A 56,227-nucleotide genomic window follows, 5' to 3' on the forward strand; every position below is an offset into this window, starting at 1 on the left:
GACATGATCTGCTGGATCGTCACCAGTTCGAGCGATAGATGCGGATGCTGGGCGGCAAACTGCGGCAGCACGGTTGCGAAGAAGAAGTTGGCAAAACCCTCCGGCGCGCTGAGCCGCACCAGGCCGCGCTGCGCCATCGAGCCGTCGGCGAGGTCGGCGCGCAGCCGCTCGGTCTCCTGTTCCATCCTCTCGGCCGTCTCGACGAAGCGGGTGCCCATGGCGGTCAACACGTAACCGCGCGGATTGCGCTCGAACAGCTTGACCTTGAGGGTGAACTCCAGTCGGTCGATGCGGCGCGAGACGGTGGCATGGCTGGAGCGCAGCTGGCGGGCCGCCGTCGACAGCTGTCCCGTGCGGGCGACGGCTAGAAAAAACTGCAGATCGTCCCAAGTAAACTGCGGTGGATTGTTCATCGCGGTCCCCTCTGTTCAAAAACGAACAGATACTGTTTGGAATTAGTTGTAAATCACCCGTTGCCTCAGGGCGGAATTTCCGTGATCGTAGGGAAAGGGTCCGTCGTTCTGAGGAGTGCGGCTGGCCAAATTTGAACAGATCCGCAATCTGGCCAATCTCTGGGAGGAGATCATATGCGAAAGAATCTCATTGCATCAGTTGCATTTCTGCTTGCAAGCAGCACAGCGGTGCTCGCGCAGAGCGCGACCGACGGCAAGGTCAAGATCGGCATCCTGAACGACCAGTCGGGTGTCTATGCCGATTTCGGCGGCAAGTCCTCCGTCGAAGCCGCCAAGATGGCGGTCGAGGATTTCGGCGGCAAGGTGCTGGATGTTCCGGTCGAGATCGTCGATGCCGACCACCAGAACAAGCCTGATATCGCCTCCAATATCGCCCGCCAATGGTACGATACCGAGCAGGTGGATGCGATCATGGAACTGACGACCTCGTCCGTGGCGCTCGCCGTGCAGGCAATCGCCAAGGAGAAAAAGAAGATCGACATCGTCACGGGTGCTGCGACGACGGATCTGACCGGCAAGGCCTGCTCGCCTTATGGCTTCCACTGGGCCTATGACACCCATGCACTGGCCGTCGGCACCGGTGGCGCGCTCGTCAAGCAGGGCGGCGATAGCTGGTTCTTCCTGACTGCCGACTATGCCTTCGGCTATTCGCTGGAACAGCAGACCAGCGATTATGTCAAGGCAAGCGGCGGCAAGGTGGTCGGCGCCGTCCGCCATCCGCTCTCGACCCAGGACTTCTCGTCCTTCCTGTTGCAGGCGCAATCGTCCGGCGCCAAGGTGATCGGCCTTGCCAATGCCGGCCTCGACACCTCGAACGCCATCAAGCAAGCGGCCGAATTCGGCATCACCCAGGGCGGCCAGCATCTGGCGGCGCTGCTCTTCACGCTCGCCGAAGTCCATGGCCTCGGCCTCGAAGCGGCTCAAGGGTTGACGCTGACGGAAGGGTTTTACTGGAATCGCGACGACGAAAGCCGCGCCTTCGCCAAAAAATTCTTCGCCCGCACAGGCAAGATGCCGAACATGATCCATACGGGCACCTATTCGGCAGTGACGCAATATCTGAAGGCGGTGCAGAAGGCCGGCACCGACGAGACGGAAGCCGTCGCCAAGCAGTTGCATGAACTGCCGGTCGATGACGTCTTCGGCCGCGGCGGCACGGTCGGCGCCAATGGCCGGATGATCCATGACATGTACCTGCTGCAGGTCAAGAAGCCTTCCGAAAGCAAGGAGCCGTGGGATTATTTCAACGTGCTCGCCACCATTCCCGGCAAGGAAGCCTATATCGATCCCGCCAAGAGCGGCTGCGATCTGGTGAAGTAGGCACGATGGCGGTTTCCGCAATTGAAACTCAGGAAAAGCCGCGGGTGGTCTTGTCCGCCCGCGGCCTGCGCCGTGATTTCGGCGGCTTCACCGCCGTCAAGAATGTCGATCTCGACGTGCATGACGCAAGTGTGCATGCGCTGATCGGCCCGAATGGCGCCGGCAAGACGACGGTCTTCAATCTGCTGACGAAGTTCCTGCAGCCGACCTCAGGCACGATCACGCTGATGGGCACCGATATCACCAAGACGCCGCCCGACAAGGTGGCGCGCATGGGGCTGGTCCGCTCTTTCCAGATCTCGGCGGTCTTCCCGCATCTGACCGTTCTCGACAATGTGCGCGTGGCGCTGCAGCGACCGAACCATCTTTCCACGCAGTTCTGGCGGCCGATTTCGGCGCTCGACCGGCTGAATGGGCGCGCCGAGCAATTGCTGGCCAGCGTCGGGCTTTCCAAGGAGCGTGACCATATCGCCGCCGATCTTTCCTATGGCCGCAAGCGCGTGCTGGAGATCGCGACAACGCTGGCGCTGGATCCGAAGGTGCTGCTGCTCGACGAGCCGATGGCCGGCATGGGCCAGGAGGATGTCGGCGTCGTTTCGTCGATCATCCGCGAGGTCGCCCGCGACCGGGCGGTGCTGATGGTCGAACACAATCTCTCCGTCGTCGCCAATATCTGCCAGCACGTCACCGTGCTGCAGCGCGGCGAGATCCTCGCCGCGGGCGATTATGCCACCGTCAGCCAGGATGAGCGCGTACGCGTGGCCTATATGGGCACGGAGGAGCATTGATGGCCACTCTCCTCGAAGTCCAGGGGCTCAATGCCTGGTACGGCGAAAGCCACGTCCTGCACGGCGTCGACATGCGTGTGGCCGAAGGCGAGATGATCACCATTCTCGGCCGAAACGGCGTCGGCAAGACGACGACGCTGCGTACCATCACCGGCATTGTGCGTGCCCGGAAGGGCAAGATCAGCTTTGCCGGCAGCGACATGATGCAGGTGCCGCTGCACAAGACGGCTCATCGGGGCATCGGATTCGTGCCGGAGGAGCGCGGCATCTTCTCGACGCTCACCGTTTCGGAAAACCTGCTGCTGCCGCCTGTCGTGGCAGAAGGGGGGATGACGCTCGACGAAATCTACGAGCTCTTTCCCAATCTCTACGAGCGCCGCGGCAGCCCGGGCACCAAACTATCAGGCGGCGAGCAGCAGATGCTGGCGATCGCCCGAATCCTGCGCACCGGCGTCAGGCTGCTCATTCTCGACGAACCGACGGAGGGGCTTGCCCCCGTGATCGTCCAGCGCATCGGCGAGGTGCTAAAGACCCTGAAGGAGCGCGGCATGACGATCCTGCTCGTCGAGCAGAATTTCCGTTTCGCCAGCCGTATTGCCGATCGCTTCTATCTGATGGATCATGGGCAGATGGTGTCGGAATTCCCGGTCGGTGAACTACCGCAGCGCATGGATACGCTGCACAAGGTTCTGGGAGTGTGACCAGATGACGATGATCTTCGGCATTCCCCTGCAGGCGCTGCTCGGCCAGCTGCTGATCGGCCTGATCAACGGCTCGTTCTACGCGCTGCTCAGCCTCGGCCTCGCCATCATCTTCGGCCTTCTGAGAGTGATCAACTTCGCCCACGGCGCGCAATATATGCTCGGCGCCTTCGTCGCCTACTTGCTGCTGACCTATGCCGGCATCGGCTACTGGCCCTCGCTGATCCTGGCACCCGTTATCGTCGGCCTTGCCGGTGCAATCATCGAGCGGCTCTTCCTGCGCCGGCTCTATGATCTCGATCCGCTCTACGGCCTGCTCTTCACCTTCGGGCTGGCGCTCGCGGTCGAGGGCACCTTCCGCTATCTCTATGGCTCCTCCGGCCAGCCCTATGCGACGCCGGCAGCGCTCGCCGGCGGCGCCAATCTCGGCTTCATGTTCCTGCCGATCTATCGCGGCTGGGTGGTGGTCGTTTCGCTCGTCGTTTGCCTCGGCACCTGGCTGCTGATCGAGAAGACCAAACTCGGGGCTTACCTGCGTGCCGCTACCGAAAACGCCGTGCTGGTCCAGGTCTTCGGCGTCAACGTGCCGGTGCTCCTGACGCTCACCTACGCGCTTGGCGCGGGTCTTGCCGCCTTTGCCGGCGTGCTGGCGGCGCCGATCTACCAGGTCTCGCCGCTGATGGGCTCGAACATGATCATCGTCGTCTTCGCCGTGGTCGTCGTCGGCGGAATGGGATCGATCATGGGCGCGATCATCACCGGTTATGTGCTCGGCATCGCCGAGGGCCTGACCAAGGTCTTCTATCCCGAGGCGTCCAACATCGTGATCTTCGTCATCATGGCGATCGTGCTTCTCATCAGGCCCGCGGGCCTCTTCGGACGGGATGCTTGACATGGCTGACGTCACCGAAACCATCGAAACGGAAAAAAGCCGTACCGCTCTTTCAGTGCAGGCGGGTTTTCTGCTGGCGGGGCTGCTGATCCTGCTGCTGGCGCCGTTCTTTTTCTATCCGATCTTCCTGATGAAGCTGCTCTGCTTCGCGCTCTTTGCCTGCGCCTTCAACCTGCTGCTCGGCTATACCGGCCTGCTGTCCTTCGGCCACGCCACCTTTTTCGGGGGCGCGGCCTATTTCACCGCATATACAGTGAAGGCATGGGGCCTGCCGCCGGAACTCGGCATCCTGATCGGCGTGGCGGGTGCGGCGTTTCTCGGTCTCGTCATGGGTTTCTTCGCCATCCGCCGCCAGGGCATCTATTTCGCGATGATCACGCTGGCGCTGTCGCAGATGTTCTTCTTCTTCTGCCTGCAGGCGGAGTTCACCGAGGGCGAGGACGGCATCCAGTCGGTGCCGCGCGGCCATCTCTTCGGCTTCATCGATCTGAACAGCTCGACCAACATGTATTATTTCGTGCTGGCTGTTTTCATCATCGGCGTCTTGATCATCTGGCGCTTCATCAACTCGCCTTTCGGCATGATCCTGAAATCGATCCGCGAAAACGAGCAACGGGCGATCTCGCTCGGTTACTCCGTAGCGCGCTACAAGCTCGGCGCCTTCGTCATGTCGGCAGCGCTTGCCGGGCTCGCGGGTGCTGTGAAATCGATCGTCTTCCAGTTTGCGACGCTGACCGACGTCGCCTGGCAGATGTCGGGCGAGGTGATCCTAATGACGCTGCTCGGCGGCATCGGCACGCTGATCGGCCCGCTCTTCGGCGCCGGGCTGGTGGTGGCGCTGGAAAACTACCTCGCCACCTCGGAATTCCCGGTGACGATCATCACTGGCATCGTCTTCATGGTCTGCGTGCTGATCTTCCGCCGCGGCATCATCGGCGAATTCTACGCCTCGCGGCTGGGGCGGAAACTGGGCTTCGTCTATCGCCGCTGAACGGGCGGACCTCTCTCTTTCCGGAAAGAATTACTTTTCCCGGGAAAAGAGACGGGCGGCGGCGCTGCGACTCTCCCTCTCCCCGTGCTGCGGGGAGAGGGAAGCGGCAAGCATCTGGAGTCTCGTCGGGGCATGGATCGTTACGACTATATCATCGTCGGGGCAGGCAGCGCCGGCTGCGTGCTCGCCAACCGGCTGTCTGCCGATGGCCGGAGCCGGGTGCTGCTGCTCGAAGCCGGCGGCAGCGACAACTATCACTGGATCCATATTCCGGTCGGTTATCTCTATTGCATCAACAATCCGCGTACCGACTGGTGCTTCACCACGGCGCCGGAAGCGGGACTGAACGGCCGGGCGCTGAGCTATCCGCGCGGCAAGGTTCTCGGCGGCTGTTCGTCGATCAACGGCATGATCTACATGCGCGGCCAGGCGCGCGATTACGACCTCTGGCGGCAGATGGGCTGCAGCGGCTGGGGTTGGGACGATGTTTTGCCCTTCTTCCGCAAGTCCGAGGATTTTTATCGCGGCGAAGACGAGATGCATGGTGCCGGCGGCGAGTGGCGCATCGAGAAGGCGCGTGTGCGCTGGGCCGTGCTCGATGCCTTTCAGCAGGCGGCCAGGGAGGCGGGCATCCCGGAGACCGCGGATTTCAACCGCGGCAGCAACGAAGGCTCGGGTTATTTCGACGTCAACCAGCGTTCCGGCATTCGCTGGAACACCTCGAAGGCCTTCCTGCGCCCGGTAATGAGGCGCTCCAACCTGACCGTGCTGACCAAGGCGCAGGTTCGGCGGCTGCTGGTGGAGGAAGGCGCCGTTGCCGGCGTCGAATTCCAGCATCGGGGCGTAGCGAAACGCGCCTACGCGGTGAAAGAAACCGTCCTGTCCGCCGGATCGATCGGTTCTCCGCATATCCTGGAACTGTCAGGCATCGGCCGGGGCGAGGTTCTCCAGCGTGCCGGCGTCGATGTCGTCACCGAGGTCAAGGGTGTCGGTGAGAACCTGCAGGACCATCTGCAACTGCGTCTGGCCTACAAGGTGACAGGCGTTCCGACGCTGAACGAGAAGGCGACGAAGCTGATCGGCAAGGCGGCGATCGGGCTCGAATATCTCGTCCGCCGCTCAGGGCCGATGGCGATGGCACCGAGCCAGCTTGGCATCTTCACCCGATCAGGCCCGGACCGGGAAACGCCCGACCTGCAATATCATGTGCAGCCGGTCTCGCTGGAGAAGTTCGGCGATCCCGTCCACCCTTTCCCGGCAATCACCGCGAGTGTCTGCAATCTGAGGCCGGAAAGCCGGGGTTCGGTGCACCTGTCCAGCCCGGATTTTGCCGCCCAGCCGACGATCAGCCCGAAATACCTCTCGACGCAGCGCGATCGTGACATAGCTGTCCGTTCAATACGGTTGACCCGCAGGATCGTCGCGCAGCCTTCATTTGCCCGTTTCAGGCCGGAGGAATTCAAGCCGGGCCCCGCCTATCAGACGGAGGCTGATCTGGAGCGGGCGGCGGGCGAGATCGGCACGACGATCTTCCATCCCGTCGGCACCTGCCGCATGGGCGCCGACAGGGACAGCGTCGTCGATCCTAGGCTGAGATTCCGGGCGCTCGGCAAGCTGAGGATCGCCGACGCCTCGGTGATGCCGTCGATCACCTCGGGCAACACCAATTCGCCGACCATCATGATCGCCGAAAAGGCGGCAGCAATGATCCTCGAAGACAATCGATAGGAGAAGAGCATGGCAAGGATCGCATTCATCGGGCTTGGCAACATGGGTGGGCCGATGGCGGCCAATCTGGTCAAATCAGGTCACGAGGTGCTCGGTTTCGATCTCGCGGCTTCGGTGCTGAAGGCGGCCGAGGAGAGCGGCGTCAAGCCGGCAAGCCATGCCAGCCAGGCGGTCAAGGACGCGGAGATCATCATCACCATGCTGCCGCAGGGCAAACACGTGCTGACCGCCTGGACCGATATCCTGCAGTCCGCCGCGCAAGGGATGCTGGTCATCGATTGCTCGACCATCGATGTCGACAGCAGCCGCAAGGCGCATGAGATGGCCAAGGCCGCAAGCTGCCTGTCGCTCGACGCCCCGGTCTCCGGCGGCACGGGCGGGGCGACCGCGGGCACGCTGACCTTCATGGCCGGCGGCACGGAAGACGCCTTCGCCAGGGCGAAGCCGATCCTGGAGGCGATGGGAAAGAAGATCGTCCATTGCGGCGAGGCCGGCGCCGGCCAGGCGGCGAAGATCTGCAACAACATGATATTGGGCATTTCGATGGTGGGCGTCTGCGAGGCCTTCGTGCTCGCCGAGAAACTTGGTCTCTCGCATCAGGCGCTGTTCGACGTCGCCTCGACCTCGTCGGGCCAGTGCTGGTCGATCAATACCTATTGTCCGGTGCCCGGACCGGTGCCGACCTCGCCGGCGAACAATGACTACAAGCCGGGTTTTGCCGCGGCTCTGATGCTGAAGGATCTCAGGCTCTCCCAGGAAGCGGCGCTGACAAGCGGCGCCTCCACGCCACTCGGCGCGGAAGCAGCGCAGCTTTATGCGCTCTTCGACAAACTAGGACATGGCGGAAGGGACTTTTCCGCCATCATCGAGATGTTCCGCGAGAAGGCGTAAGCGCTGATCAGCGCTCCCAATAGGCGCCGATGCTCATCCTCTGGCGGTCGTGGCCGCGCTCGGTCTTCAGGAAGTCGCGAATGCGCTTGGCTTCCGCCCTTTCGCAGCCGGCCCATACGAAGGTGTCGGCATCCGCACCGGTGAGCGCGTTCTTGATTGATTTCTCGATCATATCAAGCGTGCCGGCCGGTTTGCCGTTTCGGTGCATCCAGGTGACATCGAGAATGCCTGCCGAGGGTAACGGCTGTTCTTCCGCCGCGCTGTCGACTTCGAGGAAGATCGTGAGCCGCCTTCCCTCGGGGATATCGGCGGTGATGCGGGAGATGGCGGGCAGCGCCGTCTCGTCACCGGCAAGGATGATCGACGTTGCGTCGGGAACTCCGCCGCCGCCCGGCCCGAGGGCGCCGGCGATGTCGCCCGGCTTGGCGTTGATCGCCCATTCGGCGCCGGGCATGTTGTCGCCCTCATGCAGGACGAAATCGATCTCCATCTCGCCCCGCTCCACATAGACGCTGCGGATCGTATAGATGCGCACGGTCAGTGCGTCTTCGCCGCTCGCCCAGTGGATGCGGCCATCGGGGCGCAATTGCGGCCACACGGGTGGGCGCCCCTTCGGCGGAATGAGCAGGCGAAAATGCAGACCGCCATCGGCAAAATGCCTGGTGTCGTCGCAGGCGACGGTAACCCGGCGCATATGCGGGGTGATGTTTTTGGCGCCGATGACGCGGATTTCGCGCAGATCGGGCAGGTGGTCCGCCTTTGGAGCATCGGACCAGGTGAGCTCCAGCGTCGCCTCGCCGGCAAAGTCGAACAGGTGTTCGGCAAGGATGGCCCGCACATTCTGCAGCGCTCGCGCACTCCGGCAGGAGAGCTCGATCGCGAGTGCCTGGCCGTCTCGACTTATATCGGCCTTGCCGATCATCGTCTCGACTGTCACGGCGTCGCCGTTTCGGGTGACGGTGCCGTGCTCGACGAAATGTGTGCAGATCTCGTCGAGCATTCTGCCGGGATCGGCGGTGATCGCGATGCCGGATACTGTAAATCGTTCAGCCATCATTGCTGAACCTCCTTTCGCGAAAGCAGCCAGATGAGATAGGGGCCGCCAATCAGGGCGGCGAAGAGGCCGACCGGCACCTGGTAGGGGTAGATGACGACGCGCGACAGCCAGTCCGCCGCCATCAGCACGCCGGCGCCGAGGAGAAGGCTCGCCGTCAGCTGGTGGCCCGGGGCGCGGAAGCCGGCAAGGCGGGCAAGATGCGGCGCAATCAGGCCGGTGAGGCTGAGCGGCCCGACAAGGAATGAGGCGATCGCCGTCATCAGCGCGGCGAGGATGGCAAGCGCCAGTCGGCTTGCCCCGACATGATGGCCGGCAGCGCGGCTGGGGCCGGCGCCAAGCGGCAGGATCGTCAGCCAGCGGCTGAGGAAGGGCAAGGGCGCTGTCAGCACGACGAGCGAGATGATGGCCGTCCAGGCTTCGAAGGCGCCGGCGCGGTTGGTCGAGCCGGAAAGCCATGTCAGCAGGATATAGCCGCGCATATCGCCCTTTGCGAGCACCATGGTCACGATCGCCATGGCGAAGGAGCCGATGCCGACGCCGGCAAGCAGCATGCGTTCCGGCGAGAATTGGGCGCGGGCTGCTATGGCGATCATTGCAAGGAAGGCTGCCAGCGCGCCGAGCGCCATGGCAAGCAGCATGATGATGGGCGAGGGGAAGCCGAAGAGGAAGAGCGCCACGGTCAGACCTGCACCGGCTCCGCTGCTGACGCCCAGGACCTCGGGGCTGGCGATCGGATTGCCGGTGACGCGCTGCATAATGAAGCCGGCTACTGCCAGCATGGCGCCAGCCCCGGCCGCCACGATCGTTCGCGGCAGTCGGAAGGGCAGGAGATCGGTCAAGAGCGAGCCGGTCGCGACATGCCAGCCGTCCTCGGCAGGGCCGAGGGTGAGGACGACGGCGAAGATCAGGGCGAGGGCAGTAAAAAGCGCGCCAAGGGCCAGAAGCGGCTTAGCGAGCCTGTTCAGCGCTGCGTTCGACTGGGTGGCAACGGCCGAAACGGAATGCACGCTGGGCAGCAGGCAAAGCAATAAGGGACCGCCGAGCAGGGCGGTTGCGGCTCCTGTCGGCGCAAGGTCGGTAAAGCCGGGGCCGAGGATCTGGGTGAGGCAATCGGTCAGGAACAGCAGGCCGGCGCCCATCAGCGGTGCGGTCAGCATCAGTTTGCCGGTGCTGCGTGCGCCGGCGAGCCTTGCGATGGCCGGGGCTGCGAGCCCGACGAAGCCGATGACGCCGACCTCTGATATCACCGAGGCGGCAAGCCAGACGGCAAGTGCGATGATCGCCAGGCGGGTCGAATGCAGGGCAAGGCCGAGGCTCCTGGCGCCGCTGTCGTCGAGGGCAAGGATGCGGAGCGGCCGCACCAGGAGAAGAGCGGCGGCAAAGCCGAGGATAAGCCGGGGCCCGAGCGAGAGTGCGCCGTTCCAATCCTGCTGACTGAGCGAACCGGCGCCCCAGATATAGATCGACATGGCATATTCGCCGCGCGAAAGGATCAGCGTGACGCTGAGGGCGGAGGCGATCAGGCTGACGATCAGGCCGGAGAGTGCCACGGTCACCGGCTCGAGCCCGCGCCGCCAGCTCAAAGCCAGCACGATGGCGACAGCCGCGAGCCCGCCGCCGAAGGCGGCCATCTCGCGCGAAAATCCGATGAGCAGGGGCGAGAAGCCCATGGCCGCGGTCATTGCCAGTTCCGCCCCGGAGGCGATGCCGAGCGTGGAGGCATCGGCGATCGGATTGCGCAGGACACGCTGCAACAATGTGCCGGAAAGGCCGAGTGCCGCACCGGCGATCAGTGCCAGCATGGCGCGGGGCATGATGCTGTTCCAGAGCAGCACGCTGTTCAGCATGGCTGCATCGGCATCGCCCTTCGGAACCTCAGGACGCGTTACGATGAGGAGTGCGAAGGCCGTGATGCAGAGTACGGGCAGTAATATCGCCAAGACGGGTGTGCCCGCGCTTCCTGCGGGCTTGGCGCGGCTAACCATTCCATGCATGTTGAAGCCCCTCCGCCAGAAAATCGGCAAAGCGGCCGGCCGCCGGCAGTGCGCCATAGGGATTGATCGAACCGAGCATCAGCACGCGTTTTTCGCGCACGGCCGGCAACGCATTCCAGAAGCTGCTGGTCGCCAGCGTGGCGAGCGCATCGGCCGGGTGTGGCGGGATCATCACGATCCAGGCGTCGGGCAGCGATGCCAATATCTCAATGCCGACGGGAGCGGCGGCCGAGTAGCTGGTCTGAGCCTGCCAGGCATTGGTGAGGCCGACGCGTTTCAGCACCTCGCCGAACATGCTGTCGGAGCCGAAGACGCGGAAATGCCTGGCATCGCCGAGATTGATCGGGATCACCGGCCGCCCGTCACCGGCGGCAAGGAGGGCCCGGTGGCGATCGAGCCTGGCTGCAAGCTCTTCGGTCAACTGTCTGGCGGTGGCAAGCTGCAGGCGCTCGCCGATTGCAAGTGTGGCCTGTTCGGCAAGCGAAAAGGGGCTTTCGCCGGGTTTGTAGATCGCATGGCTTTCCACAGGCGCGACTCCGCGCATGCGTTGGTCTGCCCAGGCATAGAAGTTCGAGTTGAAGATCAGGTCCGGCCGTACAAACCGCAGCACCTCGAAATTCGGCGTGCCGCGCAGGCCAAGATCGGCAGTCGTGGCCGGCACGTCAGGCGTGACCGCCACCTCGCGGAATTGCCGCAGTTCCGTCGCCGCAACGACATTCGCGCCGATTGCCAGCAGCGTTTCAAGCAGCGCCCAATCGAGTGTCGCAACGCGCAAGCCCTCCGCCGCCCGCAAACGCGCGGGGGCGGAGAGCAAGGCCGCCGCACCGGCCAGAAACTGCCTGCGGGAGAAAACAGCCATGGTCTACAACAGATAGCTGACCGGCTCGTTTCGAACCGGATGCGGGAAGACGCCCATGCCGACACCGAAGATCGACTGCAGCGTGTCGGCCTGCATGATTTCGGAGGGCGTGCCCTCGGCAGTGATCCGGCCGCGGTTGAGCGCGATGATCGCGTCGCAATAGCGCGCGGCGAGGTTGATATCGTGCAGCACGATGATGACGGTCAGCCCGCGTTCATGGCTGAGTTCCTTGACCAGCGAGAGAACGCTGGCCTGATGGGCGAGGTCGAGCGCCGACGTCGGCTCGTCGAGCAGCAGGCAGCGGGCGTCCTGGGCGAGCATCATGGCGATCCAGGCGCGCTGGCGTTCGCCGCCGGACATGCTGGCGACGAGACGATCGGCAAAATCCTCGAGCTCGGTGCGGACGATCGCCTCCTCGACCATGTTGCGATCCGTCGCGGTGAAGCGGCCAAGCGTGCCGTGCCAGGGAAAACGGCCGAGCGCCACGAGTTCCCGCACGGTCATCCCGTCGGTCGCCGGCGTGAATTGCGGCATGTAGGCGACGTGCCGGGCAAAGGCCCGGCTGCCCCAGTCACCCGCCGGCTTGCCGTCGAAGGAGATGGCGCCGGATTTCGGCCCGACCTGGCGGGCGATGATCTTCAAAAGCGTGCTCTTGCCGGAACCGTTCGGCCCCACCAGTCCGTAAATGCGGCCGCGCTCAAGCGTCAGGTCGATGCCGGACAGGATGGATTTCGGCCCGATGGCATAATCTATCGCCGACAGGGCAAGGAAAGGCGAAGGCATGGTCTGCTCCAGGTTCGGCGCTGCAACGGGTTGGGGAGGGCAGGCCCTCCCTTTCCCCACAGGTTCCTGCAAAACTAAACTCAGATTGTCAACTTACCACTTCCTGCTGAGCTTGAAGGTGATGGTGCGGGCATCGCCGTAACCGCAGACGGTCAGCCCGCCGCAACCCTTGACATATTCCTTGTCGAAGAGGTTCGCGACGTTGAGCGAGGCGCCCCAGTTTTCCTTCTCATATCGGATCGCAGCGTCGACGAGGGTGGCGGCCGGCACCTTCTCGGTATTGGCCTCATCGGCCCAGGACCAGCCCTGATGGCGGACGCCGGCGCCAAGGCTCATGCCCTCGAAAGCCCCTGTCGTCAGCGTGTAGTCGACCCAGAGAGAGGCGGTCACCTTCGGGACGATATAGGGTGAATTTCCGACCAGCGCCGGATTGGCGTCGTTCTCCATCACCTCCATGTCGGTATAGGCAAGCGATGCGAGAACCTTCCAGTTCTCGTTGATATTGACCTTGCCCTCGAGTTCGGCGCCGCGCGAAACCACCTCGCCGAGCTGGCTCTGGGCGAAGGTCAGCGGGTTGGTCACCGTGTTGTTGCGCTTGTTGATGTGAAAGACCGAGGCGGTCAGCGAGCCGTCGATGAAGGCCGGCTCATACTTGATGCCGCCTTCGAACTGCTCGCCCTCTTCCGGCTTCAACGCGCCGGAAACACCGGTGCCGACGAGCGGGTTGAAGAAAGTCGCAGCACTGACATAGGGCGTCAAGCCATTGTCGAACTCATAGGCAAGGCCGATGCGGCCGCTGAGCGCGCTGTCGTTGGTGCTGTAGGTCGTGCCGATTACGGCGTCCTGGTCGATATCGACATAGTCGTAGCGGCCGTTGAGCGTCAGCAGCCAGCCATCGCCGAAATGGATCCGATCCTGGGCGTAGACGCCGATCTGGTTCTTGGTGACGACGCCGTCCGCATAGACGAAATTGGCGCCCTGTGTCGTGCCATAGATGGGATCGGTTGCGCTGATCGAATTGGAGCCGCAGCAGGCCTGCCAATTTTCGAGGCGGTAATAGGTGTAGTCGAGCCCGACGAGAAGATTATGCGTGGCGCCGCCGATTTCGGTCTCGCCTTCGAGCCGGTTGTCGATCGAGACGCTATCGACCCCCGAGCGGCCTTCGAAGCCGATGCGCGCCAGCTGGTAGTCCGGACCCGTCGGCACGCCGCCGACCCAGCCGTTCAGGTAGGGGCCGATCTCATGCTTGTCGAGATGGCCGTAGCGCGCATTTTGCGAGAACTTGATGCCATTGTCGAATTCATGCTCGAATTCGTAGCCGATCATTTTCTGCACATAGCTGCCGTTGTCGATGTCGGGCTCGCCATAGAAGGCGTCGCGGTCGATCTTGCCGAAAGGCGCATCCTCGACAGTGCCGACATAAGGGAAGAAGCCGTTGCCGGTATGCACCTGGTCGAGCCCGGCGAGGTAACCCCAGACCGTCAGGCTCGTGCTGTCATCCGGCGAAATGGTGAGCTGCGGCATGATGAAGCCGCGCAGATCCTCGGAAAAATCCGAATAATTGTCGCCGCCGGCAATCTTGCCGGTGATGCGGTAGCTCATCGTTCCGCTGGAGCCGACCTTGTCGGAGACATCGAAGCCGGTGAAGGCGTTGCCGTTGCTGTTGATGCCGATCTCGGTATAGAACAGCGGCTCGTCGAGCGGGCGCTTGCGGACGAGATTGACGATGCCGCCGGGGTTTGCTCCGCCGTATAGCACGGAGGCCGGACCCTTCAGCACCTCGACGCGCTCCAGCATGAAGGGATCGAGCTGGAAGCCGCCGAAGCCATAGCTGAACAGCGTCAGATTATCGAAGTAGACGCCGGTCTGCGTCGCGTCGAAGCCGCGGATATAGAACCAGTCGGTATCGCCGTCGTTGCCAAAGGGCTGCGAGGTGACGCCGGGCGTATAAAGCAGCGCCTCGTCGATCTTGTTGGTAATGCCGCGATCGTCCATTTCACGGGTGCCGATGACGGAGACGGATTGCGGGATTTCGTTGAGCGGAGTGTCGCTCTTCGAGCCGGCGGAGGAGTTCTTGGCGACATAGCCCTTGACCGGACTGGTGGCGGTGTCGCCGCCGCCCCGGATGACGATCGGCGCGAGCTCAGTCGAATTCGCTTCCTGCGCCGCGGCGGAGCCCGCGATCAGGCCGGCGATCGCCACTCCTGCCAATAGAATTACCTTGAAATTGAGACCCCTGGTCTGCCCGCGCATATGTCCTACCCCACTCGTGCCGCGCGATACCCGCGTGCGGCGAAGCCCTGAATAAGATGAGTGAACTCAGTTTTACCGGGGTGGATTGTCGCGATCGGGGAAAATTGAACGTTTTTGGGCAATTCTCCGCGTTGCAAACAATTGCCCGCCAAGCGTTGCAATCAGGCAACTTGTGCCTTCTTCCAGCTCGCCGGCGTGATGCCGATATGCTTGCGGAAGACGCGGGTAAAATGCGCCTGATCGGCAAAGCCGGTTTCGGCGGCGACTGCGGTCAACGCATTTTCGCTTTCGACAAGCAGCCGCTTTGCCCTGTCGAGCCGGACATTGGTCTGCCATTGATGCGGAGCGATGCCGGTCGAGGCCTTGAAGGCATGGCTGAAATGCGATTGCGACAGGCCTGTCAGGCCGGCGAGTTCCTCGAGGCGGATATTGCGCAGGCAGTTTTCCTCGATGAATTCGGTGGCGCGGCGAAGCTGCCAGGAGGCCAACTTGCTGCGTTTGCGCGGCATTGCCTTGGCAATTTTCAGGACATCGATGATCAGCGCCAATGCCAGGCCGTCGCCATAGAGATCGTGCAACGGCTCCGGATTGAGGCATTCGGCGGCGACCAGCTGTGCCAGCGACAGCAGCCGCTCATCGGAAAACAGAAGCTGCGGGCTTTCGAGACGGCGCGGATCGATATCCTCCATCAGCCGGCGACTGACGGTCTCGGTGTCGAAATGGATGTCGAGGTGGCGCACCGAATGCACGTCGGTCAGATCGGCCCAGACTTCCATGCCGGCCGGCACATAGGAGATCGGCCGTTTCTCGGTGTCCTGGACGGTGCCCTGCTCCTTCGGCGAGAGCTTGATATGCGAATTGCCCGGTCCCCGCTTGTCGAGCATGATGAACAGCCGCGGATCGCGCGAGACGTAATAGCCGCCGGCATAAGAGGCGCATTCCACGTCCCAGACATCGGCGACGATGCCGTTCCACAGGCGGCGATGCACGCCGCCGACGACGGAAAAGCCCTGGATCTTGTTTTGCATCCGCGGTTGAAACGTCATTTCCACTTCCGCCTCCGGCGACGCGCCGGAAGTAAACCTTCAATTTGTACTCAAGTTTATTACCGCAGGCCGAACCGGATGGCAATTGCCAATTCCGGCACCAATCCAGGGAAAATCGGGGTCAATCAGACCTTCGATACAGAGAAGCTGAGGCTGCTATTGCCGAGCAGGATGTCGATCTCGCCGGGTTCGGTCAGTTCGATCGCGCCGCTCAACGTGCCCGTCGTGATGAGCGCACCTGATTTCAGCGATGTCTGCGGGCGCAAGCCGTCATTGGCATAATCGACGAGCCAGGTGAGAACGTCGCCCTTCGGATGCTGTGCCGGACCATCATAGATCGTGCGGCCGGCATGGGTGACCTTGAGCGGCGTGCTACCGGCGGTATCGACGACGCTTTTTTCGAGCTTCGGGCCGAGCACATAGCCGCTATTGCCGAGACGGTCGGCGACGAACAGCAGAAACGAAACGTTGCCGCTTTCCTTGACGGCGCTGACCAGCAGCTCGGCGCCGAGATAGACAGCGGAAATCGCCTCGACCACCTCAGTGCGGCTGTAAGGAATGCCGGCGCGGACGGGCAGGTCGCTGCCGAGGCGGACGGCGATCTCGGTCTCGAATTTCAGGCCCGGATACCATGGAATGTCCGCGCCCGAGACGGCTTCGGCATAGGGATGCAGCGGGCCGGTGACCGCCTGGTCCTGCGGCGAGACCGTCACCTTCCAGGCATTGCTGGAAATGCCGCCCGCAGCGGCAAGCAAATCCTGCGCCTCCATCGCCTGATGGAGATCGGTTGGCAGCGCGAAAGCGCTCGTTGCTTCCTGTCGGCCGGCCTGGCGCAGGCTGTGAAGCCGGGTGGCAAGGGCGCGGGGATCGAATGTCTCTGTCATGCTATCTCCTCGACATGATTTTCGAGGTGCCACAGTAGCGAGAAGGTTGGGACGAACAAGGCCGCTTTTGGAAAGACTCCTATTCCATCGCCGCATGCCAGCGGGTGCGATAGGCGGTCAGTCCGGGGATATCGGTCGGCGGAACATGCGTCTCGGCACCCGACACTGGCCGGATGCCGGTAAGAAGGGCCGCACCCTGGCTGGTGCCGGTCGAACCCGGAAGGGCCATGACCTCGCGGCCGGTCAGGGCGGCAAGCAGCTTGAGATAGCTCCTATTCAGCGCAAAAGGCCCTTCGACGATAACCGGGCCCTTGGCGCCAATCAGTCCGAGGCAGGCATCGGTCATCAAAGCGAGATAGAGGCAGGCAGCGGCAGAGCGCTCCTCGGGGCTTGCCTCCTCTGCAGCGATCCAGCGGCTTGTCTTTCCCGGGAAAGGCCCTGAACCCGGGGCGATATTCGGCAGCAGCATCATGCCCTTGTCGATGATCGGGCCGATTGCCGCCTGAGTGTCATTTTCGTCGGCAGGGCCGATCTCGGCCGACAGGATCTCGAATTCCCGCCCACCCATGAAACGCGAGGAGGGGACGGCACGGCCATAGGCATCGACATTGGCGAGCGCATCGCGTTTCGGATCGAGATGATCGAGATCGCCGCCGACGCCGAAATTGATCACCCATGTGCCGGTGGAGACGACGGCGAAGGGCGCTTCGCGATGGACCAGATGAGGCAGCAGCGAGGCATTGGAATCGTGAATGCCGCAATAGACCGGCACGGGGGAGTTGAGGCCGAGCTCCGTGGCGATATCCGGCAGGACCGGGCCGAGTGCATCGAAGGCGGAACGGATCGGCGCCATGAGGTCGCGAATGGCGAGCCTGTCGACGAGCGAGGAATAGCGGCCGGCCTTGGGGTTCCAGAGGTCGGAATGACAGCCGAGCGAGGTCAGCTCATTGGCGGCAACACCCGTCAGCCGCGCCGTCCAATATTGCGCATAGGTGAGGATGGTCGCCACCTTAGCGAATTCCTCGGGAAAGGCGCTCTTCTGGTAGTGCAGCTGTGCGCCGACATTGAGTCCCATCGCCAGGTGCGGCGAGAAGGTTTCGTCGAAGGAGGGGCGCAGCCGCGTATAGGCGTCGCGGATGTCCTGCGGATATTCGTGTTCATAGTCGATGACAGGCATGGCAAGCGTGCCGTCCCGGCCAAGCAGTGCTGCGGAGGCGCCATGGGTTGTGATCGAAATGGCGTCGAAGCCAGGTTCGCGCGCAAGGCTCTTCAGCGCATCGAGCGCAAAAGACCACAGAGCCTCCACGTCGTAATGCGGATAGAGACCGGTTTTGATCGCGATATTCGGCCGTTTCAACACGGCGATCTCGGCGCCCGTCTCGCTGTCGAGCACGACGACCTTGGCATTGGTCTTGCCGATATCGAGGACTGCGATGCGGCGATAGGAGATGGCGTTCATGGCATATGGAAGACGGTGACCAGGTCGCTCTGGACCGGTGAATTATCGGGATTGGTCGCCATGATATCGGCCATGTGCGCCCACCATTTTTTCACGACCGGATGGTCCGGCAGGCTCGCCATCGTGTGGTCGGCCGGCCGCGTCAACACGCCGAACAGGGTGTTGGTTTCGCGGTCGAGATGGATGGAATAGTCGCTGGCCCCTGATTTATGAAGGAGATCGACCAGTTCCGGCCAGATCTCGTCATGCCGCCTGCGGTATTCGGCTTCCATGCCGGGATTGAGCTGCATTTTGAAGGCGTGTTTTTCTAAAGTCATCGGGAGCTCATGACCTTGATGCGACGGGCGATGATCGGGATGGCGATGGTGATGATCAGAAGCAGGCCGATGAAGATCGACATGACGATGCCGGGCACGTTCAGTAGGCCGAGGCCGAAGGTGACGAGACCCATGACGAAGGCGGCGATGACGACGCCGACGATGGTGCCGGAGCCGCCGAGGATCGAGATGCCGCCGAGCACGACCATGGTGACGACCTCGAGTTCCCAGCCCTGGGCGATCGACGGCCGGGTCGAGCCGAGGCGTGAGGTCAGGCAGACGGCGGCAACGCCGCTCATGACGCCGGTCAGCAGGAAGAGGATGAATTTGACGCGCTCGACCGGAATGCCGGAGAAGCGGGCGGCGAAGTCGTTGTTGCCGATCGCATAGACCTGCCGGCCGAAATTCGTCGCATGCAGCAGGATGGCGAAGAGGATCGCCAGCACGATGAAGAGCACGAATTCGAAGGAGAATACCCAGACGACATAGCCCTGGCCGAAATAGGCGAAATCAGCCGGGTATTTGCCATAGGCCTGGTCGCCGAGCACGATATAGGAAATGCCGCGGAAAAGGCTCATCGTGCCGATGGTGACGACGATCGACGGCAGTTTCAGCACCGAGACCAGAACGCCGTTGAAGATGCCGCAGGCAAGGCCGGTGCCGATGCCGATCGCGACGAGGCCTGGTGTGCCGATGCCGACCTGCGCTGCCGCGCCCATTGCCGTCGAGGCGAGCGCGATGATCGCGGCGACCGAGAGGTCGATCTCGCCTGATATGACGAGCAGCGCCATGGCGAAGGCGATCATTGCCTTTTCGGTGAAATTGAAGGTGGCGTCCGAGAGGTTCCAGGCATCGAGGAAATAGGGCGAAGCCAGCGAATTGAAGATGAAGATCAGCACGGCGACGGCAAAGAGCAGCACTTCCCAGCTTGCGGCGATGCGGCGAAAGGGTGTGCCGAGGCGGTCGGGGATGACCCGCTTTTCGTGGGTGGACACGGTGCTCATGCTGCGGCCTCCGTTCTGATATCGGCTGCGGCGCGGTCGCGCAGGATGATGCGGCCGCGGTTGCGCTCGCGCCTGGCGTTGAAGGCGACGGCGAGAATGATGACGGTTCCGGAGATCGCCATCTGCGTGAAGGGCGAAATGCCGATCACCGGCAGCGCATTCTTGATGACGCCGAGGAAAAGCGCGCCGAGCACGGTGCCGGCGACCGAGCCGACGCCGCCGGCAATCGAAATGCCGCCGATGACGCAGGCCGCAACGCTATCGAGTTCGAAGCCGTTGGCGATATCGACATAGGCAACAGCATAACGCGACACCCAGAGATAGCTCGCAAGGCCGGCAAGCGCGCCCGACAGAACGAAGGCCAGGAATTTCGTCCAGCCCGTATCGATGCCGGCATAGACGGCCGCGGTCGGATTGCCGCCGGTGGCATAGGCCGAGCGGCCGAACTGGGTGTATCTGAGCAGGACATACATCAGCAGCACGATGACGATGCCCACCCAGCCAAGAACCGGCAGGCCGAGGATCGGCGTGCGCGGCACCGACAGGAAGACCGGCGTCATCTGGTGAGCATTGACCCACGCCCCACCCGAAAGCACGAAGGCCATGCCGCGATAGATGGTGAGCGTGCCGAGTGTGACGACGATCGGCGGGATTTCGAGCGCCCAGACGAGAAAGCCGTTGATGGCGCCAAGGCAGGCGCCGATGACGATCGCGGCAAGGATCAGCACGACGAGCGGCAGGTCGGGATAGGCGGCATTCATCATCGCGACCGCCATGCCGGTGAAGGCGAGGTTGGCGGCGACCGACAGGTCGATCGATTTCGTCAAGATAACCGTCATCTGCGCCAGCGCCAGGATGATCAGGATCGAGGTATCGTTGAAAATGCCGGCGAGGTTCTCCGGCGTTGCGAAATCGGCAGCGCGCGTCGAAAAGATCGCGATCATCACGACGATGATGAGGAACAGCAGGGTTTCGCGTTTTCTGATCAGTCTTGCCATGCTCATACCTTAGGAATTCCTGGGCCTTATGAATTGCTGGGCCTTATGCATTGCGGGCCTCATGCATTGCCGGTGGCAGCGCGCACCAGCGCTTCCGGCGACAGCTCGGCGCGGTCGAAAATCCCGGCGGCGAGACCCTCCTTCATCACCAGGACGCGGTCCGACATGCCGATGATTTCAGGCAGTTCGGACGAGACCATGATGATCGACAGGCCCTCGGCGGCGAGTTCGCTGATGAAGCCGTGCACGGCCGCCTTCGAACCGATGTCGATGCCCTTTGTCGGTTCATCGAGGATGATGACCTTCGGTGCCGTCGCCAGCCATTTGCCGATGACGACCTTCTGCTGGTTGCCGCCCGACAGCGTGCCGACCGGGACGGAAAGGGCGGCGGCGCGTAGGTCCAGCCGCTCGGCATATTTGCGGGCAAGCGCGAATTCTTCTGCCGCCCTGAGGAAGCCCCGGCGCGAGGTGCGGGTAAGCGAAGGCAGCGTCATGTTCTGGAAGATCGGCATCGGCAGCGCCAGCCCGTGGCGGCCGCGTTCCTCCGGCACATAGACGATGCCGGCGCGGATCGCGTCCTGCGGCGAATGGATGGTGATCTCGCGGCCTTCGAGCATCATGGTGCCGGAGGCCGGCCTGGTGATGCCGAAGAGCGATTGGGACAGTTCCGAACGCCCGGCGCCGATCAGACCGTAAATGCCGAGAATTTCGCCCTGGCGCAGGGTGAAGGAGATGTCGCGGAATTCGGTGCGGTGGCTGTAGTTGCGGATCTCCAGAACCGGGCCGCCGATGGCGACATCGACCTTCGGAAAAGCATTCTCGACGTCGCGGCCGACCATCATGCGGACGATCTCGTCCTGCGGCGTTTCCTTGAGCCGGCCCTGGCCGACGGCGCGGCCGTCGCGGAAGACGACGAAATCATCGGCGATCTCGTAGACCTCGTCGAACTTGTGGCTGATGAAGAGGATCGCCTTGCCCTTTTCCCTCAGGCCCCGGACGATGCGGAAGAGATCATCGATCTCCTTGCGGGAAAGGGCTGCCGTCGGTTCGTCCATGATGACGATGCGGGCCTCGATCGACAGCGCGCGCGCAATCGCCACCAGGTGGCGCTGCGCGATCGAGAGGTCCTTCAGCCGGATCGTCGGATCGATATTGCTTTCGAGCGCAGCCAGCAGCGCCTTGGCGCGGCTGTTCATCGCCTGCCAGTCGATGGTGCGCAGACGCGTGCGCGGCGCGTGGCCAAGGAAGATATTCTCGGCAACCGTCAGCTCGTCGAACAGCACGGTTTCCTGATGGATGGCGGTGACGCCGGCATCGATTGCGGCCTGGGCGCTGGCAAAGGTCACCGGCTGGCCGTCGACCAGGATCTCGCCTTCGTTCGGCCTGTAAATGCCGGTCAGGATCTTGACCAGCGTCGATTTGCCGGCGCCGTTTTCGCCGATCAGCGCGGTCACCGTGCCGGGATGCAGCGCGATGCTGACATTGTCGAGCGCCTTCACGCCCGGAAAGATCTGGGAGATGCCGCGCATTTCCAGAATGGCGGGCGCATCACCGGTTTTGCTGTCCGTGGCGGTTTGTTGAAAGGCAGCGTTCATCAAGCTTCTACCAGTGTCGAATGAGAATCCCGGCGGCCATCAGGCCGCCGGGCTTTAATGCGGTGGTTCCGGATCAGAAGACCTTGGAGAACTGGTCGATATTCGAAGCATTGTAGACGAAGGGATCGGCCATGGCGGCTTCACCATTGTCGCCGACCTTGATCTTGCCCATGCGGCCGACTTCGATCTCGCTGCCCGGCTTGCCGTCGGTCTCGCCCTTGACGAGGCGATAGGCGATCTGCGTTGCGGAGTAGCCGAGATCGATCGGGTTCCAGATGGCGAATTCCTTCGTGGCGCCCGACTTGATCGCGCCGGCCATTTCGGACGGCAGGCCGAGACCGGTGACGTAGACCTTGCCGACAAGACCCTTGTCTTCGACGACCTTGGAAGCGGCGAGAACGCCGACGGTCGTCGGAGCGACGATGACCTTGATGTTCGGGTTCGCCTTCAAGAGGCCTTCGGCTTCACGATAGGACTTGTCCGAGAGATCGTCGCCATAGACCGTGGTGACGAGGTTGAGGCCCGGGAAATCCTTGAGCTGCTTCTTCATCTGGTCGATCCAGATGTTCTGGTTGGTCGAGGTGGTCGTCGCCGACAAGATGGCGAAGTCACCCTTGCCGCCGTCAAGATGGTCCTTGACGAGCGTCAGGCACATCTTGCCGATCAGTTCGTTGGACGACGGGTTGAGCTGCAGAATACGGCCTTCAGGTGCGACGCCGGAATCCCAGGAGATGACCTTGATGCCGCGCTGTGCAGCCTTCTTCAGCGCCGGAACGAGCGCGTCGGGATCGTTGGCCGAAACGGCGATGGCGCTGACGCCCTGAGCGATCAGCGAGTTGATGACTTCGATCTGGCCTTCGGCCGTCGTCGTCGTCGGACCGGTATAGATGACCTCGACGCCGCCGAGCTCCTTGGCAGCTTCCTGCGCGCCCTTGTTGGCAGCATCGAAGAAGCCGTTGCCGAGCGACTTGACGACGAGACCGATCTTGATGTCGGCAGCACTTGCCGTGCCGGCCATCATGGCGACGGCAAATGCCACGCCGATTGCGAGTTTCTTTGCGAGTTTCATGCTTTCATCCTCCCACTTGATTGACACTCTTCACACCTCCCCGGCGCCTTATGCGACCGACGAGGAATCCTCCTTGATTGCCTGGGCGACCGGGCTCGCGACAATGAGCCTGATGCCGGCATTCTCGATCATCCTGACGGCTTCCTCTGGAATGCCGTCATCGGTGATGATCGTAGACACACGCTCGAGCGGGCATAAAATGAGGCTCGACCGGCGATGGAACTTGCTGGAATCGGCCATGACGACCAGTTCGTCGGCCTGATGCATCAGCTTCTGTTCGCTTTGAATAATCAGCGCGTCGGCTTCCATGATGCCGAGCGGGCCGATGCCCTGCGCGCCGATGAAGAATCGGCGGGCGTAGAAATTGCGAATCGCGTCATTGTCGAAGGGAGAGAGGATCAGGCTCTGCTCGCGATAGATCGCGCCACCTGGCACCGTCACCGTGTTCTTCGAATGTTTGACCAGATGTTCGGCGATCGCGAAAGAATTGGTCATCACCTGCAGGCGGTGCGCCGCCATGAAATGCACCATCTGGAAGGTGGTCGTGCCGCCATTGATGATGATCGCATCGCCCGGATCGCAAAGCTCGACGGCCTGGCGTGCGATTGCGCGCTTCTTATCGATATTGACGGATTCCGAAACGCGGAAGGGACGCCCCGCGAGATTGCCGAGCTGCGGCGGATGTACCGCCTCGGCGCCGCCGCGCACACGCCGGATCTTGCCCTGGACATGGAGAGCCGCGATGTCGCGCCGGATCGTCGCCTCGGAAGCCTCGGTCAGTTCGGAAATATCCTGAACCGTGACGACGGACTTTTCCTGAACGGCGCTGAGAATGATGCGATGGCGTTCGCGTTCGTGCATGGGGCTCCTCCTTCGATCGTTTATTTCGCACATATGACAATGTGTCAATCAAAAACGATCATAAATTTTCATATTGCGCTGCACAATAATCGAATTTGATCGTTTTCGATTGACAACCTCCGTTTTGATGAGCGATACCGTCTGCGAAAAGGGGCGCGAACTTTGCGCTCCGATGATGATTTCATATGGGAGGATGACATGGCGGCGAACGTCCGGCTTTTGGAAAACCGGTGGGATGATGCTTACGCGGCGGGCCTCGATGAGCCTGGCAAGCTGCTCTATCGTTCCAACCTGCTCGGCGCCGACAAGCGCATCACCAATTACGGCGGCGGCAACACCTCGGCGAAGGTGCTGGAAACCGATCCGCTGACCGGCGGCAAGGTGAAGGTACTCTGGGTCAAGGGATCGGGCGGCGATGTCGGCACGATCAAGCTCGACGGTTTCGCGACGCTCTACCAGGACAAGCTGGAATCGCTGAAGAGCATCTACAAGGGCGTCGAGGACGAGGACCGCATGGTCGGCTTCCTGCCGCACTGCACCTTCAACCTGAACGCCCGTGCTGCCTCGATCGACACGCCGCTGCATGGTTTCGTGCCTTTCACCCATGTCGACCACATGCATCCCGACGCGATCATCGCGATCGCCGCGTCTAAGAATTCGAAGGAATTGACGCAGCAGATCTTCGGCGACGAGATCGGCTGGCTGCCCTGGCGCCGTCCGGGCTTCCAGCTCGGCCTCGACCTCGGCGCATTCGTTGCCGCAAACCCGAATGCCAAGGGTGTCGTGCTCGAGAGCCACGGCCTCTTCACCTGGGCAAACGATGCCAAGGCCTGCTACGAACTGACGCTCGATATCATCAACAAGGCGATCGTCTGGTTTGCCGAAAAGACCGAAGGCAAGACGATTTTCGGTGGCGCGCTGACACAAAGCCTGCCTGTCGCCGAACGCCGCGCCATCGCCGCCCGGCTGATGCCGGAGATTCGCGGCCGCATCGGCAAGCAGGAGCGCAAGCTCGGGCATTTCGACGATCAGGATGCCGTGCTCGAATTCGTCAATTCCAGCGATCTGCGCCCGCTCGGCGCGCTCGGCACCAGCTGCCCTGACCATTTCCTGCGCACCAAGATCCGTCCGCTGATCGTCGATTTCGACCCGGCCAAGCCGGATGTCGACGCGATCGTTGCCGGTCTCGACAAGGCGCTAGAGGATTACCGCGCCGACTACGCCCGCTATTATATCGACTGCAAGCATGACAATTCGCCCGCCATCCGCGACGCCAATCCCGTCATTTTCCTGGTGCCCGGCGTCGGCATGCTGTCCTTTGCCCGCGACAAGGCGACGGCCCGCATCGCCAGCGAATTCTACGTCAACGCCATCAACGTCATGCGCGGCGCCTCGACGGTCTCCGAATATCAGGGCCTGCCCGAGCAGGAAGCCTTCGATATCGAATATTGGCTGCTTGAAGAGGCCAAGCTGCAGCGCATGCCGAAGCCAAAGAGCCTTGCCGGTCGCGTCGCCTTCGTCACCGGCGGCGCCGGCGGCATCGGCCGGGCGACGGCCGCGCGCCTCGTCGGCGAAGGCGCCTGCGTGGTGCTTGCCGATATCGACCAGACAGCGCTCGAAGGCACCGAAGCCGATTTCGTCAAGAAGTTCGGCGCTGACGCCGTGCGCAGCGTCCGGCTCGACGTCACCAAGGAAGATGCGGTAATCGCCTCCTTCGCGGAAGCCTGCGTCGAATTCGGCGGCATCGATATCCTCGTCTCGAATGCCGGCATTGCCTCCTCCGCGCCGATCGAATTGACCGAGCTTGCGACGTGGAACCGCAATATCGATATTCTGGCGACCGGTTATTTCCTCGTCTCGCGCGAAGCCTTCCGCCTGTTTCGCCGTCAGGCGCTCGGCGGCAACGTCATCTTCGTCGCTTCGAAAAACGGTCTTGCCGCCTCGCCGAATGCATCTGCCTATTGCACGGCAAAGGCTGCCGAAATCCATCTGGCCCGCTGCCTGGCGCTGGAAGGCGCGGATGCCGGCATCCGCGTCAACACGGTCAATCCGGACGCGGTCCTGCGCGGTTCGAAGATCTGGAGCGGTGAATGGCGCGAGCAGCGCGCCGCCTCGTCCAAGATCGAGGTGGACGATCTCGAGGAACATTACCGCAAGCGTTCGATGCTGAAACTCAACGTGTTTCCGGAAGATATCGCCGAGGCGATCTATTTCCTCGCCTCGGACCTTTCGGCGAAATCGACCGGCAACATCATCAACGTCGATGCCGGCAACGTGCAGAGTTTTACGCGTTAGAGCGATTCGGTTTTGCGTCCGGACGCGTAAGCAAACGGATAGAGCTATTTCCGGAGGATCACCCATATTGCGTGGATCATCCCCGGCACATAGCCGCAGAGTGTCAGCAATATATTGAGCCAGAAATGCAGGCCGATCCCGACCTGCAAGAATACGCCAAGGGGCGGCAGGATGATCGCAAGAAGAATGCGGACAACGTCCATCGTAGCTCCTTCGTTTGAAGACATGTAAGCGTTTGAACGCGAACCGTGCCCCTATGGTTCGCGACCAGGGAGGAATAGATGACAGATTCCAGGATTGCGCCAGATCTGGTCGCGACTGACAACGACAAGCGGGCAACCGCTCTGAAAGCCGACTACGAGGCACTGGGCGCGACGCTTGCCCGTCGCGGCGTCGATATCGAGGCGGTCACCCGCAAGGTTGCGGAATTCTTCGTTGCCGTTCCCTCCTGGGGCGTCGGCACCGGCGGCACGCGTTTTGCGCGTTTCCCCGGCACCGGCGAGCCGCGCGGCATCTTCGACAAACTCGACGATTGCGCCGTCATCAATCAGCTGACGCAGGCGACCCCGAACGTCTCGCTGCATATTCCCTGGGACAAGGCGGATGCCAGCGAATTGAAGGCCAAGGGCAACGCGCTTGGCCTCGGCTTCGATGCGATGAATTCGAACACATTTTCCGATGCGCCCGGCCAGGCCCATTCCTATAAATACGGCTCGCTTAGCCACACCGATGCGGCAACACGGGCGCAAGCGGTCGAGCACAATCTCGAATGCATCGAGATCGGCAAGGCGCTCGGCTCCAAGGCATTGACGGTCTGGATCGGCGACGGCTCGAACTTCCCCGGCCAGAGCCATTTCACCAAGGCTTTCGAGCGTTACCTTGCCTCGATGGCGGATATCTACAAGGCGCTGCCCGACGATTGGAAGCTGTTTTCCGAGCACAAGATGTACGAGCCGGCTTTCTATTCCACCATCGTGCAGGATTGGGGCAGCAACTACCTGATCGCCCAGACGCTCGGCCCCAAGGCCTATTGCCTCGTCGATCTCGGCCACCACGCGCCGAATACCAATATCGAGATGATCGTCGCTCGGCTGATCCAGTTCGGCAAGCTCGGCGGCTTCCACTTCAACGATTCCAAATATGGCGATGATGATCTCGACGCCGGCGCGATCGATCCCTACCGGCTGTTCCTCGTCTTCAACGAACTGGTCGACGCCGAGCAGCGCGGCGTCAACGATTTCAACCCGGCCCATATGATCGACCAGTCGCACAATGTCACCGACCCGATCGAAAGCCTGATCAACAGCGCCAACGAAATCCGCCGTGCCTATGCGCAGGCACTGCTCGTCGACCGCAAGGCGCTCTCCGGCTACCAGGACGATAACGACGCGCTGATGGCGTCGGAAACGCTGAAGCGCGCCTATCGCGCCGATGTCGAGCCGATTCTGGCCGAAGCCCGCCGCAGGGCCGGCGGCGCAATCGACCCGATCGCCGTCTACCGCGCCAGCGGTTATCGCAGACAAGTGGCGGCCGAGCGCCCGGCATCCGCTGCCGGCGGCGGCGGCATCATCTGAACGACCGATTGTCTCGCATGGCCTGAAGCCATGCTGAGCGGGATGATGGTTGCCGGCAGCGCAGGCGTGACGCGCTGCCGGCAACCTCGCCGTTTACGGCTTCCATTGCCCCGCGACCTGTCGGGTGGCGACGTTCAGCCGGTTCCAGACATTGATGTTGGCGATGGCGATGACCAGTGCCGCAAGGCTCTTTCCGTCATAATGCCGGGTCGCCTCATCCCAGATATCGTCCGGCACCGGATCCGCCCGATCGCTAAGGCGGGTGATCGCCTCCGCCAGCCCAAGCGCGGCGCGTTCAGCATCGCTATAATAGGGGGCGTCGCGCCAGCCAGCGACGGCAAAGAGCCGCTCATCGGTCTCGCCGTGTTTGCGGGCAATGCGCCAGTGACCATCGATGCAGACGCTGCAGCCGTTGATCTGGCTGGCGCGCAGATTGACGAGTTCGAGCAGCTTTGGCGAGAGGCCGGTTTCGGTCGGCACCTTGCTGAGTGCATTGAGCGCCTGCATGGCCGCGGGAAGGACGAGGGCGGGATTTCCCATTCTCTCCTGCATGACCAATTTTTCCTGCATGATATGTCTCCTTATACGTTTCGTGTTCGACGATCCGCCGGCGCTGTCACATCGGCCGGGTTTTATGCGTCATGGCCTTGACGGAACGCAGCGGAGGAATGTGACAAATGGACGAGAAAAAATGGCTGACTGAAGAATTCGAGGCGAACAGAGCGCATCTGAGGGCCGCAGCCTTTCGCATGCTCGGCTCGCGCGGCGAGGCGGAGGATGCCGTTCAGGAGGCTTGGCTGCGGCTTAGCCGCACCGATACGACAGGGGTCGGCAATCTCGGCGGCTGGCTGACGACGGTGGTGGCGCGCATCTGCCTCGACATGCTGCGCGCCCGCAAGACCCGGCGCGAGGAGCCGCTGGAGGTGCCCGACCATGGCGGGATCGCCGATCCGGCGAACGATCCCGAGCGCGAAGCCGCCTTCGCCGATTCGGTCGGTCTGGCGCTGCTCGTCGTGCTGCAGACGCTGGCGCCCGCCGAACGTGTCGCCTTCGTGCTTCACGACATGTTCGATCTGCCCTTCGACGAGATCGCGCCGATCATCGGCCGTTCGTCCGCCGCTACCCGCCAGCTTGCAAGCCGCGCCCGCCGCCGGGTGCAGGGGGTGGACGAAGCGCCAGATGTCGATTTCGGCCGTAAGCGGACGATCGCCGAGGCCTTTCTGACGGCCTCGCGCAACGGCGATCTGGAGGGATTGATCGCGGTGCTTGCCCCCGACGTCGTCTTCCGGCCGGATGCGACGGCCGCCCGCTTCGGCACCATTGGCGAAATGCGCGGCGCAACTGACGTGGCCGAAGCCTTCAAGGGTCGGGCGCAGGCAGCCGAAATCGCCATCGTCGGCGGTGAGCTTGGGTTCGTCGTGGAGATCCAGGGCCAGCTCCGCGTCGTCGTGGCGCTGACGATCGCCGATGGCAGGATCGCCGCGATCGACGCCATCGCTGATCCGAAGCACCTGCAAAGGCTCGACTATTCGATCCTTGGGGATTGAAAATAAACGCGAATTTATCGGATCTTCGAGATAGGCGCGCTTCGCAAGGAGCGCGCCGCTGCCATTTTCTCAGCGGTGTCGGCCACGTCATTGTTCTTGACAGCGGCATCCGCGGCTTTATTCTATTATAAAGATTTATATAGCATAACTATGGAATTTTAGATGGAGGACCGAGGAGTAATCCCGGCCCAAGACTTCGAAAGGAATGCATGTCATGCCCGGCGACCAGGCGAAGAAGCCGCTTCTCCTCACCAATGTCAAACCGATGGCTTTCGGTTCTGGCCCATCCGAGGGGGCGACCGACATCCTCGTCAATGCCGACGGCAGGATCGCCGAGATCGGTCCGTCGCTTTCCGTCTCGCAGGATGTGACGCGCATTGACGGCAAAGGCGCCTTCATTTCGCCGGGCTGGGTCGATCTGCACGTGCATATCTGGCACGGCGGCACAGATATTTCCATCCGCCCGTCCGAATGCGGCCTCGAGCGCGGCGTCACTACGCTCGTCGATGCCGGTTCGGCTGGTGAGGCGAATTTCCATGGCTTCCGCGAATATATCATCGAGCCCTCGCGCGAACGCATCAAGGCCTTCCTCAATCTCGGCTCGATCGGCCTCGTGGCCTGCAACCGCGTCGCGGAATTGCGGGATATCCGCGATATCGATCTCGACCGCATCCTCGAAGTCTATGCCGCAAACAGCGAGCACATCGTCGGCATCAAGGTGCGCGCCAGCCATGTCATCACCGGATCCTGGGGCGTCACCCCGGTCAAGCTCGGCAAGAAGATCGCCAAGATCTTGAAAGTGCCGATGATGGTGCATGTCGGCGAGCCGCCGGCGCTCTATGACGAGGTGCTGGAGATCCTCGGCCCCGGCGACGTCGTCACCCACTGCTTCAACGGCAAGGCCGGGTCGAGCATCATGGAAGACGAGGACCTCTTCAATCTCGCCGAGCGCTGCGCCTCAGAAGGCATCCGTCTCGACATCGGCCATGGCGGCGCCTCCTTCTCCTTCAAGGTCGCCGAGGCGGCGATCGCGCGCGGGCTTCTGCCGTTCTCGATCTCGACCGACCTGCACGGCCATTCGATGAACTTCCCGGTCTGGGACCTGGCGACGACGATGTCGAAGCTGCTCAGCGTCGGCATGCCTTTCGACAAGGTGGTGGAAGCCGTCACCCATGCGCCGGCATCCGTCATCAAGCTGTCGATGGAGAACCGGCTTGCGGTCGGTTCGCAAGCGGAACTTACTATTTTCGACCTGGTCGATTCCGATCTCGAGGCGACGGATTCCAACGGCGACGTTTCGGTCCTCAATAAGCTGTTCGAGCCGCGCTATGCGGTGATGGGCGCCGATGCCTTTGCCGCCAGCCGCTATGTGCCGCGGGCGCGCAAGCTGGTGCGCCATAGCCACGGCTATTCCTACAGGTAGGATCCGCTGAAGGGCGCAAATGCTTAGCGGTTGCGCCAGCCCATCAGCTTTTCGATCCGTTCCGCTGAACTGCGCACATGGGCCGTATAGTGGTTCTCGTCGGAAAACGCCTTCTGTTCCGGCAGCACGATGGAAATGGTGGCGACGCATTGGCCATCGCGATCGCAGATCGGCGAGGCGATGCAGGCAACCGCGTAGTCGGATTCTCCCGCCTGGATCGACAGGCGCGATTCGAAGGCCTTGCCGGCGGCTTCCGACAGCGTGCCCGGATCGATCTCGGCGCGGCCGGTCGGTGAAGAGCGGGCGCAGCGCTTGAACAGTTCGATGCGCTCGTCTTCGGCCAGGTGGCCGACGAGCAGGCGGCCGGAGGCCGTCCAGTTCAGCGGCACCCTTGTGCCGACGCGGGACGCCACCTGAAAATGGCTCGGACCGTCGGCCATGGCGAGCACCAGCATATAGTCGCCGTCGCGGCCGCAGACCTGCACGGTTTCGCCGGCCTGGCGGCAGAGATCGTGCATTTCGTGGGTGGCGATGCTCATGAAATCCAGCGACCTGGCATAGGCAAGGCCGTAATGGTAAAGCCGCGCGCCGAGCCAGATCGAGCCGTCGGCCTGGCGCGTCAGCATGTTCTTCTCGACGAGATCGTCGACGATGACGTAAACGGTCGACAGCGGCGCCTTCACCGCCTTGGCGATAGCATAGACGCCGGCGGGCGATCCGGTCTCGTAAAGATGGTCGATTACCTGAAGCGCCCGGTCGATGCCGCTGACGCGCGCGCGACGCGCGGTCTTGCCACCGGTCTCGCCGGCAACACCCTCATCTTCGGAATAAACTGCTGCTGATGTCTTTCCGTCCAATTCAACGCCCCTCATGAAAACGCGACTATGTTACATTACTATGGCATAGCTGTCGCCGTGGCAAATGGCAACATTTCGCCGGTTGCCAGTCGGATTGGGCCGATCAGATGAGGCTCCGTTTTCAATCATCACCGGAAATTTAGGATGCGGCGACGGCCGTGAGCGCGCACAGCGCCAGCGGTTGCTCGAGAAGGTCATTCCGCCGCGAGACTTGGAACAACAAGCATCAGGCCGAGTTTGATCTCTGAAACTCAGGAGGTCACGATGCCAAATTATCCCACACCGCCTTTCCCGTCCCAGAAGCAGCCGATGCCGGGTTTCACGGCACAGATGGACCCGGTTCCCGACCATGGCGAAAAGAGCTATCGCGGTTCCGAGCGGCTGAAGGGCAAGCGGGCGATCATCACCGGCGGCGATAGCGGCATTGGCCGGGCAGTGGCGATCGCCTATGCCAGGGAGGGTGCCGATCTGCTGCTGTCCTATCTCGACGAGGATGAGGATGCCGATGAGACGAAACGGCTGGTCGAGCAGGCCGGACGCAAGGCTATCCTCGTCAGCGGTGACATCCAGGATCCCGCCCACTGCAGACAGATCGTCGAGACGGCGGTCAAGGAGCTCGGCGGTATCGACATTCTCGTCAACAATGCCGCACATCAGGCAAGCTTCAAGAGCATCGACGAGATCAGTGATGAAGAGTGGGAACTGACCTTCAAGGTCAATATCCATTCGATGTTCTACCTGACCAAGGCGGCCGTCGCCCATATGAAGCCCGGCAGCGCCATCATCAACACGGCTTCGATCAATTCGGACAATCCGAACCCGACGCTGCTTGCCTATGCGACGACCAAGGGCGCGATCCAGAATTTCACCGCCGGCCTTGCTCAGCTTCTGGCCGAGAAAGGCATTCGCGCCAATGCGGTGGCGCCAGGGCCCATCTGGACGCCGCTCATCCCATCGACACTGCCTGAAGAAAGCGTCAGCAACTTCGGCAAGCAGGTGCCGATGAAACGGCCGGGACAGCCGGCCGAGCTTGCCACAGCCTATGTGATGCTGGCCGATCCCTTGTCGAGCTACGTCTCCGGCACGACAATCGCGGTCACCGGCGGCAAGCCGATCCTTTAAAGCGGCAAGGGCCGCCGTCTGGTTATGACGGCAGCCCTTGACGGGGGCAGGGAGAGATCCCCAAGCTGTTTAGGCGGCTTCCTTAGCCGAAGCAGGGCATTGCCGGCAGATTGGCGCGGCTTGCGAGTGCTCCGATCATATTGCCCACCGATGGCGAGCGCGGCTCGCGTTTGCGGGCGGCCGTCTCCAGGAGTTGCTTGAAGTCTTCAAGCTTTACGCCGTCGGCGCGCAACACCATGGCGATCAGGGGGTCGCGAAGGGCTTCGGATATCGTCAGGTCATCTCTGGTCTTTGTCATGGTTGTCCTCCTTTCGTGGGCGGTCGCCCGTGTTCCACTTTCCGCTGCCATGCCCTCGGCATTGACTTTCGCGTTTTGTGGTGTTACCGGTAAGTAACAATGCATTTGTTACCGATCGGTCACATTGATGTCAAGGACTACGTCCTCAAAAAAATCAGAAACTTCGAATGAAATCTCCGCAGCCGTTTTAGAAGATCGCATCCCGCCGCGGGAGCGTATCGTCTCGACCGCCTCGGAGCTTTTCCGCGAGCGCGGCATTCGCGGCATCGGCGTCGATGCCATTGCCGACGCGGCTCTGACCAACAAGATGACGCTCTACCGGCATTTCGGCTCGAAGGACGAACTCGTCTGCGAAACGCTGCGCCGCGCCTCCGAAAAGGCGGGTACCATCTGGCGAGATCTGGAAGCGGCCTATCCCGACAATCCGCGTGCCCAGCTGGATGCCTGGGTGGAACTGCGGGCGCAATGTCTGAACGGTGAGCCCGCCGGCTGCGATCTCGCCAATGCCGCCATCGAGCTGAAGGGCGAGGGCCATCCCGCCCACGAAATGATCGAGCGGCACAAGGCCGAACAGCGTGATCGCCTGGCTGCGCTCTGTTCGGCGGCCGGCGCGCGCGAACCCCAGCTTCTTGCCGATACGTTGACGCTGCTGCTCGAAGGCGCGCGCGTCAGCCGCCAGGCCATGGGCGCTGCCGGTTGCTGCGGTCATTTCGCCAAGGCCTGCCAGGCGGCAATCGCTTCTTTCGCCTGACGACCACAAGTGTGTGGGAGGGGAACCTTACCGCTTCCATGCCGTTTTCACACTAACCCGAGAGCGATGTGGAGGCAGGGAGATGAACTACGTCTATCTCAAACGCCTGTATGCCAAACGCGCCGAGCTTGAGGCCAAGCTGGAGCTCCATGATGCGCGCTATTGTTTCGGCGAGGAAGAGGTCGATGACGGCACTGACAGCGATCTGCGTCAGCGGCTGAGCGAAATTTCCGAGGAAATTGCTACGCTGGAGAGCAGGCCGGGCCGATAACATAACTATTTAATTTGCGACAGCATTCAGATTTTAAGCCGACCGGCCTAAAATCAGTCGGTGCTGGCACTGAGGATTTTCATCGTTCGATCGTCGAATTTTCCCTGATAAAAATGCTCGATCACCTGGTGGAAGGGCGAACCGTGATCGCTGATCGCGGCAAATAAGGTCATCGACGAGCGCAGCTTGACGTCGTCGGGTGAACCCAGGATTTCGTGCGCCGATCGGCCGTTCACGGACAGGATCGCCTCGACGCAACGCAGCAGCCGGCTTGAGAGAATAGGATCGGCGAGATAGGCGGCGGCTTCCTCCGCCGAGCGGATCGCATATTTTTCGGCCATCGCCGACGTACCGAGACCGGCGACCTGCGGGAAGATGAACCACATCCAGTGGGAGGTCTTGCGCCCGGCTTTCAGCTCTAAGAGCGCTTGTTCGTAGACGCCGTTCTGGGCGTCTATGAAGCGGTGAAGCTTGTAGTCGATGTCGCCGGCCATGGTCCTTTTCCCTTTTCCTGCTGTCGATGCAGCCTGGGCCAAGGTTTCCACGCCCGGCAATATGTTTTGCTATCAGCAAACCCTCTCAGCGTAAGGGCTGCTGTCGCGGCAATGGCCGTAGGCCGGGTGCGGCGGCATGTTATCGCCGGCCGGGGCGGCAATGGCCGATGTCGTCATCGGGTCCGTATTGCCGGAAGAATATGCGGCAAACCCCGCAAAGCTCAAGAGAACCAGCGCTCCGACCACGACAATGCGCTCGAAGGCTGAGAGTTTCTGGGCGCTGACATGATCTACATAATCGCGCTCGCCTAAACCGGCGGTTTCGTCCTCTTTCGCATGAAGTGTCACCATATCCTGGCGACGGCTTAAAGTTTCACAATCTGTCATTTCAATTACTCCTGCAACACATGCGGCGCCGGTCTCTTTAGGGCAAACTCCCACCCTCGTGCCGAACCGCTTCCGCATGCGAGCAGCATGTGTGTCTTCGATCGTGGCAATTGAAGGGGCGATCTTCAAACGCAGTGTTCAAAAAATCGTACCAATAAATGCAAAACATCGTGAAGCTCTGGTTGACCGGAATGATCCGGGGTAGTCCAGAGAGGAACATCTCTCTTTTGGATAGTCCCATGAGCAAATCCTACGGCGCGATGTCGGTCGCGCAGCTTTCCGTCCTCATTCAAGGTGGCGCGGTCGATCCGGTCGAGGTGACCGAGGCGGTTTTCGATTCCATCGCGCATTATGCCGACAAGGCGGTTTTCACCACATTGCTCGAAAGCCGGGCGATGGAGGAGGCGCGCGCCTCTTCGCGGCGTCTGCGGGAAGGGCGCTCGCTTGGATTGCTGGATGGCATTCCGATTGCCTGGAAGGATCTTTTCGACATGGAAGGCCTGCCGACGACGGCGGGTTCCGTCGTTCTGGCAAAGGATATGCCGGCCAAGCGCGATGCGGCTGTTGTCGCTTTGCTCAGGCAGGCGGGCATGGTCGCCGTCGGACGCACAAATATGAGCGAGTTCGCCTTTTCCGGCCTCGGCATCAATCCGCATTACGGCACGCCGGTAAATCCGCGCGGCACTGATCTTCCACGCATTCCGGGCGGCTCGTCCTCTGGCGCCGGTGTCGTCGTCGCCGCCGGACTGGTTCCGGTCGCCATGGGCACCGATACCGGCGGCTCGGTGCGTATTCCTGCCGCCTTCAACGGTATCGTCGGCTATAAGGCGACGCGCGGTCGCCACGCGATGGCAGGCGTCTATCCGCTGGCAAAGAGCCTGGATTCGCTGGGGCCGCTCTGCCGCAGCGTCAGGGACGCGGTCTGGATCGATGTGGCAATGCGCGGCCTGACGGCGCCTGATGTCGTTGAGCTTCCCCTGCAAGGGCTGGAACTCATCGTGCCTGAAAATATCGTCTTCGACGGAGCGGAACCCGGCGTCGTCGCTGCATTCGAGGCAGCTTTGGAACGTCTTCAAAAGGCCGGCGCCAAGGTTGCCCGTACGGTCATTCCCGCCTTCGACGAGATATTCGAGCTGATGACGAGATATGGTCCGCTGGTGACGGCGGAGGCTTTCGCGCTTCACCGCGAACGCTTGGCAGGACCGGATGCGGACAGGATGGACCACCGTGTCGTCATGCGCACCCGTCTCGGAAGCAAGACGACGCTGCCCGATTACCTGGCGATCCTCGATGCGCGCAGCCGCCTGATCGCCGATGTCGAGCGCCTGGTCGGCGACCGGCTGCTCGCCTTTCCGACTGTCGCCCATGTCGCGCCGCCGATCGGGCCGCTGGAGCAGGATGACGAGCTGTTCTTCGCGACGAACAACAAGACGTTGCGCAACACAGCACTTGGCAATTTCCTCGACTGGTGCGGCGTTTCCATTCCCTGCGGCACCGGCGAGGCTGGCATGCCTGTTGGATTGCTGCTTTCGGCCACCACCCATCGCGATGAGGCGCTGCTGGGGATTGCCCTTGCCGCCGAGCCGATCATCCGCGACGATTTTGCCTGAATTGGCAATTGAACCGCCGGGATTTAGTTGCCATTGATGGCATGAGGAGATGCTGGAGGAAAGCAAGTGCAGGTTTTGCAAAACGGACGTTTCGCGGTTTCGACATGGTCGCTGCATCGGCTGCTTGGCGCCGTTTATGCCTATAGCCCCGATCCCGACAAAAGTGCCGCGCCTAAGGAACCCTATGGTCCCGGTGCTGCGGCGTTGATCGATGTTCCGGCGGCGCTTGCGGCACGCGGCGTCAACCGGCTGGAGGTCTGTTCCTTCCATCTGCCGAGCCTCGACGCCGCCTATATAAGCGAATTTCGCGATGCGATGGCGACCTCGAACGTGCTGTTCCAGACGCTGCTCGTCGAGGACGGTGATCCGAGCCATCCGGAGACCGCCGAACGCGACGTCAAGTGGATGGCGGAGTGGATCGACATCGCCGCAGCGCTCGGGGCTGAGAGGATGCGCGTCATTGCCGGCAAGCAGAAGCCGACGGAGGAAAATCTTACCCGCGCGGCCCATCATCTGAACTGGTTGGCGGAAAAGGCGGAAGGCAGCGGTGTGCGCGTCGTCGTCGAGAACTGGTTCGACCTTCTGCCGTCGCCGGTCGAAATGAACTGGCTGCTAGACCGGTTGGACGGCAAGGTCGGCCTTAACGGCGACCTCGGCAACTGGGCGGCGCCAGCGAAATATCAGGGCCTTGCCGATATCATGGGCCGGGCGGAAATCTGCCATGCCAAGGCCGACTACGGCGTTGCCGGTCTCGATGCCGAGGATTACCGCACCTGCCTGGAGATGTGCGAGAAGGCCGGTTATGCCGGCCCCTTCACGCTGATCTACGATTCGCCCTTCTTCCCCGATGAATGGGACGGCATCCTGCTGCAAAAGACGTTCATCGAGGATTTCCTGCGCGAGGCGCCGGCGCGCAAGACGGCTTAAATCAGAAGCACTTCTTTCTCATTCCCAGAGCATGATGGCGAAAAGTGTGAGCGGTTTTCGGACGCCATCATGCTCTAACTAGATAATGTAGAACAGGATTCAGAATTTTGGGCCGACCCGGCCTAAAATCATCCTGTTCTAGCGCGGGAACCTTTGGTTTTCCTCCAGCACGTTCAGATCCATGTGATTGCGCATGTAGCGTTCCGAGGCTTTCTGCAGCGGCTGGTAGTCCCATGGATAATAGGCCCCGTTGCGCAGCGCCGCATAGACCACCCAGCGGCGTGCCTGGCTTTCGCGCACGGCTGCATCGAAATCGGAAAGGTTCCAGCGCCGGCCGGCCTGTTCGACAAGCCTTGCCAAGATCTCGGCATGGGCCGGGTCGGCCGCCAGATTGTCGAGTTCTTGCGGATCGGCCTCGAGATTAAACAGCATCGGCGGATCCTTCTCGCAGAGCGAGAGTTTGTATCGTCCGTCTCGGATGCAGACGAGCGGCGCCTCGGAACCCTCTGCTGCATATTCCATCGGCACCGGGCTGCGGCTGCCGGTGCCTTCGGCAAGTGCTGCGAGATCCTCGCCCTCGGTCCACGGCTTCAGCGAGGCGATATCGATCCCGGCAAGACCCGCCAGCGTCGGCGTCACGTCGAGTGTGGAGACAGGCTGGTCGATCCGTCTGGGCTTCCAGCCGGGTGCTGCGATCATCAGTGGAACGCGGGCCGATCCTTCGAAGAAGTTCATCTTGAACCAGAGGCCGCGATCACCGAGCATGTCGCCATGGTCGGAGGCAAAGAGGATGATCGTGTTTTCAGCCATGCGGCTCCGTTCGAGGACGCCGAGAATGTCGCCGATCTTGTCGTCGACATAGGAAATATTGGCGAAATAGCCCCGCCTTGCCCGCCTGATCTGCTCATCGCTGATGTCGAAGGCGTCGTGATCGCAGGCTTTCATCAGACGCTGCGAATGCGGGTCCTGCCGCTCGAAGGCAATCGGCGCAACCAAAGGGTCGAGTGCCGGGCAATCCTCATAGAGGTCCCAGAATTTGTGGCGCGCAACATAGGGATCGTGCGGATGGGTGAAACTGACGGTCAGGCACCAGGGGCGCTCGTCATGGCCGCGCGAGAGATCGAACAGCTTGCGGGTGGCATGGTAGGCGACCTCGTCGTCATACTCCATCTGGTTGGTGATCTCGGCAATGCCGGCGCCGGTGACCGAACCCAGATTGTGATACCACCAGTCTATGCGCTCGCCGGGCTTGCCATAATCGGGCGTCCAGCCGAAGTCGGCCGGGTAGATGTCCGTCGTCAGGCGCTCCTCGAAGCCATGCAACTGGTCGGGGCCGACGAAATGCATCTTGCCGGACAGCGCCGTCTGGTATCCGGCGGCGCGCAGATGATGCGCATAGGTCGGAATGTCGGAGGCAAATTCCGCCGCATTGTCATAGACGCGGGTTCGGCTCGGCAACTGCCCTGACATGAAGGAGGCCCGCGCCGGTGCGCAGAGCGGGCTTGCCGTATAGGCGTTGGTGAAACGTACGGAGCGCTCCGCCAATGATTTCAGATGCGGCGCATGCAGAAAATCGGCGGGGCCATCGGGAAAGAAAGTGCCATTCAACTGATCGACCATCAGGATGAGGATATTCGGATGCGCCATGTGAAATTTCCTGTGGTCTCAGATGCCGGGGAAGGTCCGATGAGGGACATCGCCGACTGCTATTTGCAGATCTTATCAAAGCCAGTATCATAGTGCCTGTAAAGCTGGCTTTTTTCGATGGCTGCCAAAAGGAATTTTTATGCCAGATCGCCGGCCTGAGCTGGGATGGATGCGCATCTTCGCGGAGGTCGCAAGGCTCGGCAGCTTTTCGGCCGCGGCGGCAGTTCTCGGTCTTACGCAGCCTGCTGTCAGTTATCAGATTCGGCGGCTGGAAGAGCAGTTCGGCGTCGCCCTGCTGCGCCGCCAGCACCGCGGCGTCGAGTTGACCGCGGAGGGAGAGCGGCTTTTCCACGTCGCCGCCAAGACGGTTGGTGACATCGATGCCCTGGCGCGCAGTTTCCGCGCTGAGGCTCAAAGGCCGGTGGTCAGGCTGAGAACCGACTATGCCTTTTCAGCGCTTTGGCTGATCCCGCGCATGCATGGCTTTCGCCTGCTTCACCCCGAAACGGATATACAGATCGTCGCGACCCAAAGGCTGGAGCCTGGCTTTCGTGACGACGCGGATGTGGTGGTGGTTTTCGGCACAAAGGCGGAATTCGGCGCCATCGGATCGCTTCTGCTGCAGGAAAAGGTCGTGCCCGTCTGCACGCGAGGCTTTCTCGATCGCAACGGCCCGTTCGACGATCCGCAGCAGCTTGCCAAGGCGATCCTGATTCATCTCGACTCGCCGATGCCATCGCCCTGGTTCGATTGGCGAAGTTATCTTGCCGAATTCTCCGTTACTCGCGATCTCCATGCCGGCCGCGGTGATGTCAGTTTCAACACCTACTCGCTGGTCGTCCAGGCCGCTCTCAGCGAACAGGGCGTGGCGATCGGCTGGATGGGGCTGGTCGATACGCTTCTCTCCACGCATATGCTGGTGGAAGCCGGGCCGCCGCTCGAGGCCTGGGACCGCGGTTACTGGCTGATACCGCCGCGATCGGCAAATATTGATAGCGAGAGGCTCAGCACCTGGCTGGTGGATGAAGTCGGCAAGACCTGACATTCAGACCGAGCCGGCGCGTCGTTGCCTCCGGAATATGTTCGCGCTCGGGAGAGAAGCCTTGTCATGACCGACGCCGATCGACATTGTGGCATCGATTCATAGGGAAGGGCCGAAGCATGTCGCGAACCCTCGGATACGTCGTTGGACTGCTCATGATCCTCTTGGGACTGATCTGGATCGCCCAGGGAAGCGGTTATTTTCCCTATCCCGCGTCCAGTTTCATGATCAACCAAAGCATCTGGGTTCTCTGGGGTGGCATCATGGCTGCTGCGGGGATTGCCGTGACGGTCATTATTTCACGGCTGCGCCGGAGAGGATAAGCCGGCAACCGTGCATAGCTTTGAGGGAATTCGACATTGAAGAGTTCCTCGAGGTGAAATATCTGGCCGCTGGCGGCCTGTCGAATTGAGGAGAATGGCATGAGCGCAGCTGAAATCGACGGCTTTGCGGACCGGATCAGGCACCACCGAGGCGGCATGATCTCCGCCTGGATCGGTATTCCCGACGCCACGCTCGCCAATCACCTGGCGCAGGAGGCCTTCGACGCCATCGTGCTGGATATGCAGCACGGCATGTGGGACATGCCCTCGGCCGCGAACGCCGTTGCCCAGGTTCGGCTTGCCGGCAAGCCGGCGCTGGCGCGCATACCGGTCGGTGATTTCGCGTCCGCCTCGCGCCTGCTCGATGCCGGCGCCTCCGGCATCATCGCGCCGATGATCAATTCGGCCGAAGACGCGCAAGCCTTCGTCAAGGCCACCAAATACCCGCCTCTCGGGGAACGCAGCTGGGGACCGTCCCTGGCGCTGAACCATACCGGCCTGTCGGCCGATGATTATCTGAAGAACGCCAATGCGCTTACCGTCGCCATTGCCATGATCGAGACCCGGGCAGCCCTTGAGGCGATTGACGACATCCTTGGCGTTGCCGGTATCGATGGCATTTTCATCGGTCCTTCCGACCTTTCGATCGCACTCTCGAACGGCGACCAGGTGGCGCCGAACGCCGCCGAGATCGACAGCGCCATGCAGCATGCGGTTTCACGCTGCCGCGCCCATGGCAAATTCTCCTGCGCCTTCGCCGGCGACGGCGAGCGGGCCGGTGAACTGCTGAAGTTCGGTTTCGATCTGGTCATTGCCGGTGCCGAGACAGCGCAGCTGCGCTCCGGCGCCCGGCGCGCCATCAATGCCGCCCGCAGGATCGCTTCGGCTTGAACGTCATTTCACCGGCTTGACGGCCAGCCAGATGACGTGGCGGGCGCCGCCGCGTTTGCCGTTGGCGCGCGTGTTGACCGCATCGACGGCAAACCCGCTGCCCTTCAGACGCCGCGTGAAATCGGGGTCCGGACCGGACGACCAGACGGCGAGCACGCCGCCGGGGCGCAGCGCATCGCTGGCGGCGCGAAGGCCGGCAAAATCGTAGAGCCGGTCGTTGGATTCGCGGGTCAGGCCGTCAGGGCCGTTATCGACATCGAGCAGAATGGCGTCATAGGCAGCCTTGCCGGCGCGGATCGCCTCGCCGACATCGCCCTGGTGGATGCCGACGCGCCGATCGTCGAGACAGCCTTTGAAGACCTCGGCCATCGGCCCGCGGGCCCAGGCGATCACGGCCGGCACCAGTTCGGCGACGGTGACGCCGGCAGCTTCGGGAAGGACGGCGAGAGCGGCGCGCAGGGTGAAACCCATGCCGAGCCCGCCGATCAGGATCCGCGGCTTCGGGTGCGACTTGATCCGATCCCAGGAAAGGGTCGCCAGCGCCTCCTCCGAGCCGCTGAGGCGGCTGTTCGTCAGCTCGTTGGCGCCGAGCATGATCGAGAACTCGCTGCCGCGCTGCTTCAGCCGCAATTCGCCGTTCTCACCGGGAATGGTCGCGGAATCGAGCTGGATCCAGGGCAGCATGACGGCTTCGCCTCGCATGAAAGGAAGCGTCCCCTAGCATAGGGCAGGCGACGAGGCCAGCAAGCCGGCCTCAGATCATCCGCATGAAATGATCCTGCTCGAATTCGACGATGTCGTCCTGCGGCACGGCCGAACGGCGGCGGATGTCCTCTACCTCGTCGGGCCTCAGCCGGGCCTTCGGGTCGTCGAAGCGGACCTCGGGATCGGGTACGGCCGAGAGCAGCAGACGGGTATAGGGATGCAGCGGATTGTCGATCACCTTGGCGACGTTGCCCCATTCGACGATCTGGCCGGCATACATCACGGCGATGTCCTCGGCGACATAACGGGCGGTGGCGATATCATGGGTGATGTAGAGCAGGCCGAGATTCATCTCCTGCTTCATCTCGTTCAACAGGTTCAGCACACCGAGGCGCACCGAGACGTCAAGCATCGAGGTCGGCTCGTCGGCGACGATCACCTCCGGCTTGACGGCCAAGGCACGAGCGATGTTGACGCGCTGGCGCTGACCGCCGGAGAGCTCGTGCGGATATTTCGGCGCGACGAGATCGGGATCGAGCCTGACGCGTTGAAGCAGTTCGCGGACCGCAACGTCGATCTCGGCCCCCTTGATCTCCGGGCGGTGCAGCTTCAGCGGCCGCCGGAGATGATGGGCGATGGTGTGGGCGGGGTTCAGCGAGGCGAAGGGGTCCTGGAAGATCATCTGCACCGAGCGGCGGTAGCGGGCGATCTCGGCGGATTTGGCGGCCTCGACAGGGCGGCCCTTGTAGAGAACCTGGCCCGATGTCGGCAGATATTCGCGCATCGCCATGCGGGCGCAGGTGGTCTTGCCGCTGCCGGATTCACCGACCAGCGCCAGTGCCCGGCCGGCATGCAGCGAAAACGAGATGGCGCGCGCCGCATGCACGGCCGCGGAGCCGTGACCGAAGGTCTTCGTCACCTGGTCGAGTACGAGAATGGCGTCCGTCATAACAGCACTCCTCCATGCAGCGAGGGGAAGGAGGCCCAGAGCTTCTTCGTGTAGTCATGCCTGGGCGTCCTGTAGATCGCCTCGGCCGTGTTCTGCTCCACCAGTTGGCCTGCGAGCATGATGCCGATACGGTCGCAGAATTGCACCATCAGCCCGAGATCATGGGTGATGAACAGCACGGAAAAGCCGAAGCTGCGGCGCAGTTCGTTGATGCGCTGCAGGATTTCGCGCTGGACGACGACGTCGAGCGCTGTCGTCGGTTCGTCCATGACGACGAGCTTCGGATCGAGCGCCATGCAGATGGCGATGACGATACGTTGGCGCATGCCGCCGGAAAATTGGTGCGGATAGTCGCGCATGCGATCCGGCGCGATATCGACGAGCGTCAGCATCTCGGCGGTGCGCTCGCGGGCTGCAGCACGGCTCATGCCCTTGTGGGTGCGCAGCATGTCGTAGAACTGCGTCTCGATGCGCAGCACCGGGTTCAGCGAGTTCATGGCGCTCTGGAACACCATCGCAACCTCGCGCCAGCGAAACGCGCTGAGCGCCTGGCGGTCGAGGCCGAGCACGTCGCGGCCGTCGAGCAGGATGCGGCTCTCTTTGCGGATCAGCGCCGGCGGCTTGTGCAGGCGGCTTATGGCAAAAGCGATGGTGCTCTTGCCGCAGCCGGATTCGCCGGCAAGGCCGAAGACCTCGCCGGGCGCGACATCGAAGCTGACGTCGTCGACGGCGCGGAAATCCTTCTCCTCGCCGATATAATCGATGGTGAGGTTCCTCACCGAAAGCAGCGGCTGCGTCACAGGCGGCCCTCCCCTGTTCGAACGAGCAGGGACCAGCGCTTCAGGTGATTGCCGGTGCGCAGCCGCGGATTGGCGATCTCGTCGACGGCGAAGTTCAAGAGCGACATGCCGATACCGAGGAAGGCGAGCGCGAAGCACGGGGTGAGAATATCCCACCAGGCGCCGACCGAAAGGGCCGAAGCCTTCTGCGCATTGTAGAGCATCGTGCCCCAGGAGATTGCTCGGGGATCGCCGAGGCCGAGGAACTCGAGCGTCGCCTCGGTGATGATCGCGAAGATGACGCTGCCGATGAAATTGATGCCGACGATTGAAATCACGTTGGGAAAGATCTCGAATGTCATGATGCGCCATTGCGGCTCGCCCATCATCTCGGCGGATTTGACGAAATCCTTCTGCTTGACGGAGAGCGTTTCGGCGCGGGTGACGCGTGCGCCCCAGGCCCAGGAGGTGGCGCCGAGGATGAGGGCGATGACGAGGGGGCTTGCCTGGCCGATGAAAGCGGCGAGCACGAGCAGCAGCGGTAGGTTCGGAACGACCAGCACCATATTGGTGAAGAAGCTGATGATCTCGTCGGTCTTGCCGCCGCGATAGCCGGAGATGATGCCGAGTGCGGTGCCGACCAGCGTGATCAGCAGGCCGGCGCCGAAGCCGACGGCAAGCGAAGTGCGGGCGCCGTAGATCAGCCGGGCAAAGACATCCTGGCCGATGCGGGTCGTGCCGAGGATGTGGTCGAGCGATGGCGGCTGGTGCGGCCGCCCGGTGCGGGCGGCGGGATCGTATTGTGTCAGCAGGGGCGCTGCGATCGCGACGAGGACGATGAAAGCGATGATGACGAGACCGATCAGCGCCTTGCGGTTTCGAAGCAGGGTCTTCATCTCACGCTCCCTTCAGCCGCGGGTCAAGCACCACATAGCTGACGTCGACGATAAAATTGGCGATCAGCATGGTCGCGGTCATGATGAGGAGCTGGCCCTGAATGACGGGGTAATCGCGGGCGAGGATCGCCTGGTAGAGAATGTTGCCGAGGCCGGGGTAGTTATAGACGACCTCCGTCACCAGCGAGCCGCCGAGGATGGTGCCGATGGCGATGGCAAGGCTGGAGACGGTCGGCAGCAGGGCGTTGCGCGCAGCGTACCAGAGCATCACATGCCGGTCGGAAAGGCCCTTGGCGCGGGCCATGACGATATAATCCTCGCCGAGCAGGTTGATCATGTTGTTGCGCATGGTGACGGTGAAGCCGCCGATCAGCACGGTGCAGAGCGTCACCATCGGCAGGATGCCGTGATAGGCGAGGCTGCCGATATATTGCAGGCTGAAGGCCGGATCGAGCGATGGGTCGGCGGCATAACCGTTCGGAAACCAGCCGAGCGTGAAGCCGAAGATGAAGAGCACGATCAGCGAGGTGACGACGGCCGGCACCGAGGTGGCGAAGATCGCGCCGACGGAGACGATGACATCGAACGTGCTGCCGCGGCGCCAGGCGGCGACGATGCCGAGAAAGGTGCCGAGCGCGAAGCTGACGATCGTCGCCGTGCCCATCAGGCCGACGGTCCAGACGAGTGCATGGCCGAGCACCGAGGTGACCGGCAGCGGAAAATACTTGATCGAGCGGCCGAGATCGCCGGTGAAGATGCTGCCGAGATAGGTGAGGTATTGTTGCCAGAGCGGACCGTCGACGAAGCCGAAGGTAAGCTTCAGCGCCTGCAGGCTTTCCGGCGGCAATTCGGTGCCGGCGCTGGAAAACATGATCTGCACGGGATCGCCCGGCATCAGCCGCGGCAGGAAGAAATTGATTGTCGCTGCCGCGATGAAGGCTGCCATGTAGAAGACGAGGCGGCGAAGCAGGAAAGCCATGGGAACTCCGTCGTGACGGAAGCGGCGCTTTACGCCGCTCCCGAGGATTGCGATGCTTACTTCACCGGCTCGAGGGCCAGCAGGTTCAGCAGGCGTGCCGGATTGGTCCGCGAGATCGACGGATTGACGAAGGGGTTTTCCTTGGTCGACCAGCCGGTGAAGCGCTTGGTGTTGTACTGATACCAGTTCGGATTGTTGAACACCGGAATGACAGGCATGTTTTCGGCGACGATGCGTTGCGCCTTGTTCATCGCGTCCTTCTGCTTGGCAAGGTCGGCGGTATGGGTGAACTCGGTGACGAGTTTCTCGACCTCCGGGTTGAACCAGCGCTGCGCGGTGAAGCGGGTCTTGCCCTTATCCGAAGCACTGAAAGCGCGCTTGTAGGGGTAATAGGGCGAGGCCGATGCCGGCAGGCTGTTGATCGCCGCATCGAAGGTGCCGTTGATGAGGTTGCCGGTCCAGACTGCTTCCTCCGGCGTTTCGATCTTGGCGTCGATGCCGACCGCCTGCATGCCCTCGACCGCGAGGTTGACGGTGTCGATCCAGTCCGTCCAGGCGCTGGGGACGATGATCGAGAAGGAGATCTTGGTGCCGTCGGGATTGTCGCGGAAGCCGTCGCCGTCCTTGTCGTTGTAGCCCGCCTCGTCGAGCAAGGCCTTGGCAGCATCGGCATCATAGGTCGCGAACTTGCCGAAGTCGGCCTTGACGGACGGGTCCGCCCAGCTCTTGTAAAGCTCGCCCATCAGGCCGGGGTCTTCGTTCAGCGTCGGATAGCCGTAGCCTGCGACGTCGATCATCGTCTTGCGGTCGAGTGCCATCGAGACGGCACGGCGGAACTTCAGGTCGTTGAAGGCCTTCTTGTTGTTCTCGTTCGCCGTTTCCAGGTTGAACAGGAAGGCGACCATGCTGCTTGGCGAATACCAGTAGTGGAAATGCGCCGGATCCTTGGAAACATAGACATTGTCGATATCGGGAATGAAGGAGACGCCCCAGTCGAGCGTGCCGTCGGCCGTTGCCGTCAGCATCTGATTGTTGTCGGCAAGCTGCGGGAAGCGCATGCAATCGACCTTCAGGTGCTCGTTGTCCCAGTAATTCGGGTTGCGACACTGGTCGTAGGTCTGGCCGGTGAAGCGCGGCACTTCCGTCAGCGGGCCGCTGCCAACAGGGGTTTCGTTGGCGAAGGTGACGGGATCAGCGACATCCTTCCAGACATGTTCGGGAACGATCGGCAATTGCGAGATCTGCTCGGCCGCAAGCGAGCTCGGATTGGCGAGGGAGAAGCGCACCGTCTGGCCGTCGACGGCCTGCACATCGGTGATGAAGGTCCAGATGCTGACGAAGTCGAGCGCCGGAAATTTCTTCAGGTAATCACAGGTGAACTTGACGTCGGCTGCGGTCAGCGGCTTACCGTCCGACCATTTCAGGTTCGGGCGCAGCTTGAAATCGATGCTCTTCAGGTCGTCGGAGAGCTTGAAGCTTTCAGCCAGGCGATAGACCGGCTTGTTGCTGTCGAAGCGATTGAAGACGACCAGCGGCTCGTAGATGAAGTCGAGCGTGGACTGGCGCGACGAGGTCTGGTTGAACGGATTGAAGTTGCGGACCCAGGTCGTCGCCGGTTCGATATTCACTGTGAGGATCGTTTGCGCCATGGCAGATCCCGAAAGCAGCGTTAGTGCGGCGGCAAGAAGATATTTTTTCATGTCTTATTCCCCTTTTCTTATCCGGTGAGAGATGAGGTGCTGGTCAGGAGACCAACGCGCTTGCAAACATGTCTTCGACTTCCGCATGGGCGGCGCGGACATCGATCTTGAGATTGCCGAGGCGGGCCTTGCCGGCGGCGATGCGCTTGAGGGCGGCTTCCGTCAGCGGGCGGGCGGCCTTGGCGGCGGCTTCGCTTTCCGGAATGTCGCCGTGGCTGTGGAGCGCGATGTCGTAACCTGCGTCGAGCACCTGTTTGACGCGTTCCGGCAGGGTGCCGGAGAGCGACTGCATGAAGATGCAGTCGGAAATCAGCACGCCCTCATAGCCCATGTCGTTGCGGATCACGTCGTGCATAACAGGCGAGACGGACGCCGGCAGCTCCGCGTCATAGGCCGAGTAGACGACATGGGCGACCATGGCCCAGGGCGTATCCTTCAGCGCCACGAATGGCTTGAAATCGGTGGCGGTGAGCGTCTCGCGGCTGGCGTCGACGACCGGACGCTCCTTGTGGGAATCGAGCGTTGCGCGGCCATGGCCGGGAATATGTTTGATGACAGGCATGTTGCCGGTCTCGAGCAGGCCATCGACCACCTCGCGGCCGAGGGCAGCGATGAAGTCAGGATCGGGGCCGAAAGAGCGGGCGCCGATGACCGCACTCGTCGTCTCGAAGACGAGGTCGAGAACGGGCGAGCAGCCGCTGGAAAGGCCGAGTTCCGTCATCATCGCGCCCATGGCCTGGGAGGAAAGGCGCAGTGCTTTTTTGCCGAGATCGAAATCGCGGCGCGCAAGTTCGGCAAACTGGCCGAAACTGCGGAAGAGCGGCCAGGGGCCGGCATCGAGATGCTGAACGCGGCCGCCTTCCTGGTCGGTGAAGACAGGCGCGTCGTCGCGGCCGACGGCTTCGCGGAAGCGGTCGATCAGGCGCCTCGTCTGCTCCGGCTCGCGCTGATTGCGCCGGCCGACGAAGAGGCCGAGCGGATTGGTTTCGCGAAAGAGGGCGAATTCATCATCCGAAATAGTGGGATTCGGAAGGCCGACGAAAAGGGCGAGCGGGGTCGAGGACAATTCTGTAACTCCGGGATCAGATGGTCATTTCGGCGTGCTTCTCAGCATGCCTTCGTAGATGCCCTTGTCGGGGGCGGGGATGATGGTTGCACCTGCGTTCCTGGCGTAGAAATCGACCGGGCCGGCATCGCCGATGAAGGCATAGGCGTGGCCGAGCGTCTTCATGGTCTGAAGGCAGGCGGAAAAGAGGGCGAGCCCGATGCCCTTGCCGCGGGCGTCGGGATCGACGCCGGTCGGGCCGAAGAAGCCGCGCGCCGTCGTGTCATAGCAGGCAAAGCCCAGGAGCTTGCCGTTTTCGACTGATATCAGGCAGGCAACGGGCTGGCGGGAGAAGGCGACCGCGACTTCGCTTGCCCAGTTCTCGCTGAACCGTTCGCGAACCCAGCTGACGATAAGATGCAGTTCCGGGGGGAGGGCCGGACGGATGGAGACGCCGACATCGCCGGCTTTGCGCTTCAGGTCGGCGAGCTGAGTGGAATATAGGCTCACAAGCAGGTCTGGCACCCGTCACTCCTCCAGTTATTCCGTTATTGCGGAACATATCCCCTTTTAGTGTCATAGACTTGGCTATCTGGCCGGGCTTGTCAACAAGGTTTTTCAAACGGCCAAAGGCGCGACCCGCCGCCGCCCTCCGCGGTTTCGACGCAAAGTAGGTGCCGGACACAAAAACGGCCCGGGAAGGCCGGGCCGTTGTCGATTGGCGGAATATTGGTGGAACGAGCGCCTATTCGCCGTCTTCCCAAAGCGCATGAAAATGCTGCACCGGGCCGTGGCCGGAGCCGACGGTGAGGTGTCCTGATGCCGCGACCGCGCCGGCGAGATACTCCTTGGCGATGGCGACGGCCTCTTGCGCCGAGGCGCCCACGAGCTCGGCCGCCAGGGCGCTGGAGAGCGTACAGCCGGTGCCATGGGTGTTCTTGGTCGGCACGCGCCTGGCTTCGAACCAGTGCAGGCCGGCGGCCGTGGCAAGCACGTCAGGGCTCTCGTCGCTGTCGAGATGGCCGCCCTTGACCAGCACCGCGGCCGGTCCAAGCGCCCGCAAGCGCTCGGCCTGCGCCGCCATCTCCGCCCGGTTTGTCGCTACCGGCTGGTGCAGTAGGGCGGCGGCTTCGGGCAGGTTCGGGGTCAGCAGCGTGGCAAGCGGCAGCAGCCGGCGGGTCAGTACGTCGACCGCTTCGGGCGCGAGCAGAGCGGCTCCACCCTTGGCGATCATGACCGGGTCGATGACGATTGGAATGTCGCGGTGGTCAGTCAGCGCACCGGCAACGGCTTCGGCGATGCCAGCATTGGCGATCATGCCGATCTTGACGGCGTCGACGCGGACATCGGCAAAGACGGCATTGATCTGGTCGGCGACGAATTGCGGCGGCACCAGGTGCACGCCGCTGACGCCTTGCGTGTTCTGCGCCGTCAGCGCGGTCAGCACCGCCATGCCGTAGACGCCGCGGGCGGAAAAAGCCTTGAGATCGGCCTGGATGCCGGCGCCGCCGGAGGGATCGGAGCCGGCGATCGAGAGAACGTTGCGGATCATGCGCGCACCTTTCGGATTTCTGCGGCGATGCGGCGCGTGGCCGCTTCGGGGTCGGGCGTGCCGCAGATGGCGGAAACGACGGCAAGCCCCTTGGCGCCGGCGGCGAACACTTGGGCGACATGATCCGCCTTGAGCCCGCCGATAGCGACGGACGGCACCGGCGAGGCCTTCACCAGCCTTGCAAGGCCGTCAAAGCCGATCGGCTGCTTGTGGTCGGCCTTGGTCGGCGTCGCAAACACTGGCCCGACGCCCGTGTAGTCGACGAGATCAGGGTCGACCGCGTTCGCAAGCGCCTCGCTCTCGACCGACAGGCCAAGGATCATGTCGGGGCCGATCATCGTCCGCGCTCTCATCGCATCCATGTCCTCCTGGCCGATATGCAACCCGTCGGCGCCGATGGCGATGGCCGCCTCGACATCGTCGTTGACGATGAGCAGGGCGCCGGTTCCATCCAATGCCTGTTTCAGGGCGCGGCCGGTCTCGATCATCCCGATGGTGCCGGCATGTTTGTCGCGCAGTTGCACCATGGTGGCGCCGCCGGCAATGGCAAGGCGCGCAGTTTCGACCATGCCGATCCCGGCGCAAAGATCGGGGTCGAGGACGAGATAGAGCGAAAGGTCGAAAGCCTTCATGCCGCTGATATCCTTGCCCTGGCGTCAAGCGTTTCGGCGTCGAGCGCGGCCAGCGCATCGAGGAAGCGCCAGGAGAAGGAGCCGGGCCCGGCCGCTCCAAGTGCGGCCTCCTCGCCGGCGATGGCGAAGGTCGCAAGTGCCGCGATCGTCGCGCCGAAGATATCCTCAGGTGCCGTCGCGGCAAAGGCGCCGACGAGGCAGGTGAGCGAGCAGCCGAGTGCTGTGACTTGCGGCATCAAGGCCGATCCGCCTTCGATGCGCACGGCCCGCTCGCCGTCGGTGACGAAATCAACCGCGCCGGTAACGGCAACGACCGCCCGCTGCCGCTCAGCGAGCCATCGCGCCGAACCTTCCGCCTGTTCGACCGGGTCGCGGCTGTCGACGCCCTGGCCGCGGCTCTCTCCGCCGGCCAGCGCTATAATTTCGGAAGCGTTGCCGCGGATGATGGTCGGACGCAGCGCCAGGAGGTCGGCGACGGCGTTACGGCGGAAAGCCGTCGCATAATGCGCGACCGGATCGAGCACCCAGGGTTTGCCGGCGGATGTCGCCGCCTTCGCCGCTGCCTGCATGCCGTCGATCCATTGCGTCGACAGCGTGCCGATATTGATGGTCAGCGCACTGGCGATCCCGGCGAACTCGCCGGCTTCTTCAGCGGCGTGCACCATGGCGGGCGAGGCGCCTGATGCAAGCAGAACATTTGCGGCAATGTTCATGGCGACGTAATTGGTGATGCACTGAACGAGCGGCGGCTTCTCGCGCATCGCCTTCAGCATCGCTCCGGGTGTGGTCTTGGTCTGCATATGGCCCCTTTCAGGCGGGGGCGGGCACGGGGCGGTTCGTGCGGGCTAAGCCGCGACCCCGAGCGACTCCCTCCGCCGGCATTATCCGGTTCAGGTTCGAAGGGTGCTTCTCAGCCCGTCTGTCGACGGGCGCCCCTGTCTCTCATCGCGCTCTTTTTCGCAGAGAACGGGGCTGATGTCACCCCGAAAATGACAATCCTGCGACCGACGCAGCGGCGTGTCTCTCTTACGAAAGGGGTCAGCCGACGAGATGCCGGCGGATCGGCTGCTGCAGCACGAGCTTCGACAGCAAAGCGCTCCTCGTCGATACTCTAGTCATGTCTCAAGCCCTCAATCACGCATGCGCTTCCCTACCGCGATAGACCTCGGGATCGGGGATCGGAACTGCGGCGATCAGTGCGCGGGTGTAGTCATCTCTCGGGTTCTCGAAGATATCCCGTCGTGTGCCGGTTTCGATGATGTGGCCGGCGCGCATGACGGCGACGTTGTGCGACAGGCGCTCGACCACCGCCATGTCGTGGGAGATGAAGAGATAGGCGAGCCCCATCGTCTCCTGCAGTTCGAGCAGCAGGTCGAGCACGCGGGCGCGAACGGAGACGTCAAGCGCTGCGACGCTCTCGTCGGCGACGATCAGCTTCGGCTCCAGTGCCAGGGCCCGGGCAATGCAGATGCGCTGGCGCTGGCCGCCTGAGAACTCGTGCGGATAGCGCGTCGCCGCATCGGGTGTCAGGCCGACCCGCCGCAGCAGTTCGGCGACGCGGTCCTGCCGATCGCTGTGGTTGCCGATACCGTGGATGAGCATCGGTTCGCCGATCGCCTTGCCGACGGCCATGCGCGGGTCGAGCGAGGCATAGGGATCCTGGAAGATCATCTGCGCCGAGCGGCGCACGGGCCGCATCTCGCGCTGGCTGAGGCCGGCGATATTGCGGCCGTCGATCAGGACGTTGCCCTGGAAGGGGATGAGACCGAGCACGGCCTTGCCGGTCGTCGATTTGCCGGAGCCGCTTTCGCCGACGAGACCGAGCGTTTCACCCGGCAGGATATCGAAGGAGACGCCATCGACGGCTGCGACCGGCGGCTTGCCCTTGAAAAACCGGCTTGCGGCATTGCCATAGGTGACGGTGAGGTCGCGCACGTTCAGCACCGGCGTGCGGTCCGGATGCAGTGTCTCGACGGCGCGCTGGGTGATGCGCGGCGGACGGTCGGTGCCGGCAAGCGCGCCGAGCCGCGGGACGGCGGCCAGCAATTGCTGCGTATAAGCCTCCTTCGGCCGCTGGAAGATGGCGAGCGCCGTTCCCTGCTCGACGATCCTGCCGTTCTGCATGATGACGACGCGGTCGGCCATTTCGGCGACGACGCCCATGTCGTGAGTGATGAGGATGATCGAGGCGCCGAATTCGCGCTTCAACTGACGCATCAGCTTGAGGATTTGCGCCTGCACGGTGACGTCGAGCGCCGTCGTCGGCTCGTCGGCGATCAGCACCTTCGGCCGGCAGGAGAGCGCCATGGCGATCATCACCCGCTGGCGCATGCCGCCGGAAAGCTCGTGCGGATATTGCTTCAGCCGCCGGGCCGGCTCGGTGATCTGCACGGCATCGAGCATCTTCAGCGCCACCGCCTCGGCATTGTCGCTGCCCTGGTGCGCGCGGATTGCCTCGGTCAGCTGGTTGCCGACCGACATGACCGGGTTGAGCGAGGTCATCGGTTCCTGGAACACCATGGCGATATCGCCGCCACGGACGCTGCGCATCGCCCGGTCGGAAAGCGTGAGCAGGTCGCGCTCGCCAAGCAGCACGCTGCCGGAGGCGACCCGCAGCGAGGCTTTCGGCAAGAGCCCCATGATCGACAGCGAGGTGACCGACTTCCCGGAGCCGGATTCGCCGGCGATGCAGAGCGTTTCGCCGCTTGCAAGCGCGAAGCTGACATCCTGCAGCACCGGCTTGCGGCCTTCGGGTGTGCGGGCATCGACGCTCAGATTGCGAAGGCTGAGCACCGGTGCCGCGGCGGGCATGGCGTCGTTCACGCGAACACGATCCTCGGGAAGTAGAAGGAAACCACCCAGTTCGGCTGGTCGACGATCTCGCTGATGCGCAGATCGCCGCAGACCGAGCAGAGCAGATAGGCATCGATGGCGCTCATGCCATGTTCGGCGCCGAGAAGATCGATCATGCGCATGACGCTTTCGCGCGCCCCGGTCATCAGGTCAGGGCCGATGCCTGTCGTGACCTCGTAGCCGGCGCCGTCGAGATGGCGGGTGACCGGTTCGGTCGTAGTGAAGCGCGGTGTCTGGAGCTTGGCGTCCTTGACGAGCTCGATCGTCGCTTCGACGTTCATCTGGCTTTCGATCGCCGTGCCGCAGACTTCGCCATCGCCCTGGGCGGCATGGGTATCACCGATCGAAAACAGCGCGCCGTCGACCTCGACAGGCAGGTAGAGCGTCACCCCGGCCGTCAAGTCGCGGATGTCCATGTTGCCGCCGACGCGACGTGGGGGAACGACGGAGTGGGTGCCGGGCTCGGCAGGCGCGACGCCGATCGTGCCGGCGAAGGGCTTCAGCGGCACGCGACCGCCCGGGCCGTAAAGGGCGGGCACCATGCTGTTGGCGTCATAAGACCAGACGTGCAGCGCCGGATCCTTGAACTGGTCGGCAAGCAGGCCGAAGCCTGGAATATTGGCGGTCCAGCCGATGCCCGACGGAATGAACTTGCGTAGCGTCACCTTCAGCGCATCGCCGGGCTCTGCGCCTTCGATATAGACCGGGCCGGAGACCGGGTTGATCTTGCCGAAATCAAGCGCGTTCAGCGTTTCGAGCGTCGCGTCGCTTCCGAGCTGGCCACCCGATGAATCCATGCATTCGAAGTGGATCGTCTCGCCGGGCTTGGCGACGACGGCGGGGGTGAAATCCTTGTTCCAGCCGAAATTATGCTGGGCGCGGTGGATCGTGTGGGTGCAGGCGATGCACATGTCATGTCTCCCTCGAATTTATGACGCCTTCCCGGCCGGGACCGGGAAGGCTTTGTTTCTTCAGGGCTTACTGCTTGACGTAGATCGCGTCGTAATTGATGACGCGGGTCGGATCGATGTAGATGTTGTCAGCACCGCCCATGCGCAGCGACTTGGCGACGACGCGGCGTTCGTTGATGACGGGGATCCACGGCGCATCGGCCATGATGTCGGTGAAGATCTTGCCCCAGGCGGCGGTGCGCTCGGCTGCCTTTGCCGGATCGGACATCGAGTCGGCGGCAACGGCGCGCTTGTCGAGATCGGCGTTGCAGTACCATGACCAGTTCCAGCCGCCCGGAACCGCGCCGGCGCAGCCGAGGATCGGGCCGTAGAAGTTGGACGGGTCCGGGAAGTCGGCGATCCAGGCCATGCCGCCCGACCAGATCATCGGCGCTTCGCCTTCCGTGCCGCCCGCCGAGATGACGTTTGCCTGGGCCAGCGCCCGGACTTCGGCCTTGACACCGACGGCGGCCAGATCCTGCTGGATCGCCTGGGCGATGCGCGGCTGCGGGTCGGTATTGGTGGAGTAGAGCACGGTCTCGAAGCCGTCGGGATAGCCGGCTTCGGCAAGCAGCGCCTTGGCTTTCGCCACGTCATAGGCATAGCCGGTGAAGGCCTTGTCGTAGCCCGGCATCAGCGGCGGCAGCGGCTGGTTGGCCGGCGTTGCGCGGCCGTTGAGGATGCGGGTGATGCGATCCTTGTTGATCACCATGTTCAACGCCTGGCGAACCTTGACATTGTCGAAGGGCTTTACCTTGGTGTTCAGCGTGATGTAGCCGGTGTGCAGCTGTTCGCCGTCGACGATCATCTGCGCGCCGTCTGCCGAATTCTTGATTTCGAGGAACTTTGCCGGCGGAATGCCGTCGCCGGCAATATCGACCTCGCCCTTCTGCAGGCGCAAGAGCGCCACCAGCGGCTCCTGGCCGACCTCGACCTTGAAGCTGTCGATATAGGGAACGCCCTTGACGAAATAATCCTTGTTGCGCTCGAAAACGAGCTGCTGGCCGATCGTCCAGTCCTTCAGGATGAAGGTGCCGGAGCCGACCGGCTTCTTGCCGAAGTCGCCGGCGGCGGCCTCGACGGCTTCCTTCGGCACGACCGAGGCGAAGTTGATCGCAAGCACGTGCAGGAAGGTGGCGTCGGGGCGCGAGAGGTTGAAGATGACGGTGCTGTCATCGGGCGTCTCGATGCCGGAGAGCGTCGTCGTCTTGCCGGCGGTTTCATCCTCGAAGCCCTTGATCGCGCCGAAGAAGCCGGCGCCGGGGCCTTGAGTCTTCGGGTCGACGGCGCGTTCGATCGAATATTTCACGTCGGAGGCGACGAGTTCGCGGCCGTTCGAGAACTTCACGCCCTTGTGCAGCTTGAAGGTATAGGTCATGCCGTCGGGCGAAACGGTGAAGCTTTCGGCAAGCGAGGGAACCGGGTTCGGCGTGCCGGGCGTATAGTCCATCAGGCGGGAATAGAGGCTCTTGATCATCGACCAGTTGACCCAGTCGTAGCCGATCGCCGGGTCGAGCGTGGTGATGTCGTCCTTGTAGGTGACGACGATATCGCCGCCCTGCTTGGGCGTTTCATCAGCCATGACGGACAATGGAGCGAGCGCCACCATCGTTGCCATGGTCGTCTGTTGCAGCCAGCGTTTGAACATCTTGGTTCCCCTTCTTTGGTTGCTGTCAGCGTGTGCGGATGCGCGGATCGATGACCGGCGCGACGAGATCGGCAAGCAGGTTGCCGATGATGATGGCAAGTGCCGAGGTCAGCGTGA

56 protein-coding genes and 1 riboswitch (2 of these 57 running past the window's edge) are annotated in these 56,227 nt (G+C 62.5%); of the genes, 19 read left to right on the plus strand and 37 right to left on the minus strand.

Annotation, left to right across the window (positions count from 1 at the left end; genetic code table 11):
* On the minus strand, positions 1-413 hold the 5' portion of the coding sequence (locus tag AC244Q_RS30570; RefSeq protein WP_003553900.1) for a LysR family transcriptional regulator. The gene continues 541 nt to the left of window position 1, outside the view; only the first 413 of its 954 coding nucleotides appear in the window; its start codon is at positions 411-413; the stop codon falls past the left edge of the window.
* Positions 414-587: 174 nt separating this feature from the next.
* On the opposite strand from AC244Q_RS30570, the gene AC244Q_RS30575 reads away from it, so the two are divergent.
* From AC244Q_RS30575 to mmsB, 7 genes are all read left to right on the plus strand, one after another.
* Positions 588-1,793, plus strand: coding sequence for an ABC transporter substrate-binding protein (locus AC244Q_RS30575; RefSeq protein WP_003553898.1), 1,206 nt, complete (start codon positions 588-590; stop codon positions 1,791-1,793).
* Between the two features lie 5 nt (positions 1,794-1,798).
* Positions 1,799-2,581 carry an ABC transporter ATP-binding protein gene (locus tag AC244Q_RS30580; protein ID WP_128407203.1) on the plus strand — a complete coding sequence of 261 codons (783 nt, stop codon included), beginning with the start codon at positions 1,799-1,801 and terminating at the stop codon, positions 2,579-2,581.
* Positions 2,581-3,282 carry an ABC transporter ATP-binding protein gene (locus tag AC244Q_RS30585; RefSeq protein ID WP_128407204.1) on the plus strand — a complete coding sequence of 234 codons (702 nt, stop codon included), beginning with the start codon at positions 2,581-2,583 and terminating at the stop codon, positions 3,280-3,282. Before AC244Q_RS30580 ends, AC244Q_RS30585 begins: the two co-directional genes overlap by 1 nt.
* 4 nt (positions 3,283-3,286) lie before the next feature.
* Positions 3,287-4,174, plus strand: a complete 888-nt coding sequence (locus AC244Q_RS30590; RefSeq protein ID WP_003553893.1) for a branched-chain amino acid ABC transporter permease — start codon at positions 3,287-3,289, stop codon at positions 4,172-4,174.
* 1 nt (position 4,175) lies between these two features.
* Positions 4,176-5,165 (plus strand): branched-chain amino acid ABC transporter permease, encoded by a 990-nt coding sequence (locus AC244Q_RS30595; protein ID WP_017996475.1) that lies wholly within the window; start codon positions 4,176-4,178, stop codon positions 5,163-5,165.
* 132 nt (positions 5,166-5,297) lie between these two features.
* Entirely contained in the window at positions 5,298-6,893 is a 1,596-nt protein-coding gene (locus AC244Q_RS30600) for a GMC family oxidoreductase (RefSeq protein ID WP_003553887.1), read from the plus strand.
* A 9-nt stretch (positions 6,894-6,902) separates the two neighbouring features.
* Positions 6,903-7,784, plus strand: coding sequence for a 3-hydroxyisobutyrate dehydrogenase (gene mmsB / locus AC244Q_RS30605; RefSeq protein ID WP_012763270.1), 882 nt, complete (start codon positions 6,903-6,905; stop codon positions 7,782-7,784).
* A gap of 7 nt (positions 7,785-7,791) precedes the next feature.
* Here the strand turns inward: mmsB and AC244Q_RS30610 are convergent, their stop codons facing one another.
* The 14 genes from AC244Q_RS30610 to AC244Q_RS30675 form a co-directional block, all read right to left on the minus strand.
* On the minus strand, positions 7,792-8,841 hold the full coding sequence (locus AC244Q_RS30610; protein WP_128407205.1) for a DUF2218 domain-containing protein: 1,050 nt from the start codon (positions 8,839-8,841) through the stop codon (positions 7,792-7,794).
* Entirely contained in the window at positions 8,838-10,826 is a 1,989-nt protein-coding gene (gene fhuB / locus AC244Q_RS30615) for a Fe(3+)-hydroxamate ABC transporter permease FhuB (protein ID WP_128407244.1), read from the minus strand. The genes AC244Q_RS30610 and fhuB overlap by 4 nt, the downstream gene beginning before the upstream one ends.
* On the minus strand, positions 10,819-11,694 hold the full coding sequence (locus AC244Q_RS30620; RefSeq protein ID WP_003553879.1) for an ABC transporter substrate-binding protein: 876 nt from the start codon (positions 11,692-11,694) through the stop codon (positions 10,819-10,821). The genes fhuB and AC244Q_RS30620 overlap by 8 nt, the downstream gene beginning before the upstream one ends.
* Positions 11,695-11,697: 3 nt before the next feature.
* The gene (locus AC244Q_RS30625; RefSeq protein ID WP_128407206.1) at positions 11,698-12,477 is read right to left on the minus strand and encodes an ABC transporter ATP-binding protein; all 780 of its coding nucleotides are present in this window, start codon (positions 12,475-12,477) and stop codon (positions 11,698-11,700) included.
* A gap of 93 nt (positions 12,478-12,570) precedes the next feature.
* Complete coding sequence (locus AC244Q_RS30630) at positions 12,571-14,730, minus strand: TonB-dependent siderophore receptor (protein ID WP_128407207.1); 2,160 nt, start codon at positions 14,728-14,730, stop codon at positions 12,571-12,573.
* 161 nt (positions 14,731-14,891) lie between these two features.
* On the minus strand, positions 14,892-15,776 hold the full coding sequence (locus AC244Q_RS30635) for a helix-turn-helix domain-containing protein (protein WP_026157609.1): 885 nt from the start codon (positions 15,774-15,776) through the stop codon (positions 14,892-14,894).
* Between the two features lie 125 nt (positions 15,777-15,901).
* The gene (locus tag AC244Q_RS30640; RefSeq protein WP_003553872.1) at positions 15,902-16,660 is read right to left on the minus strand and encodes a fumarylacetoacetate hydrolase family protein; all 759 of its coding nucleotides are present in this window, start codon (positions 16,658-16,660) and stop codon (positions 15,902-15,904) included.
* Positions 16,661-16,739: 79 nt separating this feature from the next.
* Positions 16,740-18,119 (minus strand): FGGY-family carbohydrate kinase, encoded by a 1,380-nt coding sequence (locus AC244Q_RS30645; protein WP_128407208.1) that lies wholly within the window; start codon positions 18,117-18,119, stop codon positions 16,740-16,742.
* Positions 18,116-18,436 (minus strand): L-rhamnose mutarotase, encoded by a 321-nt coding sequence (gene rhaM / locus AC244Q_RS30650; RefSeq protein WP_003553870.1) that lies wholly within the window; start codon positions 18,434-18,436, stop codon positions 18,116-18,118. Before rhaM ends, AC244Q_RS30645 begins: the two co-directional genes overlap by 4 nt.
* Positions 18,433-19,440, minus strand: coding sequence for an ABC transporter permease (locus tag AC244Q_RS30655; protein WP_128407209.1), 1,008 nt, complete (start codon positions 19,438-19,440; stop codon positions 18,433-18,435). The genes rhaM and AC244Q_RS30655 overlap by 4 nt, the downstream gene beginning before the upstream one ends.
* On the minus strand, positions 19,437-20,438 hold the full coding sequence (locus AC244Q_RS30660) for an ABC transporter permease (protein ID WP_128407245.1): 1,002 nt from the start codon (positions 20,436-20,438) through the stop codon (positions 19,437-19,439). The genes AC244Q_RS30655 and AC244Q_RS30660 overlap by 4 nt, the downstream gene beginning before the upstream one ends.
* A gap of 59 nt (positions 20,439-20,497) precedes the next feature.
* Positions 20,498-22,033 (minus strand): sugar ABC transporter ATP-binding protein, encoded by a 1,536-nt coding sequence (locus AC244Q_RS30665; RefSeq protein ID WP_128407210.1) that lies wholly within the window; start codon positions 22,031-22,033, stop codon positions 20,498-20,500.
* 73 nt (positions 22,034-22,106) lie between these two features.
* Positions 22,107-23,102, minus strand: coding sequence for a rhamnose ABC transporter substrate-binding protein (gene rhaS / locus AC244Q_RS30670; RefSeq protein WP_003553864.1), 996 nt, complete (start codon positions 23,100-23,102; stop codon positions 22,107-22,109).
* Positions 23,103-23,150: 48 nt separating this feature from the next.
* On the minus strand, positions 23,151-23,963 hold the full coding sequence (locus tag AC244Q_RS30675) for a DeoR/GlpR family DNA-binding transcription regulator (protein ID WP_011655152.1): 813 nt from the start codon (positions 23,961-23,963) through the stop codon (positions 23,151-23,153).
* A gap of 198 nt (positions 23,964-24,161) precedes the next feature.
* Between AC244Q_RS30675 and AC244Q_RS30680 the strand changes: the two genes are divergently transcribed.
* Positions 24,162-26,258, plus strand: a complete 2,097-nt coding sequence (locus AC244Q_RS30680) for a bifunctional rhamnulose-1-phosphate aldolase/short-chain dehydrogenase (protein ID WP_003553860.1) — start codon at positions 24,162-24,164, stop codon at positions 26,256-26,258.
* A gap of 44 nt (positions 26,259-26,302) precedes the next feature.
* Here the strand turns inward: AC244Q_RS30680 and AC244Q_RS30685 are convergent, their stop codons facing one another.
* A complete protein-coding gene (locus AC244Q_RS30685; protein WP_003553859.1) occupies positions 26,303-26,461 on the minus strand; it encodes a YqaE/Pmp3 family membrane protein in 159 nt (52 codons plus the stop codon).
* A gap of 78 nt (positions 26,462-26,539) precedes the next feature.
* Here AC244Q_RS30685 and rhaI point away from each other — a divergent pair, with 78 nt between their 5' ends.
* Positions 26,540-27,832, plus strand: coding sequence for an L-rhamnose catabolism isomerase (gene rhaI / locus AC244Q_RS30690; RefSeq protein ID WP_003553857.1), 1,293 nt, complete (start codon positions 26,540-26,542; stop codon positions 27,830-27,832).
* Positions 27,833-27,925: 93 nt separating this feature from the next.
* On the opposite strand, the gene AC244Q_RS30695 is transcribed toward rhaI, so the two are convergent.
* A complete protein-coding gene (locus tag AC244Q_RS30695) occupies positions 27,926-28,384 on the minus strand; it encodes a carboxymuconolactone decarboxylase family protein (RefSeq protein WP_017996462.1) in 459 nt (152 codons plus the stop codon).
* 125 nt (positions 28,385-28,509) lie between these two features.
* On the opposite strand from AC244Q_RS30695, the gene AC244Q_RS30700 reads away from it, so the two are divergent.
* Together AC244Q_RS30700 and AC244Q_RS30705 are read left to right on the plus strand one after the other, a co-directional pair.
* Entirely contained in the window at positions 28,510-29,379 is an 870-nt protein-coding gene (locus AC244Q_RS30700; RefSeq protein WP_003553853.1) for a sigma-70 family RNA polymerase sigma factor, read from the plus strand.
* 214 nt (positions 29,380-29,593) lie between these two features.
* A complete protein-coding gene (locus AC244Q_RS30705; RefSeq protein WP_128407211.1) occupies positions 29,594-30,802 on the plus strand; it encodes an amidohydrolase/deacetylase family metallohydrolase in 1,209 nt (402 codons plus the stop codon).
* Positions 30,803-30,825: 23 nt separating this feature from the next.
* On the opposite strand, the gene AC244Q_RS30710 is transcribed toward AC244Q_RS30705, so the two are convergent.
* Positions 30,826-31,674, minus strand: a complete 849-nt coding sequence (locus tag AC244Q_RS30710; protein WP_017996459.1) for an IclR family transcriptional regulator — start codon at positions 31,672-31,674, stop codon at positions 30,826-30,828.
* A 249-nt stretch (positions 31,675-31,923) separates the two neighbouring features.
* Between AC244Q_RS30710 and AC244Q_RS30715 the strand changes: the two genes are divergently transcribed.
* Positions 31,924-32,781 (plus strand): SDR family oxidoreductase, encoded by an 858-nt coding sequence (locus tag AC244Q_RS30715; RefSeq protein WP_003553847.1) that lies wholly within the window; start codon positions 31,924-31,926, stop codon positions 32,779-32,781.
* Positions 32,782-32,863: 82 nt separating this feature from the next.
* On the opposite strand, the gene AC244Q_RS30720 is transcribed toward AC244Q_RS30715, so the two are convergent.
* The gene (locus AC244Q_RS30720) at positions 32,864-33,079 is read right to left on the minus strand and encodes a hypothetical protein (RefSeq protein ID WP_003553845.1); all 216 of its coding nucleotides are present in this window, start codon (positions 33,077-33,079) and stop codon (positions 32,864-32,866) included.
* Between the two features lie 127 nt (positions 33,080-33,206).
* On the opposite strand from AC244Q_RS30720, the gene AC244Q_RS30725 reads away from it, so the two are divergent.
* Together AC244Q_RS30725 and AC244Q_RS30730 are read left to right on the plus strand one after the other, a co-directional pair.
* Positions 33,207-33,830: a TetR/AcrR family transcriptional regulator gene (locus tag AC244Q_RS30725; RefSeq protein WP_003553843.1), complete on the plus strand. Its 624-nt coding sequence runs from the start codon at positions 33,207-33,209 to the stop codon at positions 33,828-33,830.
* Positions 33,831-33,912: 82 nt separating this feature from the next.
* The gene (locus AC244Q_RS30730; protein WP_003547852.1) at positions 33,913-34,101 is read left to right on the plus strand and encodes a hypothetical protein; all 189 of its coding nucleotides are present in this window, start codon (positions 33,913-33,915) and stop codon (positions 34,099-34,101) included.
* Between the two features lie 53 nt (positions 34,102-34,154).
* Here the strand turns inward: AC244Q_RS30730 and AC244Q_RS30735 are convergent, their stop codons facing one another.
* Both AC244Q_RS30735 and AC244Q_RS30740 read right to left on the minus strand, forming a co-directional pair.
* Complete coding sequence (locus AC244Q_RS30735; RefSeq protein WP_003553841.1) at positions 34,155-34,595, minus strand: DUF1810 domain-containing protein; 441 nt, start codon at positions 34,593-34,595, stop codon at positions 34,155-34,157.
* 72 nt (positions 34,596-34,667) lie between these two features.
* The gene (locus AC244Q_RS30740; RefSeq protein ID WP_017996456.1) at positions 34,668-34,946 is read right to left on the minus strand and encodes a hypothetical protein; all 279 of its coding nucleotides are present in this window, start codon (positions 34,944-34,946) and stop codon (positions 34,668-34,670) included.
* Between the two features lie 275 nt (positions 34,947-35,221).
* Between AC244Q_RS30740 and AC244Q_RS30745 the strand changes: the two genes are divergently transcribed.
* A complete protein-coding gene (locus AC244Q_RS30745; protein ID WP_012763256.1) occupies positions 35,222-36,592 on the plus strand; it encodes an amidase in 1,371 nt (456 codons plus the stop codon).
* Positions 36,593-36,658: 66 nt separating this feature from the next.
* Complete coding sequence (locus AC244Q_RS30750) at positions 36,659-37,519, plus strand: sugar phosphate isomerase/epimerase family protein (protein WP_128407212.1); 861 nt, start codon at positions 36,659-36,661, stop codon at positions 37,517-37,519.
* A 138-nt stretch (positions 37,520-37,657) separates the two neighbouring features.
* Here the strand turns inward: AC244Q_RS30750 and betC are convergent, their stop codons facing one another.
* Entirely contained in the window at positions 37,658-39,166 is a 1,509-nt protein-coding gene (gene betC / locus AC244Q_RS30755) for a choline-sulfatase (RefSeq protein ID WP_128407213.1), read from the minus strand.
* A gap of 139 nt (positions 39,167-39,305) precedes the next feature.
* Between betC and AC244Q_RS30760 the strand changes: the two genes are divergently transcribed.
* The 3 genes from AC244Q_RS30760 to AC244Q_RS30770 all read left to right on the plus strand — a co-directional run bounded on the left by AC244Q_RS30760 (position 39,306) and on the right by AC244Q_RS30770 (position 41,422).
* Positions 39,306-40,208, plus strand: coding sequence for a choline sulfate utilization transcriptional regulator (locus tag AC244Q_RS30760; RefSeq protein ID WP_128407214.1), 903 nt, complete (start codon positions 39,306-39,308; stop codon positions 40,206-40,208).
* Positions 40,209-40,327: 119 nt separating this feature from the next.
* Entirely contained in the window at positions 40,328-40,531 is a 204-nt protein-coding gene (locus AC244Q_RS30765) for a hypothetical protein (RefSeq protein WP_128407215.1), read from the plus strand.
* A 99-nt stretch (positions 40,532-40,630) separates the two neighbouring features.
* A complete protein-coding gene (locus AC244Q_RS30770; RefSeq protein WP_003553829.1) occupies positions 40,631-41,422 on the plus strand; it encodes an HpcH/HpaI aldolase family protein in 792 nt (263 codons plus the stop codon).
* 3 nt (positions 41,423-41,425) lie between these two features.
* Here the strand turns inward: AC244Q_RS30770 and AC244Q_RS30775 are convergent, their stop codons facing one another.
* The 15 genes from AC244Q_RS30775 to AC244Q_RS30845 all read right to left on the minus strand — a co-directional run.
* On the minus strand, positions 41,426-42,106 hold the full coding sequence (locus tag AC244Q_RS30775; RefSeq protein ID WP_128407216.1) for a spermidine synthase: 681 nt from the start codon (positions 42,104-42,106) through the stop codon (positions 41,426-41,428).
* 70 nt (positions 42,107-42,176) lie between these two features.
* Complete coding sequence (locus AC244Q_RS30780; protein ID WP_128407217.1) at positions 42,177-43,076, minus strand: ABC transporter ATP-binding protein; 900 nt, start codon at positions 43,074-43,076, stop codon at positions 42,177-42,179.
* Positions 43,073-43,876, minus strand: a complete 804-nt coding sequence (locus tag AC244Q_RS30785; protein ID WP_012763248.1) for an ABC transporter ATP-binding protein — start codon at positions 43,874-43,876, stop codon at positions 43,073-43,075. Before AC244Q_RS30785 ends, AC244Q_RS30780 begins: the two co-directional genes overlap by 4 nt.
* Complete coding sequence (locus AC244Q_RS30790) at positions 43,873-44,751, minus strand: ABC transporter permease (RefSeq protein ID WP_012763247.1); 879 nt, start codon at positions 44,749-44,751, stop codon at positions 43,873-43,875. Before AC244Q_RS30790 ends, AC244Q_RS30785 begins: the two co-directional genes overlap by 4 nt.
* Before the next feature lies 1 nt (position 44,752).
* A complete protein-coding gene (locus AC244Q_RS30795; protein ID WP_128407218.1) occupies positions 44,753-45,730 on the minus strand; it encodes an ABC transporter permease in 978 nt (325 codons plus the stop codon).
* Between the two features lie 56 nt (positions 45,731-45,786).
* Positions 45,787-47,430: an ABC transporter substrate-binding protein gene (locus tag AC244Q_RS30800; RefSeq protein ID WP_128407219.1), complete on the minus strand. Its 1,644-nt coding sequence runs from the start codon at positions 47,428-47,430 to the stop codon at positions 45,787-45,789.
* A gap of 43 nt (positions 47,431-47,473) precedes the next feature.
* Entirely contained in the window at positions 47,474-48,496 is a 1,023-nt protein-coding gene (locus tag AC244Q_RS30805; protein WP_128407220.1) for a glycoside hydrolase family 3 N-terminal domain-containing protein, read from the minus strand.
* A gap of 24 nt (positions 48,497-48,520) precedes the next feature.
* Positions 48,521-49,000 carry a GNAT family N-acetyltransferase gene (locus AC244Q_RS30810; protein ID WP_128407221.1) on the minus strand — a complete coding sequence of 160 codons (480 nt, stop codon included), beginning with the start codon at positions 48,998-49,000 and terminating at the stop codon, positions 48,521-48,523.
* Positions 49,001-49,220: 220 nt separating this feature from the next.
* Positions 49,221-50,027 (minus strand): bifunctional hydroxymethylpyrimidine kinase/phosphomethylpyrimidine kinase, encoded by an 807-nt coding sequence (thiD, locus tag AC244Q_RS30815; RefSeq protein ID WP_128407222.1) that lies wholly within the window; start codon positions 50,025-50,027, stop codon positions 49,221-49,223.
* Positions 50,024-50,659, minus strand: a complete 636-nt coding sequence (gene thiE / locus AC244Q_RS30820; protein WP_128407223.1) for a thiamine phosphate synthase — start codon at positions 50,657-50,659, stop codon at positions 50,024-50,026. Before thiE ends, thiD begins: the two co-directional genes overlap by 4 nt.
* Entirely contained in the window at positions 50,656-51,459 is an 804-nt protein-coding gene (gene thiM / locus AC244Q_RS30825) for a hydroxyethylthiazole kinase (RefSeq protein WP_128407224.1), read from the minus strand. The genes thiE and thiM overlap by 4 nt, the downstream gene beginning before the upstream one ends.
* Positions 51,460-51,509: 50 nt before the next feature.
* Positions 51,510-51,606: riboswitch (TPP riboswitch) on the minus strand.
* A 187-nt stretch (positions 51,607-51,793) separates the two neighbouring features.
* A complete protein-coding gene (locus tag AC244Q_RS30830; protein WP_128407225.1) occupies positions 51,794-53,482 on the minus strand; it encodes an ABC transporter ATP-binding protein in 1,689 nt (562 codons plus the stop codon).
* Positions 53,479-54,423 carry an acetamidase/formamidase family protein gene (locus AC244Q_RS30835; protein WP_128407226.1) on the minus strand — a complete coding sequence of 315 codons (945 nt, stop codon included), beginning with the start codon at positions 54,421-54,423 and terminating at the stop codon, positions 53,479-53,481. Before AC244Q_RS30835 ends, AC244Q_RS30830 begins: the two co-directional genes overlap by 4 nt.
* A 67-nt stretch (positions 54,424-54,490) precedes the next feature.
* Entirely contained in the window at positions 54,491-56,110 is a 1,620-nt protein-coding gene (locus AC244Q_RS30840) for an ABC transporter substrate-binding protein (RefSeq protein WP_128407227.1), read from the minus strand.
* Positions 56,111-56,135: 25 nt separating this feature from the next.
* A protein-coding gene (locus AC244Q_RS30845) for an ABC transporter permease (protein ID WP_128407228.1) crosses the window boundary here: on the minus strand, positions 56,136-56,227 show its final stretch. The gene runs 829 nt beyond the window's last position; the window shows 92 of its 921 coding nt (coding positions 830-921); its start codon lies beyond the right edge, outside the window; it ends in the stop codon at positions 56,136-56,138.

It is taken from the genome of Rhizobium sp. CB2179 (assembly GCF_057653455.1).

Bases quoted from the DNA above. Each gene is read 5' to 3' on its own strand.
- AC244Q_RS30630 (WP_128407207.1), bottom strand. From the start codon at position 14,730: ATGCGCGGGCAGACCAGGGGTCTCAATTTCAAGGTAATTCTATTGGCA.
- AC244Q_RS30790 (WP_012763247.1), bottom strand. From the start codon at position 44,751: ATGAAGACCCTGCTTCGAAACCGCAAGGCGCTGATCGGTCTCGTCATC.
- AC244Q_RS30585 (WP_128407204.1), top strand. From the start codon at position 2,581: ATGGCCACTCTCCTCGAAGTCCAGGGGCTCAATGCCTGGTACGGCGAA.
- AC244Q_RS30715 (WP_003553847.1), top strand. From the start codon at position 31,924: ATGCCAAATTATCCCACACCGCCTTTCCCGTCCCAGAAGCAGCCGATG.
- AC244Q_RS30665 (WP_128407210.1), bottom strand. From the start codon at position 22,033: ATGAACGCTGCCTTTCAACAAACCGCCACGGACAGCAAAACCGGTGAT.
- AC244Q_RS30680 (WP_003553860.1), top strand. From the start codon at position 24,162: ATGGCGGCGAACGTCCGGCTTTTGGAAAACCGGTGGGATGATGCTTAC.
- AC244Q_RS30840 (WP_128407227.1), bottom strand. From the start codon at position 56,110: ATGTTCAAACGCTGGCTGCAACAGACGACCATGGCAACGATGGTGGCG.
- AC244Q_RS30770 (WP_003553829.1), top strand. From the start codon at position 40,631: ATGAGCGCAGCTGAAATCGACGGCTTTGCGGACCGGATCAGGCACCAC.
- AC244Q_RS30685 (WP_003553859.1), bottom strand. From the start codon at position 26,461: ATGGACGTTGTCCGCATTCTTCTTGCGATCATCCTGCCGCCCCTTGGC.
- rhaM (WP_003553870.1), bottom strand. From the start codon at position 18,436: ATGACTTTAGAAAAACACGCCTTCAAAATGCAGCTCAATCCCGGCATG.
- AC244Q_RS30740 (WP_017996456.1), bottom strand. From the start codon at position 34,946: ATGGTGACACTTCATGCGAAAGAGGACGAAACCGCCGGTTTAGGCGAG.
- AC244Q_RS30640 (WP_003553872.1), bottom strand. From the start codon at position 16,660: ATGACAGAGACATTCGATCCCCGCGCCCTTGCCACCCGGCTTCACAGC.
- AC244Q_RS30590 (WP_003553893.1), top strand. From the start codon at position 3,287: ATGACGATGATCTTCGGCATTCCCCTGCAGGCGCTGCTCGGCCAGCTG.
- AC244Q_RS30730 (WP_003547852.1), top strand. From the start codon at position 33,913: ATGAACTACGTCTATCTCAAACGCCTGTATGCCAAACGCGCCGAGCTT.
- AC244Q_RS30735 (WP_003553841.1), bottom strand. From the start codon at position 34,595: ATGGCCGGCGACATCGACTACAAGCTTCACCGCTTCATAGACGCCCAG.
- AC244Q_RS30760 (WP_128407214.1), top strand. From the start codon at position 39,306: ATGCCAGATCGCCGGCCTGAGCTGGGATGGATGCGCATCTTCGCGGAG.
- AC244Q_RS30700 (WP_003553853.1), top strand. From the start codon at position 28,510: ATGGACGAGAAAAAATGGCTGACTGAAGAATTCGAGGCGAACAGAGCG.
- AC244Q_RS30775 (WP_128407216.1), bottom strand. From the start codon at position 42,106: ATGCTGCCCTGGATCCAGCTCGATTCCGCGACCATTCCCGGTGAGAAC.
- AC244Q_RS30575 (WP_003553898.1), top strand. From the start codon at position 588: ATGCGAAAGAATCTCATTGCATCAGTTGCATTTCTGCTTGCAAGCAGC.
- mmsB (WP_012763270.1), top strand. From the start codon at position 6,903: ATGGCAAGGATCGCATTCATCGGGCTTGGCAACATGGGTGGGCCGATG.
- AC244Q_RS30780 (WP_128407217.1), bottom strand. From the start codon at position 43,076: ATGACGGACGCCATTCTCGTACTCGACCAGGTGACGAAGACCTTCGGT.
- AC244Q_RS30645 (WP_128407208.1), bottom strand. From the start codon at position 18,119: ATGAACGCCATCTCCTATCGCCGCATCGCAGTCCTCGATATCGGCAAG.
- AC244Q_RS30695 (WP_017996462.1), bottom strand. From the start codon at position 28,384: ATGCAGGAGAGAATGGGAAATCCCGCCCTCGTCCTTCCCGCGGCCATG.
- thiE (WP_128407223.1), bottom strand. From the start codon at position 50,659: ATGAAGGCTTTCGACCTTTCGCTCTATCTCGTCCTCGACCCCGATCTT.
- AC244Q_RS30595 (WP_017996475.1), top strand. From the start codon at position 4,176: ATGGCTGACGTCACCGAAACCATCGAAACGGAAAAAAGCCGTACCGCT.
- AC244Q_RS30620 (WP_003553879.1), bottom strand. From the start codon at position 11,694: ATGGCTGTTTTCTCCCGCAGGCAGTTTCTGGCCGGTGCGGCGGCCTTG.
- betC (WP_128407213.1), bottom strand. From the start codon at position 39,166: ATGGCGCATCCGAATATCCTCATCCTGATGGTCGATCAGTTGAATGGC.
- AC244Q_RS30800 (WP_128407219.1), bottom strand. From the start codon at position 47,430: ATGAAAAAATATCTTCTTGCCGCCGCACTAACGCTGCTTTCGGGATCT.
- AC244Q_RS30635 (WP_026157609.1), bottom strand. From the start codon at position 15,776: ATGACGTTTCAACCGCGGATGCAAAACAAGATCCAGGGCTTTTCCGTC.
- AC244Q_RS30720 (WP_003553845.1), bottom strand. From the start codon at position 33,079: ATGACAAAGACCAGAGATGACCTGACGATATCCGAAGCCCTTCGCGAC.
- AC244Q_RS30655 (WP_128407209.1), bottom strand. From the start codon at position 19,440: ATGAGCACCGTGTCCACCCACGAAAAGCGGGTCATCCCCGACCGCCTC.
- AC244Q_RS30610 (WP_128407205.1), bottom strand. From the start codon at position 8,841: ATGATGGCTGAACGATTTACAGTATCCGGCATCGCGATCACCGCCGAT.
- AC244Q_RS30580 (WP_128407203.1), top strand. From the start codon at position 1,799: ATGGCGGTTTCCGCAATTGAAACTCAGGAAAAGCCGCGGGTGGTCTTG.
- thiD (WP_128407222.1), bottom strand. From the start codon at position 50,027: ATGATCCGCAACGTTCTCTCGATCGCCGGCTCCGATCCCTCCGGCGGC.
- AC244Q_RS30725 (WP_003553843.1), top strand. From the start codon at position 33,207: ATGTCAAGGACTACGTCCTCAAAAAAATCAGAAACTTCGAATGAAATC.
- AC244Q_RS30765 (WP_128407215.1), top strand. From the start codon at position 40,328: ATGTCGCGAACCCTCGGATACGTCGTTGGACTGCTCATGATCCTCTTG.
- thiM (WP_128407224.1), bottom strand. From the start codon at position 51,459: ATGCAGACCAAGACCACACCCGGAGCGATGCTGAAGGCGATGCGCGAG.
- AC244Q_RS30745 (WP_012763256.1), top strand. From the start codon at position 35,222: ATGAGCAAATCCTACGGCGCGATGTCGGTCGCGCAGCTTTCCGTCCTC.
- rhaS (WP_003553864.1), bottom strand. From the start codon at position 23,102: ATGAAACTCGCAAAGAAACTCGCAATCGGCGTGGCATTTGCCGTCGCC.
- fhuB (WP_128407244.1), bottom strand. From the start codon at position 10,826: ATGGTTAGCCGCGCCAAGCCCGCAGGAAGCGCGGGCACACCCGTCTTG.
- rhaI (WP_003553857.1), top strand. From the start codon at position 26,540: ATGACAGATTCCAGGATTGCGCCAGATCTGGTCGCGACTGACAACGAC.
- AC244Q_RS30625 (WP_128407206.1), bottom strand. From the start codon at position 12,477: ATGCCTTCGCCTTTCCTTGCCCTGTCGGCGATAGATTATGCCATCGGG.
- AC244Q_RS30660 (WP_128407245.1), bottom strand. From the start codon at position 20,438: ATGGCAAGACTGATCAGAAAACGCGAAACCCTGCTGTTCCTCATCATC.
- AC244Q_RS30710 (WP_017996459.1), bottom strand. From the start codon at position 31,674: ATGAGGGGCGTTGAATTGGACGGAAAGACATCAGCAGCAGTTTATTCC.
- AC244Q_RS30675 (WP_011655152.1), bottom strand. From the start codon at position 23,963: ATGCACGAACGCGAACGCCATCGCATCATTCTCAGCGCCGTTCAGGAA.
- AC244Q_RS30600 (WP_003553887.1), top strand. From the start codon at position 5,298: ATGGATCGTTACGACTATATCATCGTCGGGGCAGGCAGCGCCGGCTGC.
- AC244Q_RS30835 (WP_128407226.1), bottom strand. From the start codon at position 54,423: ATGTGCATCGCCTGCACCCACACGATCCACCGCGCCCAGCATAATTTC.
- AC244Q_RS30705 (WP_128407211.1), top strand. From the start codon at position 29,594: ATGCCCGGCGACCAGGCGAAGAAGCCGCTTCTCCTCACCAATGTCAAA.
- AC244Q_RS30795 (WP_128407218.1), bottom strand. From the start codon at position 45,730: ATGGCTTTCCTGCTTCGCCGCCTCGTCTTCTACATGGCAGCCTTCATC.